The organism is Chitinophaga sp. H8 (assembly GCF_040567655.1).
GTDB classification, from domain to species: domain Bacteria; phylum Bacteroidota; class Bacteroidia; order Chitinophagales; family Chitinophagaceae; genus Chitinophaga; species Chitinophaga defluvii.
The window spans coordinates 173,014-230,578 of the sequence record NZ_JBEXAC010000004.1; the positions used below are offsets into that span (position 1 = coordinate 173,014).

Sequence of the window (57,565 nt, forward strand, 5' to 3'; positions counted from 1 at the left end):
ACCTGACGGAAAACCAGCTGGCACCGGTTACCAGTAATCCTCTCCTCGCCGCGGTATTTGCCGGGTTGCTGGTGGGGATAGGTATAGGGTTGGTATTTCTGTCCGGCGGCACTACCGGAGGTTCTGCCATTGTGGCCAGGATGTGCCAGAAGTATTTTGGCTGGAGTCTGGGTAATGCCATGCTGATCTTTGACGTGGTGGTTATCGCAGGGTCTGCTTTCGTTATCGGGCTGGAAAAAACGATGTACACCTTCATTGCCGTATATATTGGCGCCAGGGTGATAGACTATATCGTAGATGGCCTCAATACCAAAAGAGCCATTACTATTATCTCTGAAAATACGGAAGCCATTTCTACCAAGATCACTCATGAAATGCAGCGGGGCGCCACCATCCTTCATGGCCATGGCGCTTATACCAAATCCAGGAAAGATGTGCTCTATGTGATCATAGGCAAGCAGGAGCTGATGACATTAAAGGCCCTTGTTCAGGAGGCAGATCCGGAAGCATTTGTAGTGATCCATGAAGTACATGAAGTATTGGGAAGGGGGTTTTCCAAGTAGGTGGTTTTCCGCCACTGCTAACGGTTGGCAGCCGGAAATACCTATTTCTAGGTATTGTACCGGTAGCATGATTCAGCTACTTTTACACAGCCTCTCTGATAACCACTTACCGGTAAAATGAAGACCAAAACGATCACGATACTTTACGACACGGATATTGCAGTTTAACTTTTTATAGCCTGTAAACACACATTTCCAGGCGATAACCCCAGGGGCTGTTCTGTACGAACGGCCCCTGTTATTTTAAAAGTGACAGAAAAGATTTGGATTTAGCCAACCGGCACCTTATATTTAAGACCTTATTCAATCGATTTTCATTCCTTACCATCTTATCAATCAAAATTTAACTTCGGGTAAATGAAACAGCCATCACAGCGTTTTTTGCCATTGGATATCTTCCGTGGCATGACTGTATGCTTCATGATCATTGTAAACACACCCGGTGGTCCTGAGTCCTATGGTATCCTTAACCATGCTCACTGGCATGGATGTACTCCTACTGACCTCGTATTTCCTTCCTTTCTGTTTGCCGTGGGTAATGCCATGAGCTTCAGTATGAAGAAATATGAGTTATTGGGTAATGCTGCCGTATTGAGCAAAATATTCAAACGCACCTTTATCATCTTTTTACTGGGCTTTCTGATGTATTGGCTTCCCTTTGTGCGCCCTGCAGCAGACGGAGGACTGGAAATGATCCCTATCAGTGAAACACGTATACTGGGTGTATTACAACGTATTGCTCTCTGTTACTGTATGGCTTCCCTGATCATTCATTATTTTTCCAAAAAATGGGTATGGACCATTTCTGCGATATTCCTTTTCGGCTATTGGGCTATTCTCTGGTATTGTGGCACGCCAGGTGATCAGTATGGCATTCATGGTAATGCCGGTATGGCGCTCGACAAATTTGTGATGGGGGATGCTCATTTATACAAAGGAGAAGGTTTTCCTTTTGATCCTGAAGGTATCCTGAGTACTTTTCCGGCGGTAGTAAATGTCGTAGCAGGTTATTATGCGGGGCTGTTTGTACAGCAGCAGGGAAAAACCACTGCAGGATTAACCCGTTTGATAGTAGCCGGTGCTATATTAATCGTATTGGCACTACTCTGGAATACAGCCTTCCCTATTAATAAAAAGCTGTGGACCAGCTCCTATGTGCTGTACACCGTAGGGATAGACTTGCTGCTGCTCAGTCTGCTGATTTATATTATCGATATTAAAAGTATTACGGGATGGACGGGCTTCTTCCATGTTTTTGGTAAAAATCCGTTGTTCCTTTACCTGCTGTCGGAGGTATTGTTTATTGTCCTCGTCACGATACCTGTGCAGGGTATGAATGCACTGGAATGGATCAATGCCCGTATTTTTCAACCGGCAGCCCCGGGCAAACTGGGTTCGCTGCTCTTTGCGGTTACCTATATGCTGGTATGCTGGAGTGTAGGAAAAATACTGGATAAAAAACGGATTTACATTCGTGTATAACGCCTGAAATAATTTAAAAAACGGCTGTTCCCTGATAGGAGCAGCCGTTTTTTATGCGCGCAGGTAGCAGTGAATGAATTAATTTAGCAGTATGGAACTCTCATTAAAAGGCAAAACAGCACTGGTATGCGGCAGCACCCAAGGCATAGGGCTGGCCACGGCGATAGAGCTGGCACAGGCAGGTGCTACCTGCATCTTACTGGCACGGAATGAAGTGCGGTTAAAGGAAGCGATCTCCCAGCTGGATGTCAATAGCGGGCAGGAGCATGGTTTTATCGTGGCCGACTTTAAGGACCCTTTATCTGTGCAGGCAGCAATAACGCCGCTCACTACGGCGGGGCCTATTCATATCCTGATAAACAATACCGGCGGCCCGGAGGCAGGGCCTATTGAAGCGGCACAGGCAGCTGCCTTTACCGCTGCCTTTGAGCAACACCTGATATGTAATCATTTACTTGCCCAAGCCGTTATTCCGGGCATGAAAGCCGCCGGATATGGCCGGATCATCAATATTATTTCCACCTCTGTAAAGGCACCCATTAAAAACCTGGGCGTCTCCAATACGGCCAGGTGGGCTGTAGCAGCATGGTCAAAAACACTGGCCGGAGAGCTGGCACCATTTGGTATTACGGTAAATAATGTACTGCCAGGTTCTACAATTACCGGCCGGTTAAAAGCTGTTATTACTGCCGGTGCAAAAGCGAGAAACGTTCCGGAAGCAACGGTGGAACAGGAATGGCTGAATGAAATTCCGATGAAGCGGTTTGGAGAAGCCAGCGAAATTGCTGCACTTGCTGCCTTCCTCGCCTCCCCTGCTGCCAGTTATATTACCGGCACCAGCATTCCCGTAGATGGTGGTAAAACACCGGTAGTTTAAGCACCAAATACAGGTTGCAGTCAGGGGAAATATAACCATAGAGAAAACCACCCCGCAGTTATTGCCGGCAGCAGTTATTATTACCAGCTGCTGCTGGCACCACCTCCACCGGAAGAACCACCACCCCAGCTGGAAGAACTGGAAGATGAGCTGGAAGAACTTCCCCCGCTGGAGGACTTACTTTCTTTGGGGATGGTGTATTCATACTTGTCGTTATGTGAACAAAACCCGCAAACATAATATAGGTGGCCATATCCCTCCGAGCTGGTAGTAGCTCTACGCACCACCTGATCTTTAATCATCTGATAAGTTTTATGCGCACATTTCGGGCAGGAAGCTACCTGGGAAAGTATATTCGGATAATCCAGGATCAGTTCACCATCGCAGGCGGCACACTCCCACACATCATAATCTACTGACATCAGGTCTTCTTCCACTACCTGGTATTTCTGTAAAAATTTATTGTCTGTTGCTTCATCCATCAGCACCATAGGCTTATGGCAGGACGGGCAATCAAAAGGTCCGGAACGCAGCCTGACCATCTGGCGTTTAACCGCTTTCATATATGGTAGCAGGAAGGGCAAAGGGAATGCATAGCAGGCTTTGTCCAGGTAACGGTGTGCCAGATTAAGCGTCTGGTACCGGGTATGCTCATCGGCACCTGCCAATAGCGGGCGGATGCGTAAACGTATGATCAGCACGGCCACATGTACAAATAGCGTTAATGCCAGGTAATAACAGATGATCACGGTTACAAAGTTGACCCACCAATAAGTATAACGGTATATCAATGTAAAGATCCCGAAAGCCATGCCATTCACCAGCAACACACCCCAGGCGCCCAATGGTAAAAATTCGTTGGGCAGATCTCTCATGCTCACCGGCGTATCAGGATCTGAAGCGCTATGCCGTTTCCTGGCTTTCCGGCCAAAGGCTACTGTCATAAAAGCACTGGAGAGGATAAACCCAAACACAAAAGCAACAAATGTTCCTATACCAGGCGCACTCCTGGTGCGGGATACATGGCTCCCCCTTTCTTCCTCCTGCGGGTAGTTATCTGCAAAGGATTGCGGTGCAACCGGACCGGGAGGGTCTATACCGATAGGCTCATCTGATAATGCCCCCGGGCGATCACTTATTATACCCGGTTCAACAGGCGCAGGATCACTGGCTGGCAGGGAAGGTGCAGGTATAGGTGACGGCGGGGCGGGTACTGGTTCAACAACTGGTGGCGCTGGCTTTCCCGGTGTCATGAGAGAGGGGTCATTTACCGCTACCGGCCCATCCATAGGGCCAGCACCCAGTACGTAATTGCCGGTATGCAACAATGCGATCACCGACTCCACCCCTTGCATAAAAGCAGCATCCACCTCTCCATTCCGGATATGTGGGATCATGTATTCCTGCTGGATACGGAAACAGAGTATGTCCGGCATATCACCTTCCAGCCCATAGCCAGTTTCAAATACCAGTTTGCGCTGGTCTTCCACCATGAGGATCAGCAAGCCGTTGTTCTTCTCCTTATCTCCAATTTTCCAGTAATTAAATAGTTCATGGGCAAAATCGCGGGGATCATGCTCGGCAATAGTACGCAACAGTACAACGGCCACCTGCGCTCTCCCCTCCTGGTCCAGGCTGGATAAAGAGGCGTTGATGTTCGCTACAGCTGATGCAGATAATAAGTTATCAGGATTGCTGATATAGCCCCCATCCATTTGCTTGGGATCTGGCACATCTTTTACGGAAAAGGCTTTTTTATCTCCCTGGCAGGCAGTGCCGGCAAATATCAGACAAAGGAATAATAGCAACGGTAAGCCATACCGGCTATAACGGTTATCAAACGATGGTAGCAGTAATGGTAGGTGCATATGTAAACATTAACAGGGAATAAAGTTTACCAGTCGTTCCAATTTCCCTTCTCTGAAAAATAATAAAATTGAACTATCACTGTCCTTATTCGCCGTATCCCGCAGTTTTATTTCTTCGGGGGTACCTTCGTACTCAGCCTGTTTTACCGCGTGGGGAAACAGGCGTATAATATCTGCAAGGGTGGTATGTCTGTTTAGGGTAACTCCCTTGTAGGTAATAAAGTTGTTCCCCGTAAAAAATATTTCACCCAGCAGTATGGAGTCTTTAAATATTTCGAATGTGGAGCCGTCTTTAAATAAATACTGGAAATCTTCTTCAAAACCGGCGGCACAGATATCATTATAGTTGGGGGTGATAATACTATCCGGCTTGCCCCATAATGCTTCAAATTGCCGGAGATTGGTGTTCAAATGTAATTTATTATTTAATAAAGCGTGTTCAATCTGAAACACCTCAATACTATCCCAGGGTATATTTTGCCGGTATTCCGGTTGTTTGGCCCAATCATCCTCTACGATATCTATTACTGCAGGTGTATTATCTCCTGCCGATGCCCTGACTACAAAATGTTCCTGGTCCTCATTTCCTCCGTTACGTTGCTGGCAGGCACTCATACCCACCATTAGTATGCAAAATGCAATAGCGCTTAGCTTCATTAACCCCTTTGATTTATAATGCTGATTCCGTTGTTATTCGTACAGCCAGTCCATGTTATAGAAAATGGCAGGTGCTAATTTATATAAAAAGTCGGGGAGTTTAATCAGGGCTTTTTGAAAAAAGTGTATCGCTGCCTGTGGCTAAAAAACAGGCAGCCTTTTTGGCTGTTTATTGAAATATGCTTTCCTTTATCTGTGGTGCGCATTTTGCAGGTCATATTATAAGGAAGCTTACTGCCAGGAATACTGGCTGGCTATGAACAGGTTAAAACGATGAGAACAGTTACTTTCCGGCAATTATTTATCCGTTTATTTAAAGACTCTTTCCAGGAGTTTACCAAAAATGATCCGCTGCGGCAGGCCGGAGCTACGGCTTTCTTTACCACTTTTGCGCTACCCGCCATATTAATCATCATTATCCAGCTACTGGGGTTGATTGTTGATCCCAAACAATTGAGTATACAGCTCTTCCACAATATTTCCGGTATTATAGGCAAGGAAACCACGGTACAGCTGGTAGAAACCCTGAGAGCACTGAGAAAGGTATCGCAGAACTGGGCCATTACCATAGGAGGTTTTGTGTTTTTGCTGTTTGTTGCCACCACCCTTTTCAGGGTGATTAAAAGTTCACTTAATCAGATCTGGAAAGTGCGGGTAGTAAAAAAGCAGCGTTTTGCAGCCATAGCCCGATCGCGGTTCAAGGCTGTCATGATCATATTTTCCGCAGGTGTGCTTTTTATCATTGGTATCCTGGCGGAAGGTGCTCAGGCTTTCCTCGGTAATTATATCCGCAATGTATTACCTTTTCTGGCTGTTTATTTCAACACCTCTTTAAACTATCTTATTTCCGTCATTACTGTAACGGCCTGGTTTGCGCTGGTATTCCGTTTTTTGCCAGATGGCAGGCCCACCTGGAAAATCGGCATTACAGGTGCCTTTGTCACCAGTATCCTTTTCAACATTGGCAAGTTCATTCTGGGATGGCTACTTACCTATAGCAATATCAACACCATTTATGGCGCTTCTGCTTCTACCGTATTATTACTACTGTTTGTATTCTACACCTCTATGATCTTTTACTTTGGAGCAGCCTTTACCAAAGTATGGGCAATATACAAGCAGGAGCCTATTAAGCCTTTACCACATGCCATCCACTACCAGATCATGGAAGTGGATCATGAGTCATAGGTATTATTTTGCCTCCACCAATTTTTTTATTTCAGCTTTACAGGCTTCGATGTTTTCCCAGATAATCTTGTCTTCACAAAGGACACCTTTGTATTTGAGGGAGATCTTTCCTTTGCGGAGTGTGATTAAATAATATTCGTCTGCCGCAGGAGAGTTTTCCCAGGTGATCTTTCCGCCTCCTTCAATACCTTCCGCCATTTTATCTTCAATAACCGCTTTTATTTTTTTATACAGGCTATCCGGAAAGTCAAAAGACACGTCTGTTTTAACCTGGCAGGTATCGGTAAAGGCATATTCACTTCCGGCAGCGGTATTATGCGGGATATTATCGGCATGTGATAAGGGAGCAGTAAACAGGGAAATACTGGTGGCCAGTACAGCCAACAACAGCAAATTAAGGGATGTTTTCATGGTAAAAAGGATTTAAATAATGGTAGCGAACGTGGAACAAGTGAACTTATTATTAAAATACCATATTTACCTGACAAAAACAACTATTTCTTTTGGGTGAATCCCCCTGGCTACTGGTATTTAGCAGCCAGGTTATACAGGATTTTTTTATCCGCTTCGGTGAACAGGGTAGTGCTATCCTGCGGAATAAAATGACGTTTAAAGGCCAGCTTAGCAGCGGTAGTGTCTTTCAGGTCATATCCCACGATACGCAATGCCTGCAAAGTATTGAAGGGTTCCGGCAATACGACCCCGGTAGTATCTCCATACCACATTCCAAAGCCTTTTTCAGCCAATTGCTGCCAGGGAAAATACGCGCTGGGATCTACTTTTCTGCCAGGCGCAATATCACCATGTCCTATAAAATTGGCTGCCGGAATATTGTACCGGTGCTGCAGCGTATCCAGCAGTAGGGTGAGGCTGCTGATTTGCTGTGACGCAAAAGGTTCGGAGCCGTTATTATCCAGTTCGATGCCAATGGAGGAAGAATTGATATCGGTGAGGTTGCCCCATTTAGCAGCCCCACCATGCCAGGCACGGAGATAGTCATTCAGCATATGATGAATGGTACCATCCCTGCAGATGACATAGTGCGCGCTTACCTGTGTACGTACCAGGGTAAACGTTTTAAGGGTTTGCTCACAGGAGTTTTGTGCAGTATGATGGATGATCACAAAATTAGGTTTGCGGAGGTTAAAATTCACCGTACCTACCCAATAAGGATTTAAGGGCACACCATTACCATTCACCGCATCCGGCTGCTGCCGTAAAGATCCGGCGTAGGCCTTTACCTGTTGTTTGTATGATTTATTAGTGGCCGCATAAGGATTTCCGGCGCAACCGTACAATACAACGCCCAGCAGCAATACTACCGCCAGGCGCCCATAAATATATTTTGCCATGTTGATATGCATTTTACTATTAACCAATGAAACAGGTGCAGGGGCAAATAGCAGTAGTGTACTAAAAGTACGCTTATTTCGCCTCTTTCAGGATCATATCAATAGTGATGGCACCTGCCACTATTGCCATCTTATTAATATCCTCCGGGCATTCTTTGGCAATGGTAACCCGGTATTTATCCGCAGTTGTAAATGTTTCCTGCAAAACACCTGCCCATTTTTTATTAATAGCCCCCAACTGCCTTTCATTACCATCCGTAATGTTGAAGTTCCATGCTTTCCAGTCGCCCTGTATTTTGGCCAGCACCACATTGTTGGTATCCACAATATGGAATAAGGGTTTCAACATTTTAAACTTTTGCTGGATGCCTCCCACTTCCTGTCCGCTACTATTACGTATGACAATTTTGGACATCCAGAAAGTCCATCCTCTTTGAATGGTAGCCACTACCTGCTCATCCATATTGACGATGTTGAGTGTAAAAGGGAACATCGCCTTACTGAGAAACAAACGGAATACTTTGTGCCAGAAAGGAACCACCTGGGTAATGTTACCTATCTGGATACCTTGCTGATCAAATACCTTATAATTGTTGGAAAATTTGAGCAGTCCTACTTTTTCGTCTATAAAGTAGTCATCACATTTAAAGAAAGCGGGTAAACTGTTATGTTGCATACGCACGAAGATATAAGTATTTTTTCTGCTAAGATAATGGGGAATAAAAAATCCCTGGCTGTAGCAGCCAGGGATCATCACAGATGCTCCGGAGCCAGGTAGCTGTCTCCCCCTTTATCTTTCCTACTGTTTTTCGTTTGAAAAGGAATAAGGCGCCTCACTATCCTTTGTGCCTCTTTGTTTATTGGGCATATCCTGCATGTCAAAATTAATCACGGCGCCTTTCATGAGGTCCTGGTGATCGATCCAGTTATTAGTATATACCTTACCGTTAAGCTGCATACTTTTGATATATTTATTAGCCTCACTGTTTTGTGGTGCGTTAATGACCACTTGCCTGCCATTTTCCAGTTTAAGGGTGGCTTTCTTAAACAATGGTGCCCCCACTACATACTGTTGGGTACCAGGGCATACCGGGTAAAAGCCCAACGCACTGAATACGTACCAAGCGCTGGTTTGGCCGTTATCTTCATCGCCGCAATACCCGTCAGGATGTGGTGTATACAAGCGGTTCATCACTTCACGGATCCAGTATTGGCTTTTCCAGGGCACCCCAGCGTAGTTGTACAGGTAAAGCATATGCTGAATGGGTTGGTTACCATGTGCATACTGGCCCATATTCATGATCTGCATTTCCCTTATTTCATGGATTACGCTGCCATAATAGCTATCATCGAATACAGGCGGCATATTAAATACAGAGTCCAGCATACTTACAAATGTTTCCTTGCCACCCATCAGGTCCATTAAGCCTTTGATATCATGAAAAACGGACCAGGTATAATGCCAGCTGTTACCTTCGGTAAAAGCGTCCCCCCATTTAAATGGGTTGAAGGGCGTCTGAAACTTACCATCCTTATTACGGCCACGCATCAACTTAGATTCCGGGTCAAATACATTGCGGTAGTTCTGGCTCCTTCTGGCAAATTTTTCTATTTCAGCTTTAGGTCGCTTTAACGATTTAGCTAACTGATAAATAGTAAAATCATCATAGGCATATTCCAGTGTACGGGCTGTATTTTCATTTACATCTACGTCATAGGGAACATAGCCCAGTTCATTATAATACTTTACACCTTTACGGCCCACAGAGCTTACCGGCCCTTCATGTTCCGTATTCTTTAAAATAGCTTCATAGAGTGTATTAATATCATAACCGGTGCCCCCTTTCAGGTAAGCATCTGCGATGATTGAAGCAGAATTGGAACCTATCATACAATCGCGGTGACCAGGACTAGCCCATTCCGGCAACCAGCCACTTTCCTTATAAGCATTTACCAGTCCTTCCTGTATGTGTGCATTCAATGTAGGATACATGATATTCAGGAAAGGGAATGCAGCGCGGAAAGTGTCCCAGAAACCATTGTCGGTAAACATATAACCGGGTAATACCTGACCGTTGTAAGGGCTGTAGTGCACGACTTGCCCTTTAGGGTTCATTTCATAGAACTTGCGGGGGAACAGCATCGCACGATACAGGCAGGAATAAAAAGTGCGCACCTGTTCAATAGTACCACCCTCTACCAATACGCGGCCCAACTCTTCATTCCAGGCGGCTTTTGCTTTTTGTTTTACTACTTCGAAGTTGTCTTTTCCTATTTCCTGCTGCAGGTTTAATTCGGCCTGTTCCGGGCTGATAAAAGAGGAGGCTACTTTTACCTGTACCTGCTCTCCTTTACGGGTAGCAAAGCCTATCACAGCTCCTACGTGATTGCCTGTAACATCCAGCGTACCTTCTTTTAACGCTTTATTATTCCAGGTAGCCTGGTAAGTGAAAGGTTTATCAAAATACAGTACAAAATAGTTCTTAAAGTTTTTCGGTACCCCTCCGCTATTTTTGGTAGTATACCCTACGATCTTACCTTGCTCTGGTATGATCTTTATGGAAGAGCCTTTGTCAAACGCATCTACCAGGATATATGCCTTTTCCGTTTGAGGAAAAGTAAACCGGAAACGGGCGGCCCTTTCTGTAGGCGTGATCTCTGTGGTCACATCATGATCTGCCAGGTATACACTGTAATAATACGGTTTGGCAATTTCAGATTTATGGGAAAACCAGCTGGCACGGCTATCTTCATCAATTTTTACGGTGCCGGTAAGCGGCATGATTGCAAATTGTCCGTAGTCATTGATCCAGGGGCTGGGCTGGTGCGTTTGTTTAAAGCCCCTGATTTTATCCGCATCATAGGTATACGCCCATCCATCTCCCATTTTCCCGGTTTGTGGCATCCAGAAATTCATTCCCCAGGGGCAAGCCACTGCCGGATAGGTATTACCGTTGGACAGGCTGGGTTTGGAGGCAGTACCCATCAGTGGATTGATCCACTCTACCGGGTCGGTGACTTTCTCCACAATTTGTGCCTGGACAATACTGGTTCCCATTACCAGTAAAGCCGTTATCGTTTTTCTCATAGCTTAATAATATCTCATTAAAACAACTAACAATACAAGTCCCTAAAATACAATATTGACAGGATGCAGCAATTAAAATTTGTCCTTTACGGGCCTGGCTTGCTGGCGGCAGGATACAATCATTAAGAAAAATTAACATTTTATGGTTATGAAAAGTGCCTGATAAAGGATAGATTTACAGCTTTTGCTTTTGGACCTACAGCCAACGTAACACTGTTTTGACTTGACATTGATATTGTATTATTTAGTTTTACCGGTTATCTACCTGATATCCCTGCTGCCTTTCCGCGTGCTTTACCTGCTCTCTGATGGCGTTTATGTGCTATTATACCATGTAATAGGGTACCGTAAAAAGGTAGTACTTGATAACTTACGCAACTCATTTCCTGAAAAAAGTGAACAGGAAATCCGGCAAATCTGCCGGGAATTTTATCATTATTTCTGTGATTTGTTCCTGGAAACTTTTAAAACGCTGACAATCAGCAAAGAAAAGATGCTGCGGCATTGCAGCTTCCATCCGGATACAGTTGCCCTTTTTGAGCAAATGGCAGCAGCAAAGAAAAGTGTAATCCTGGTAATGGGCCATAAAGGGAATTGGGAATGGGCAGGAAATACCTTCAGCATAGTTTGCCCGCAACAGCTGTATGTGATTTATCATCCGCTGGCCAACAAACACTTTAACGGGCTGATGTATAAAATGCGTACCCGTTTCGGCACTAAGTTAATTGCCATGCAGGATACCTTCCGCGACATGGTATCCAACCGGAAAGAAGTCAACGCCACTGCATTTATTGCCGACCAGGCCCCCAATCCTAAAAGCGCGCAGTGGCTCACCTTTATGCACCAGGATACGCCTGTATTTACCGGCACAGAACGGATTGCACAGAAAATGAACTACCCGGTAGTATACGTTTCTGTAGTACGTGTCAAAAGGGGATATTATACGGTGTATGCTGAAGTGTTAATTGGCGAACCGGCCTCCACTGCAAATGGGGAAATAACAACCTCCCATACACGAAAACTGGAAAAAGATATTCATGCGCAGCCTGCTACCTGGTTATGGACGCACCGGCGCTGGAAACATAAAAGAGAGCTGTAAGTATACACCATTAAAATAATCTGAAAAGTATTTTATGCTGGAAGGGAAAGACCTGATATTGGCTACAAAGCCTTATGCAAGTGAATTTAGAGGAAAAAGCTGGTTATACACTTTATCAACGCTTTGCTTTTTGCTGTTGGCGTTAACAGCTACTTTGCTGGCGCCCTATCTTCTCCTGAAGATTGCAGCCAGCATTTTATCTGGCCTGCTGATTGTCCGCATGTTTGTGATCTATCATGACCATCAGCACCATGCCATTCTGTACAAATCCAAGCTGGCTGATGTGATCATGGCCATTTTCGGTATTTATGTGCTGGCACCCACCAGCATCTGGAAACGCTCCCATGATTACCACCACAAGCACAATTCCAAATTATTCAGTGCCAGTATAGGCTCCTATCCGATTGTAACCAGGAAAAAATTCCTGTCTATGAGCAAAGCGGAAAAACGGAGCTATCTGTTTACCCGGCATCCGCTCACCATTCTGTGGGGCTATTTATCCATGTTCCTGGTAGGGATGTGTATTAATTCTTTTCTGAGCAGCCCACGTAAGCATATGGACTCTCTGCTGGCCATTATTATCCATCTTACTGCCAGCATAGCTGTTTACTGGTTACTGGGATGGCAAAGCTGGTTACTGTTTATCTTCATTCCCTTTTTTATCGCCTGTAGTATTGGCGCTTACCTGTTTTATGCCCAGCATAATTTTCCGGGGGTAACTTTCAGTGACAATGAAAGCTGGAGCTATGACAAAGCCGCCATGCTTTCATCCAGTTATATGGTCATGCCTCCCCTGATGGCCTGGTTTACCGCCAATATCGGCCACCATCATATCCACCACCTCAATGCCCGTATACCTTTTTACCGCCTGCCGGAAGTCATGCAAGGTATTCCGGCCCTGCAAAACGCTAAAACCACTTCCCTGAAACCCAAAGATATCTGGGCATGTTTTCAGCTGAAAGTATGGGACCCGGAAATGAATCAGATGGTAGGCATTAAATCTAAAAAGCTGCGTGCCTTGAGCTATGAGCTACGAGCTTAAGGCAGGGAGTGGGTTAAAAGAGCTTTCAGCTAAAGGCTAACAGCTATTTTATGCTACCGGTGTAATTCATAAGTATTAGCAGGTAATGATTCCGCCAGGTATCTCCGGTCCATTTCCGAAAGCGGGGGCATTTGAGCGGTAGCCAATGCATCTTCCAGTTGCGGCATGGTACGGATACCTACTACCGCAGAAGTAACGGCCGGATGCTGTAATACAAACTGTAAAGCAGTACGGGCAGGGTGTCCCGCCGGTCCGGCGATTTTCCGTAGTGCCGCCGCCGCATAGCGGACTTCTTTCTCCGAGTAATTCAAATAAGGTACCGCCGGCTTATCCACCAGCAATCCACCAGCCACGCCTCCCCTTACCAGTACCCCAATACCATGTTCCTTCAGCAGGGGCAGGCAGCTTTCTTCGGGACGGCGGTCCAGCAGGCTATACTGCATCATTACACTAACAATATTGGAACGGCTGATATACTCCCGTATTACATTAGGACGGATAGAAGAAATCCCATAGTACCGGATCTTACCTTGCTGTTTCAGCAATTCAAAAGCGGAGATGGTTTCATCAATCGGATCATCCATTGTTCCTCCATGGAGCTGGTACAGATCGATATAATCGGTTTGCAGCCGGCGCAGGCTGCCTTCCACGCAGGATAAAATGTATTCCTTACGGGGGTTCCAGTCCCAGCCACTACCATCTTTCCGCCACTGGTTGCCAGCTTTGGTAGCGATAATTACCTGTGCCCGCTTACCCTGGAAGGCTTTTCCCAGCAGTTCCTCATTTGCCCCTTTCCCATACAGGTCGGCGGTATCAAAGAAATTAATCCCCCTATCCAGTGCTTCGAGCAACAAACGGGTATCTTCCACCGGAGTACCGGTAAGGGACATTCCCCCAAAGCTGATTTCACTAATTTTCAGGGTAGATTTACCTAATACACGATAGTTCATTATACATCATTTTAAGATCTTAAAGAGATGGTTATCAGGGGATGCAGCGCGTTTTGACTGCCACCCGCCAGTTAAAGGTACAAAGCCTCCGGCTATCCGGTTTATTTATCAGGATTGTTCCATTTTACTTAGATTTGGGGAAGTCTGTTGTTTTAAGGCTTCCTCCAAACTATAAATTCGGGATAAGCGTTAATATATCTAGTTCCTAATGTACTTTATATGCCAATAAGAATTTCGTCGAGCGTTGCAAAAGTTATGGTGAGCCTGGTACTGGCAGGCGGATTATTTACAGCCTGCCGCAAAAAAGAAGTCGCCGACACTGGCACCAATCCACCTTCCGGTAACGGTACCCCTAAATCGGATGAAGATTCCCTGAAATACCTGATGTATAACATCATGCAGGTAAGCTATGCTGACGGGGGCCGTAATACGAGCTTTGACCTGCCTACCTATTACTGGTATCAGCAGGTACCTAAAACAGATCCTTTTTCTTCCAGCTTTGCCAAGGCGGAAGACCTGCTGACATCTTTGATCAGCTATCCGGTGGATGCCGCTAAGAACAAGATAGACCGTTACAGCTTCCTGGACCGTACCGGTACCTTGTCGAACAAACTGATCAATGGTATTGTGGGACAAACCCAGGCCGATGTAAAAGGAGATTTCGGACTTCAGGCTACTTATACGAGAAGCGGGCAGCTGATCGTGCTTTATACGGATAAGAATTCTCCTGCCGGGCAGCAGGGTATCCAACGCGGATGGGAAATTACTGCGGTGAATGGGGATAGTAATATCTCCTATGATAACGGAGGGGCCAATACCAAGAAAGTAGAAGCAGCGCTGTTTTCGTCCAACCAGGTAACCCTTGCTTTTAAAGCACCCGGTGGGGCCAATATGGGTACTTATTCGCTCAGTGCCTCCTCTTACAACATTAATCCGGTATTGTTCGACACGGTATATACCGTCAATAGCAAGAAGGTAGGCTATTTTGTTTTTTATACTTACGCCAGTCCTTTCGCCAGTAATGGCGCCCCTACCACTACCAAGCTGGAGCTGGACAGGGTATTTAATAAGTTTTCTGATGCAGGCATACGTGACCTGATTGTAGATCTGCGGTACAATGGCGGAGGCTCTGTGAGCACTGCCCAGTACCTGGATAATGCCATTGCGCCTGCTGCTACGAAAGACAAGAAGATGTACAACTATATCTACAATGATAAGCTGTCGGCCAATTTAAGCGCTTCCGGCCTCCCTGCAGGGATTAATTTTGCCGGCGGGGGTAATCTTCAACTGAATAATGTATTCTTTATAGTGAGCGATAATACCGCCTCTGCCAGTGAGCTGACGCTGAACAATCTGAAGCCCTATATGAACGTAAAACTGGTGGGCGCCAAAACCTATGGCAAACCAGTAGGCTTTATCAGTTTCAATATTGCGGCCCATGATGCTACCGGTACCCGTAAATACCTGGCAGACCTGTACGCTATCAACTTTGAAACACGCAATGCCAATAACGAAGGGGGCTACTTCAGCGGTATTGACGTAGATCATCCTGCGCTGGATTACGTAGACGTTCCCTGGGGAGCGGCAACCGACGATAACCTCAAAGGGATATTTGCCTATATTTCTTCCAATGGTACCTTTCCTGCTCCTACTCCCGGCGCCCGTATGGCAGCCCCTGACAACAACAGGGTAGCCCTTCCCGGCGCATTACGGTTAAATAGTTTTAAAGATATGGTAGACTACCAACTAGGAAAGCAATTGCAAAAATAAAATGACACCCATTTACTGTACTGTCATACCTGTCGCTTTTCTTAGCAAAAAAGCCTGGTACATTTCCTGTCACATTGTTATCTTGCGGCAATGTTGAGCTTGTTATACATGACATTTCACCTGATGGTAACGGATAGTGTTCCAGCGAAGCCAGCCAACATTGTGGAATTCCCTTTAAAAAGCAGGGTAGAATTATTTTCAGTGCGGAACCGGTATGAGTTCAGTAAATCTCCTTTTGGATTTAATACCAGGGACTATTCGGGGCTACGCCCCAAAAATGAGCTGTATGTAGGTGTGTATGGTCAATACAGGTGGATTGGACTGGCATATAGCCGGAATGTGTATGGCCGTAAAAAGGATGCCAATGGCAATGAAATCAAGGCCACTACGATGGGGCTTTCCGCAATAGGTGATAAATGGGGAGGGATTGGTACGTTTCATAGCTACCGGGGATTAGCGATGGTAAACCGGCGTAACGAAAAAGAAGTGATCTACCCCAATCTGAAGTTCCGGGAATTAGCAGTGAGTATTTATCATGTGCTAAACGGCGAGGATTTTTCCATGCGGGCAGCAATATCCTATAGTGCCCAGCAGATGCGTTCTGCAGGGTCTTTTTTTATATGGTTACAATTAAATGGCCAGCAGTGGAATGCGCTGCCCTCTTTACAACAGGATAGTGTAAGCATTCCCATTGTAAAAGATGATGCTCCCTGGAAGAATGTTATCAGTGCAGTACCACAGTTAGGTTATGGCTATAATGTAATTTTTGGCACCAAAGGATGGGGCGCCAGCATTTTAATCCATACCGGTGTAGGCCCGGCTGTATTGTGGTCTGAACATGAGCCCAGGCAGTTTAAAGCCTCCTGGGCCCTGGGTGCTGCCGCACAAGTGGGCTATAATGGCCCCAAGTGGTATACTTACCTGCATGCAGATGAGAATTGTCAAAGCAGGATAGGCTTCACCAATCAATCCTTGTATATGGTGATGCAAAACGTTTTGCTCACCATAGGCCTGCGCTTGTAATGTATGCCTATTCCCTGGCATCATTAAACTCCAGCCAGTAGCCATCAGGATCCTGCAAATAAATCTGCTTTACCCCATCTACCCTCACAGTAGGTGTTTTGCCCGTACCGGCCCAGTTGGTAAAATCTATTTTATGCTTATTCAGCACTTTGATAAATGCATCTACAGACGGGATGCTAAAACAAAGGTGGGTATTTTTGTCGTGAGGGATGGCAGCTTTGGCCCCCTGAATAAGATGCAGGTGGCTCTTTTCTGCAATGCGGAACCAGGTATGCTTGCCATCATGAAAAGGCTCAGGAATGGTATCTATGCCTACAATATCCCTGTAAAAAGCAGTGCTTTTCTGCAGATCCACTACATACAATGCAATGTGATTCAGCACCGGCCTTTGCTGTGCACTGGCTTTTTCCTGTGTTCCCAGCAGGCTGGCACCTGCCAATAAACAAACGATCAGTAATTTTTTCATAAAACAATATACACCGCCCTGTTTATACTGTCAAGTACTTTCTTGCAGACAATAAGGGGACAAGGGATTGTAAACGTGATGGCATATCATCCGCGGGGATGCTCCCATAAAAAGCGGGGATATCAATAATGATATCCCCGCTACTATTATTTCATTCCGGCCAGCCGGTGTTATTATTCTGCAGCTTTCCAGGTATTATTTGCCGGATCTACATCCGGAAAGTCATGGTCCGGATCGATCACTACTTCGGTAAGCGGAGAAGTAGCGGCATATCTGAAAGTCCAGGTACCGCCACGCTGCCATATTTCCACTGGCAGTTTCACGGTGCTGGTTTTACCATTAACTTCTTTAATCGCTATTACTACCGGCATCGCCATTTGTTCCAGGTTAACGATCGTGATCAATGCGCCTTTGGCAGGATCATTATCCACGTATTTTACGTCTTTGACACCCTGATCCAGCTTCCAGCTATTGAGGAACCAGCCCCGCCAGAACCAGCCCAGATCTTCCCCTGCTGCATTTTCCATGGTACGGAAGAAGTCGTTGGGTGTAGGATGTTTATATGCCCAGCGTTTGATGTAAGTACGGAAAGCATAATCAAAACGCTCTTCTCCCAACACCTGACTGCGTAATAAGCGCATGGCCATAGCAGGTTTGTAATAGGCCCCTACCGCCAAAGCACCTGGCTGTATTACTTCGGGGCTGCTCATCACCACTTCCGAAGCAGGGCCGAGAATAGCATTTGCTGCCCGCTGTGCATCCGGCCTTTTATAAAACTCCCCATTGTTGAACGCTTTGGTACCAATTTCATTAATGAACGTATTTAATCCTTCATCCATCCAGGCATATTTGCGTTCGTTAGAACCCACCAGCATCGGGAACCAGTTGTGTCCAAATTCGTGATTGGTGACAAACCACAGTCCATCCTTCCTGCTTTTCCAGCTGCAAAATACAATACCGGGATATTCCATTCCCCCTACGATACCCGCCACATTGGTAGCTACCGGGTAAGTGTATTCATACCAGCTTTTGGAATCATGTTCAATACATCCCTTTACAAATTCAGTAGAGCGGCTCCAGGCATCCTGCCCTGCACTTTCTACCGGGTACAGGGATTGTGCCAGTGCTTTTTTGCCACTGGGTAAATCTATTCTTGCAGCATCCCAGATAAAAGCGCGGGAAGCGCCCCATGCAATATCGCGGGCATCTTTGCAGGTAAAATGCCAGGTAAGATTTCCCCTTGCCGCCGTATTCCCTAATTCTGTACTGTCTCTGATAATGACAGTTTGCGCACTGTTTTTAGCTTTGGTATAACGGCTTAACTGTACCGGAGTTAATACCTGGGCCGCATTCACCAGTTCTCCGGAACCTGCCACTATTACGTTGGCCGGTGCTGTAACGGTGTAATCAAAGTCGCCATATTCCAGGTAAAACTCTCCTGCTCCCAGATAAGGTAAGGTATTCCAACCCAGTACATCATCATATACAGCCATCCTCGGATACCATTGTGCCACTTCATACACCCAGCCATTTTTGGTGAGCACACGGCCCATACGGTCGGTACCATATAATGGTATCTCAAACGCATATACTATTTTTATTTCAATAGTACCTCCGCTGGCTTTCAAAGCCTGTGGCAGGCGTATTTGCATACGGGTATCATTGATAATATAATCTGCCTCCTGTGTTTTTCCGTTCTGGATAAGGTGAACAGATTTTATTTCGTTTCCTTTTGTGAAGGTCTTGTTCGCATAGCGTCCACCACTGACCAGCGCAGTAGCTTCCCCCCTGGAGTCCTGCTGATATACGTTCTGGTCCAGCTGTAGCCAGAGGAAAGGTAATTCTTCCGGGCTGTTGTTTTTATAGTTGATAATCGTGGTACCGGCTACGGTATGTTGTGCCGTATCCAGGGTTACGTTAATTTTATAGTCGGCGCGGTTTTGCCAGTATTTAGGTCCCGGAGCACCGCTGGCACTACGGTATTCGTTACCATCAGACTTATAAAATAAAGGGTCAAATACTTCGTGCTGATTATACCTGGAAGTAGTTTGGGCAGATGCAGCCTGCACGCAGCAAGCCGTTAGCCATAAGGCTGTAAAAATGATTTTGTTGTATCTCATGCGATTCAGAATAAAAAAGCGCCAATAAAAGCTCGTAAATATAGAATGATCCGGCTATTTAACCGGCAAAACATTTATAAACGGTAATAGCGCAATACCGGTACTTTCCGGGCAGCGCAGGCCTGTATCGCCTGATTATGAAATGCTTCCGATGATGATGACCTTAAAAAAGGGGATTGGGGAAACCCGCCTGTTGACCATACGAATACACAAAAAGAATAATCTGTTTACTCCATGGCGCAATAATGCTTTTTGATTCCCGTTATACTGCCAGGGATGGCCCTCTGCCATTCTTTTTTGGATCAGTATTATTGCATAATTTAGTGATTGTTAAAAGCGTACACCCATTGTTTGCGACTCAACTCACGACTATTAAATTCATTATACATGAAACGGATATTAGTATTGGTTACCTGCTTTTTCCCCCTTATACTGTGTGCCCAGACCAAGCTTACCCAACCTCAGATGGATGATTTTTCTGACAGGGCCGCTCATCACTTCCAGATTCCGAATGATTCTATCATGGGATTTATTACGGATCAAATGACCCGCAGTGGTTCCGGCGGACTGGATGTAGATAAAACGATGGGCGAGCTTAAAAAGGACCCCGAAGCATTGGATGCCGCCTTGAAGTATCTGTATCAATTCAGCAATTGTAACCGTCAACGCCTGATCGGAAATCTAAGGACGATGGGGATACAAAATGCGAATGTGTTTCCCATGGCTACGTATATTGTAAATAAATATAAGGGGGAAGCCAAGGAACTCATGGAAGAGAAAGCAGCCTATGTAAAGCTGATGCCCAGCCCCGCACCTCCGGCAGCAGCAGCGCCTGTAGCCAGCAACAATGCGGCACAGCCTGAGGCGGCTAATACTACCAGTACTGCTAACACAGCTGCACCAACGCAAACAGCGGCTGTAGCCCCTCCGCCACCACCCGCTCCGGATCCCTACAACTGGGATGTAAGGAAAATATTCTCCCTGCATCAGCCGGAAAAATTTATTGAAATGTATGGGAAGGAAAACGTGATCACCCGGCAGGCGACTGATATGGAAGGCAATAACATCGGCCAGGCATATGTAGTATTTCCGGATAGTAATAATGAAATGCAGGTCATCTTCGGAGGCGATAGTACTACTACCGTAATCTTCAACAAGGAAAATGCAAAATGGAAATCGCCGTTTGGCATCAAGGTAGGTGATCCGCTGGCAAAAATTGTTAAAATCAACGGGAAAGATTTCAGAATAAACGGCTTTGAATGGGCCAACGGAGGTAGTGTGGATAGCTGGGAAGGTGGTGCGATGGATGGCAAAGGGGTATCCATTACTTTCAAAGCAATGAATACCGGAGATCCTAAATTGTACGACCCCGTAACCGGTGATAAAAAAGTAAAATCAGATCATTCTTCTATGAAGAAACTGGATGTGGTAGTAGAAGAAATCTCCTTCAAGAGTAATTAAGTATACCACCTATCATAAAATGGGGCTAACCATCAAAAGTAATGGTCAGCCCCGTTTTATTTGGATACCTGACAAACACCTGTTGCCGGCGATCAATATTGATCGTTCAGTCCGAAGATGGGCTTCCTGTTCATCCATCTGCCCCTGGTAAAGTCTGGAATATATTGCAGGGAACCACCCTCTGCAACAGATTGTTCACTCAATGGGGTGATAGCATACCAGGTAGCCAGGTCATATACATCCAGTGCATAAGGTGCTTTTCTTTTGACACTCTCAATAAAAGAATTGATCACATACCAGTCCATACCACCATGACCAGCGCCTGCTGCATCTCCGGAATAACGTTTCCACAGCGGATGATCATACCTGGCCATATAACTACCCGGATCATTTTCACTGCCTGTTTTTTCCCATTCGTCATACTTGCTTTTGCCTTCTACATAAATTGATTGCTGGTCGTCCATCCACAGCCCGTTAGTGCCCTGCACCCTGAAGTTGAGCGAATAAGGGCGGGGAGAATTAGTGTCGTGTGATAAAAGAATCGTTTCCCCATTACTTGTTTTGATGAGTGTACTAACGATATCTCCCAGCTTAAATTCCACCTTTGCATTAGGATGATTTTCCCCACCGTGATCAACAATATATTTATGTAATCCCCGCGACTTGGTAGCCATAGATGACAGGGACAGTAAGCGGTTGCCCCGGTTCATATTAATAATGTTGCCTACCGGCCCCAGCCCATGCGTTGGATAAAGATCACCATTACGATGTACGGAATGATTGGTTCGCCAATGCGCTTCCGACAATGCCTTTTCGCCGAATTCTACGCCACCCCCATAGTATTGTTTGCCGTTATTAAATTTCACGTTTCGCAGGTCATGCTGGTAGCCTCCCTGCAAATGGGTAATTTCTCCAAACAATCCCTGGCGTGCCATATTCAATACCGCCATTACATCCCTGCGATAACAAACATTTTCCATCCCAAACAAAGGCACTCCGGTAGCCTCGCTGGTATTCACCAGTTCCCAGCATTCCTGTACATCTGCCGCACCACACACTTCCAGTGCAGGTGTTTTGCCCGCTTTCATGGCAGCCACTGCCTGGATAGTATGCCATTCCCAGGGTGTAGCAATGATCACAGCATCCACATCATCCCGTTTGAGCAGGTTGTAAAAATCTTCCGGGCCATTGGTATACTCTGCCACCTTCTTCTTAGCACCATATGCCTTGCTGATATATTCCCTTGCTTTGGGCACTGTATATTGGGTATCCGGGTCTGCAATAGCCACTACCTCCACATCTGCGCGACGCAGGCATAATTCCAGGTGGCCTAATCCACGGGCGCCGACTCCTATCAGCCCCACTCTTACCTTAGCCTGTTTTGCTGCGGCAAACAACTCTGCTGGTGAATGTAACAGGGTAGCTCCTATTCCCGCTACCGCTGCTCCCTTAATGAAGTTTCTACGATGCAAATGATGTTGATTCATCTACTGATAATTTGATTACTTAAACAAATAGTTTCTTACAGTTTAAAAAAGATCTTCCGCTGGTATAACCAATAACAGATGTACCATTCCAATACCAGCGCAGCCAATGCTGCAACCACCCGTTGTATATCTGCCGACAAATGTAAAAGGCCGGTAATGCCATTCGTAAATATTCCTACACTGCCATTTAACCATTGCATGCCTAATGTTTCAAAAAGCAGGTAAATAAAGATGGAATTCATCCCTACTACTACCGCTATCCAAACATATTTTTTATGGTCTTTTATGTCAATCCACCAATACAATCCCGCCAGGATCAGCGTTACCCATCCCAAAGAAGCCAATACAAATCCGCCGGTACTGATTCTTTTGATAATCGGGGATATGCCAGCCAGGTCCAATCCATATCCCAGCAATAAAGCGATGATTCCTGCCAGGATCAGGATCCGTATTTTCACCGCACCTGGCCGGGAGCTCATTAATAATTTGCCCGCCGTTACCCCTAAAATGGTGTGTGCTGCGGTAGGAATACAATTAAAGGCCACCCATCCATCTGAATTGATTTTGCCCATCAGCAAAGTATCTACATAGGAACCGAAATTGCGCCCCTGTACAAAAGGCTGATCAAAACCAGGAATGAGGATAGTTCTGTAGAGCACATCATTTAATACGATCATTAATAAGGCTGCTCCTATTTGTACTTTGAAGGATTGATTGATTAAGAAATAGGCTACCAGGGTAGTAAATGATAATTGTGTGAGCACATTCCAGAGTTCCCATACCATTTCACCAGCATAGACACAATGTAATCCTACACCCAGTAAAAACAGTTTCCCGCTGCGGATAGCAATATGTTTGAAATTATCCCAATCAGCAACGCCTTTACTTTTCTTGCGGGTTACAGCGATATACATGGCCGCCCCTGCCATAAACATAAACGCGGGCTGTACCAGGTCCCAAAACCGCAGACCATGCCAGGGATGATGAAAGAACTGATTTACGATACTGCCAAACACACCACCCCATTGCAGGTGCTTTAATGACTCGTACAGCAGACAGCTTTCGCCTGCCAGCAAAAGCATGATAATACCCCGCATCACATCCAGTGATAATAACCTCCCATCTGACTTTTGTATATCCATTCCCTGATTAGTTTTGAATATTGATAGTATGGTTCAGTTGATTGTATCCTGTAGCCGGCTCCCATACCTGTTCATTGGCCAGTTGTACACTGAATGCCGGCATCTCTTTCAGAGAAGCATATTTATCCGGTAAATTCAGCAGCATTTCATAACTGCCAGCCTTTATGCCGGCAGGCAGGCGAAACGCCTGTTTTAGCTGTATGGACCCGGTAAGCCAGGTACGTATCTCCGTATTAAATTCAAAAACATGTTTTTCGCCCGTACTTTTTTCCCGTAGTATTAATTGCACGGGTCTGGGGTTGTAAGGCGCTGCATATCCTACATTCTGCAAGTTGATCATCACCGCTACAGAGTCATTGGGGGTAACCTTATCAGGAAAGGTGCCATCTTTCAGCACTAACCGGTATCCCAGTTTACGTTTGATATTGTCCATACAGCCGCCCGTTTGCCAATCGTTATTTACTTCCGCATTATAGTGTGCATTCAGGAAGCTGTAATGCATCTCTCCAAACTCCTGTTCTGCTTTTCCGGCAGGTTCACAATCATTTTGCGGGCTGTAATCATCACTGCAGGTTTCTCCCCCCACTACCACATACCTGCTATCCATGGAGAAATAGTTACGGAAAGCGGTCGTCGCTTCCTTTCTGGGAGAAGAAGAATTGCCATAATCTTCATAGGTGCCATAGTCGTTGGCACTGGCCAGGAAACAATCATTGTGATAGCCAATTCTTGCTTTATCATTTTCCTGAGCGGCTTCTTCTGTTGTTAATGCTGCAGAAGAGGCCGGTGCATTTACCCCGTAAATGTACCGTTGCTTCACCTGTGGGTAGCGCACCTGTACCATACGGTCCGGGGGCAATGCTTCCAGCAGTGCCTTTAGTACTTCTCCCCTGTCTGCCCAGTTATTGTTCAGCAATTTTGATTGTCCATTAGAAGAAGCATCACCAAAGTAGTCCGTGTAATAGTTCTCGCCCCAGGTGCCAATGAATCCCATCTGCAGGCAGGCTATCACATCCGCATTTTCCTGCAGCAGCGGTTTAAGCTGGCTGATATGCTGCAACACCATATTTTTGGGAGCATCCCCATAAGGCGGACAGATGAATCCCTCCGGGCAGGAACCCGCATTTGAGGTAACGGTATAGGTGAACCGGGGAATCAATTTAACCCCTGCCTTACGGGCGGTAGCAGCATCCTTCTTAAAATTTTCGAGGAAAGTGGCAGGCAAGGGCTTGTTGTTATATCCTTCCAGGATAAAATACCGGAACACCAAAGTGCTCAACACACTGTATCCGGCTCCTGTAATATTTTGTACATCACGATACCCCTTTAGTTCTTCCTCTTCCAGCAGATTGTAATCATCCACCCGCGTTTCCGAGTACCGGTAAAATCCCCGTTCAGGATTGGGGAAATCAGCTTTACTCTCGATATAGGTTACTTGTTTTACTTCCGGATGGTTTCCTTCATCAGCATGGTTTGTTTTAGTACATCCTACTGTGAGGAGCAGCCCCAGGATCCATTGTGTATGTTTCATAAGATTTTCAATTTTGCAGACATCCCCATCAGCAGCAGACACAGGTATTCACATATCACTCCCTTCCCACTGTAAATACAGGATGCAGCTAAGTGAATCTAAAAATGGGTAAATACTTAAGTGAAGCAAAACAACCGGAGCCGCTATTACGCTACTTGCTCCGGTTGTTTTATTATTTATTCAAAATTGATCAGTAAGGATGGTTTTCCTGCATCCGGGATACGCCCCAAGGTAGCAGACCAATCGCCTTTAGTAGCAATAATTCCAACACGGAATGCTTTGGTAGCAGACAGCCCTTTTATTTTGGAACGGTTAAGGCGCATTTCAAACTTGAGGATTCCACCGGTTTCTACCTTGGTACCTACCGTATAAAATTCAGTTACCCCTGTTGGGTCAAAACTAAACTCATTCTGGGCACCTTTATGATTGAATACATCGAACCACCCATCCAGTATAGCACCTTCCAATAACACGTCATATCCCCCCTCCGGAATATCGGTCACTAACCCTGTGCCTGCATTATTATCTGTATCCAGGTAAAAATCGAAGATATCAGCATTTGCTGCCTTTGAAGCCATTTCCAGGTACACATAAATGTACTGTGCATCATAGTCAAACTTTGCTCTTTTGAAGAATGTTTCTCCTGCACCAGATACGATTTCATAATCTTTCACCTCGTCCCAGTCGGCCAGAGAGTTGTCATCCAATTTTACAGGAGATGTTTTAGCAATATAGATCACGGTAGAACCTTCTGCCACACTACCATCCTGGGTGGTAGCATATAAAGTAGGTACATATTTTCCCTTCTCCGGGTAAGTATGTACCGGGCTGGTTTCCGTGGAAGAAGTACCATCACCAAAGTCCCATTTATAAGATACGGCACCTTTGGTTTCGTTGGTAAACGTGACTGTTTTATCTACGATGTTTACTTTATAAAAAATATCGGCAACCGGTTTGGCTTCATCCTTTTTACAGGCGCCTGCTATGCTTGCCAGCACTAAGAGTTGTAATATATATTTAATGATCTTCATGATAATACGGCATTAATAGTTGAATGTAATATCAATATCCTTTTACCCACAACAGTTTCTCATTAAGGATTCTGTGTACACAGCGTATTGGTCTGCACTTCATCTATTGGTATATAATAGATGATTCTGGGCGCGTTCCACTTAACGATCATGTTGGGATAATTGCCTGGGTTGACAGACAGATCAATATCTGATTCTTTCAGTCCTGGCAGGTGGTATCCCCAGTAGGTACGATTCAGATCACGTTTATTGCGGTATACATCAAAATTACGATGGCCTTCAAAAGCCAGTTCAATACGTCTTTCTTTCAGTACAATATCCAGCGCTGTTTTTCCTACAGGCAATTTTTTGTTGTACAAGGCATTTTGCAATCCCCGGTTTTTGCGGATCATATCTACGTTATCCAGTGCATCAGCCGTGTTACCAGCTTTAGCCAAAGCCTCTGCTTTGTTCAGGTACATTTCTGCCAGACGGAACATAATCGGTGAGCTTAACGTAGGGCTTCCTCCCTGGAAGGAAAACTTACTGATATAATATATTTCAATCCCATTCTTCTTTTGCATATTACCATCTCCATCCTTCAGTGGTACTATATAAGACCAACGTACATCTTCCTTATTAGCCGACATGGTATCCCGAAGGGATTGGGAAGCATATTCTTCTCCCCAGCCGGAGTTACCATCAGAGTAAAGCATGGAAGCAATAGAACCTGCCTTTCCATAATCATCCGCTGCAGAAAAAGCTACACAAAAGATGGTTTCTTTCCCTGCCAATGCATTTGCAAACAGGGTTGGAAAAGAACTGGCTGTTTCCAAGGTAAACCGGCCTGAGTTGATCACCTTATCAGCATAATAACCAGTACTGTCATTCACTTCTTTATACAGATAGGCTCTTGACAACAAGGCCCAGGAAGCCTCTTTAGATGCAAACTGCACCCCACGCGCCTGATTCATCAATTCGGCACCTTTCAACGCATCTGATATCACGGAAGCATACACTTCTTTTACGCTGGACCTTGCTTTCTGAGCAGGGTCGCTGCTGGAAGTACGCAGGATAATACCGTTGGCATTAGGATCCTGTGTGTATGGTCTGGCAAATAACCTCACCAGGTTGAAGTGACAGAAAGCCCGTAAGAAATAACACTCTCCGATCAGTTGTTTAATGCTCTCATCGGGATTAGGCATCTTTTCTGCCGATTCTATCACCGTGTTTACGTCATTAATGATCTTATAGGAAATGTACCAGAAATAGCGACTGTTCGTTTGTGTAGCAGTATGATCCAGCGAAAAGCTGTAATACAGCGGATCCGTAGTGGTTTGTGCACAAACAATATCATCTCCGGCAAAATCGCTCAGCTGAAAATACTGGCGCAGGTACATGTTGTTGCCATCCACTGTGCCATTAAAGGCCACATGATCCTTGAATAATGCATAAGCACCATTCAATGCCTTTTGCAATCCATCCTTTGAATTAGTGAGGGTACCGGTAGTAATCGCATCACTGGGATTTACATCCTTCAGACAACCGGTTATCAGCAGTGGTAAAATAAGTATGATAAAAAAGAATTTCGTTCTCATGATCTTATAGTTTTTTTCCTAGAACCGGATGTTAACGTTTAACAGATACTGGCGATTATTGGGGTACTTAAAGTCAGACACACCCGGCATGATATAACTGCCGGTAGCAATGGTAGTACCCGGATCCTGGCCCAGGAATTTTGTAAATGTGTAAACGTTATCCGCCGTTAAAGAAACAGTTACCCCATCCAGTTTGATACTGCTGATCCAATGTTTCGGCAGTTCGTAAGAAAGGGAAATATTACGGATAGACAGGTAGCTGCCATCTTTTAAATAACGGGTAGAAGTTTCTGTACCGTTAGCTGCATTTTGCGGACTTGGCTCTGTAGCATCATCACCAGGCTTAGCCCAGGTGCTATACCCCTTGGGCAGTACAATCTGGTTGTAATAAGGTTCAATACCATCATTCATCACAAACCGGAGTGCATTACTAAATACCTTATTACCGGAAAGGAAGTAAGCATTTACACTTAAGGCCAGATTTTTGTACTTCCACTGAGAAGTAAATCCACCCTGGAATTTAGGCAGTGCAGATCCTACTTCCTGATAGGTAGCGCTTGCATAATCGGACGTAGCTTCTCTGGAAAGTACTTTTCCATCTGCATCCTTTTTCACCACTTCCCATTGCGGAGCACCGGTTTCTTTGTTTACACCCAGCCATTTAGGCATATAGAACTCATAGAGATTACCTCCATTCCTGTAGATCTGGGAAATACTCCAGGTAGGCTGGGTACGGGTAATATCGCTGGGCAGGTGCTGTAATTTATTTGAGTTGAAATTGATATTAAAATCTGTATTCCATTCAAAGTTTTTCGTCTTTATATTGATGGTATTCAAACCAATCTCCACTCCATTATTGATGATCTGGCCGGCATTTTCCCAACGTTGTTCAAAACCTACAGACAATGGCTGTGACACCTGTAACAACAGATTTTTAGTGACGTTGTTATACACATCCACCGTCAGGTTGATCCGCTTTAACAAACTCACATCAATACCTGCGTTCAGCTGGTGTTTACTTTCCCAGGTAAGATCCGGGCTTGGTAACTGCAAAGGAGTAGCGGCAGGAGAAGTATTGTACTGGCTGCTCAGGGAATAAAGCCCCAGATAACGGGAGGATCCGATATCCTGTGTACCGGTAACCCCATAACTACCTCTTATTTTAAGCATATCCACAATGCCATTATTCTGCAGGAAAGGTTCATTGCTCATCAACCAGGCAGCAGAAACCGCCGGGAAGGAACCATAGCGTTTACTGGCAGGAAATGCAGTAGAACCATCCACACGGTAAGACCCTGTCAGGAAGTACTTTTCCCGGAAGCCATAACTTACCTGTGAGATAAAGGACTGAATAATTGCGGCATCATTATAACCATTTACCAGCTGCGTATTAGACACTACATTCAATACAGACAATCCGATGGGCAGTCCTTTACCGGAAGCACCCACAATCTCAGTTTTACTGTTTTCAATAGCAATACCAGCCAGACCACTGATCGTATGGTCGCCCTTCTGGAAATTGAATTTTAACAGGTCATTGGAGATAATTCCGTAGCTCAGCGTTCCCAGTTCATTCAGGAAACCAGCACCATTATATTGTCCTGCCACCACTGGAGAATAATAATCTGTGCTCTTACTGTAGTTAGCAGCCGTTCTGTTGGTACTGGAAAAAGACAGCCAGTCTGTGATCTGTACATTCAGGTTCAGATCATAGTTTACATTGAAGCTTTTATATGGATGGTTGGAATTATTAATGGTATGAATAGGATTTGTTTTATCCCTTGACCACCATTTTGCGGTACTGTTACCATCTACATATACCGGTTGCCCATTGGCATCATAAGGATTATCCCAGGGAATATTCAGATAGGCATAGAACACATCATCATAATTATAGCTCTTTCCCGTAGCAGCACTGATATTGATATTATTTGTTACACTCACCTTTTTAGAAAAATGGTGGGTTGCATTACCACGGAGGTTGATACGCTGATAATTTGTATTTAGAAAGGTTCCTTTTTCATTGTAGTAGGAAATACTGGTATAGTATTCATTTTTCTCTGTGCTTCCGCTGGCTGCCAGATAAATATTTTGCACAGGTGCTGTCTGGAACATGTTGGTGAGCCAGTTGTAGTTCTGGTCGCGCAATGTTCTCGGACGTTCTGCGTAGAATTTGAGGAGATCTATTTTATAGGAATTGTTGGTAGTACCGGGAATATAATCACGATACAGTTCTTTATGTCTTTCATACAGCTGGCTGCCGTTCATCATCTGTATTTTACCAAAGTCCGGCTTACGGAATCCGGTAGTTACCTTAGCTTCAAACTTTGTTTTGCCAAGACGTCCTTTTTTAGTGGTGATGATAATTACACCGGCATTTGCCTGGGAACCATACATAGCAGTAGCACCGGCATCTTTCAATACCGTTACGTTTTCCACATCATTCGGATCATAATTACCACCGATAATCCCATCTACTACATATAAAGGGTTCTGAGAGGCATTCACAGAAGATACACCCCTTAGTCTTACTTCAGCGCTGCTACCCGGCACCCCGGAGCTGTTGATCACCTGCAAGCCTGCCACCTTTCCCTGTAACATGGAACCGATATCATTGGTGGTAACATCTTTCAGTTTTTCGGCCGACACGGTAGTAACCGAACTGGTAAGTTCGCTTTTCTTTTTACCGCTGTACCCTACTACCACTACTTCATTAAAGCTTTTGGTATCTTCCTGGAGTGTAACATTGATGGTTTTACGGGCAGGAGAAATGCTGATTTCCTGGGTAACAAAACCGATGTTACTGATCACCAGGGTACCGGAAGACGGCAGGTCCCTGAGTATGAACTCTCCTTGTCCATTGGTTTGGGTCCCCTTCTGGGTACCTTTTACCATTACCGTAGCCCCTGGAAGTGGTGTATTATCCGCAGTGGTTACCTTTCCGGAGAGGGTGATAAGCGTATCTGCTACCGCCGGGGCAGATGACGATTCCACTGTTTTTGCAGGTAGTTTTTGGATCACAAAGCTGCTTCCTTCCAATTTGTAAGCCACCTGTTGGTTTTTAAGACACAGGTCCAGCACCTGCTGTACCGATAAATCCTTCACATCAATAGAAACGGGGGTGGTACTCGAAAGCACTTTTTCCGAGTATACAATTGATACCCCTGTTTGGGTAATTACCTCGGCAAAGATCTTTTGCAGGGGCATATTCTTGACAGATAATGTTACCCGCTGGGAATAACCGGCAGCACTCACGTGCAGGCAGGTAATTAACAGGAGAAATGTGGTCAGCTTCATAACCAGGAGCGTTTGGGTTGGCAGCCCGCGCCAGGAGCGGGCTATTACATTACAGTTGAAATGCATACTTTTGTAGTGTTTGGTAATACTTTAAATGATCTTACAGAGATTTCTTAAGAATGCCAGATGACTGACCGGGGGTGTTGCAAGCGCCTCCGGTTTTTAAATGGTATTCTTCATTGATGCTATCAATCAAGATTAAACGCATAACCTTTTGTAGTACAGGTTGACGTGCTTAAAATTTTGGTTGTCTGAACAGTTTTTCTATTAATATATCTATAGCCTGTTATTTATGCAGGCCCATTCGTGAAATTATTCAAGCCTTCAGGGCAATACAATTACCTTCCTTCCCTCTATCCTGAAATGATTGTAACCGCTGGCTTCCAGCAACTTCAACACACTAGACAAGTGAAGGTTTCTGGCAATTCCGCCACCGTATAGTTCAATGCTGGGAGTTACATCATACACAATATCCACATCATACCAGCGTGCTACCTCTCTTAATATAGCGGGCAATGCCATATTATTAAATACGAACATGCCATTTTTCCAGGCGATGATCTTTTTTACATCCGCATCCTGTACACGAATAGTCCGGCTTTCATTATTTAACACCGCCTGCTGGCCCGGCTTTAATAATTGCAGCCCGGTACCCTCCTTCACCTGCACGACTCCTTCCAGCAGCGTAGTATTTACGGTACCTTCATCCTTATAAGCCATTATATCGAAATGAGTACCCAATACCTGTACTTCCATTTCGTTTACCATTACTTTAAAGGGTTGTGCTGCATTGGGGGCTACTTCAAAATAACCTTGTCCCTCCAGTTCTACCCTTCTTTCTTTTCCTGTAAAAGCTGTAGGATACTTTAAAGAGGAAGAGGAATTCAGCCAGACTTTCGTTCTATCCGGTAATGTAATCCTGAATTGCCCTCCTCTGGGTGTAGATAATTTATTGTATTGAATACCAGCAGCCGATTGCTGTGCGGCATACAATAGCTGTCCGTTTTGCTGCTTGATATTGGTATTACCACGTGTGATCACCTGGTTGCCAGCACTATCCAATGTAACCGTAGAACCATCAGCCAGGGTTAATATTGCTTTATTACTTCCGGGGGCTACGTCTGTTTTTAGTTGCCCTGCAATCGTTATCTCCCCGCGGGTCTTATTACGCTGTTCCAACCACCAAAAAGCAGTTCCAACCATTAAGAGCAACACCGCCGCTGCTGCTACCCTCCGGAAAGTAAACAGCGTTCTCCTCCTGGCGGGCTGCTGCTGGATAATACTTTCATATACACTGTCGCGATCTATTTCCGGCAGCTCCTCTCCAGGCATCATATGCTGATAGGTATTTTCCATGAAACTATGCAACGTTTCATCATTGGCGGCTTCCGCGATATAGGCGAATAACTCCTCCAGCTCCTCCCTGGAACAGGTTTTGCCCGTATAGCGCTGCAACAGATATGTTATTCTGGACGGATCCTGCGACATAAATCAGATTTTGAACAGGCATATAAGCCCCCTATAATATAAAGACGGATGGGCAGGAAGAAAGGACCGTGAAAAAGTAATTTATTTTTAACGCCCTTGATAAGAAAGGGTTACAGGGTGCTAACGTAATAACAACGGCGCACAGGCCAACTGAAAAAATATTGCCAGCAGGGAGGAATGCCTGGCCAGGAAACACCGGATATGTTTTAAGGTTTCTACCAGCAGATTTTTCACCCTGCTTTTAGACAGCTGAAGTTGCTGCCCGATCTCGTCATGGCTTAAGCCCTGCTGACGACTAAGCCTGAAAACAATTTGCTTCTGTGGCGATAATTGCAGCAATGCCTTATTGATAAGTGCTTTACTTTCCCGGGCATCCAATTGCTGTTCCACCTCATCAGATATTTCCGAAATATTAGCCCATACCTGGTCTATCAACCTTTGCTGTAAAGCGATCTTACGGAGATGATCTACTGTTTTATTCCGGGCGATCATAAAGATGTAGTTTCCCACATGGTCTATATCAGGTAGTTGTTCCCGGCTGGTCCATAACCGTAGAAAGGTTTCCTGCATAATATCCTCGGCATCAATGGCCGAATGCGTTAAATGATAAGCAAATGCCAGTATTTTTCCACTATGCCGGACATATAACTCCCTGAAGGCTTGCTCCTCTCCTCCTCTTAATGCTACTAGCAAATCATTATCAGTAATTACAGGCATGCTTGGGAACCGGACATTTTGTTCATCGTCAATTTTAGGCAATTTATCGCGCTAAAAAAAGCAGAAACAGGAAAAGTGGCAAAATACATCAGAAATAAGGATATCAGGCCTTTCACTATTTTAAAATACCTTTTTACTAAATTTATATCGATTTAAATACACATGGTCCAATATACTACCACCATTTTGCAGTTTGGCGAAAAAGGAGAAAAGACGGGATGGAGCTACATAGAAGTTCCCGCCGACCTTGCAGCTGAATTAAAACCAGGCTACAAACAATCCTTCCGGGTAAAAGGCAAGCTGGACAATTATGCTTTTGAAGGGGTTGCATTGCTGCCAATGGGTAACGGCAGCTTCATCATGCCGCTTAAAGCCACTATCCGGAAGAAAATAGGTAAAAATAAAGGCGCCATGCTGCAAGTCCGGTTAGCGGTAGATAATAATCCGGAGCCCGTATCCTCCCCTGAATTTATGGAGTGCCTGCATGATGATCCCCAGGCATTGTCATTTTTTAATACCCTGCCTAAATCACATAGGAATTATTTTATGACGTGGATCGAAAGTGCTAAAACCGAGCCTACTAAAACCAAACGTATAGCACAGGCAATTAATGGCTTATCATTAAAACAAGGCTACGGGGAAATGATCCGTGCATTAAAAGCTAAAAAAGGGGAGGAATAGCTATTATCCATGAACATTGGTCACCAAATATTATTTTTTATCAGCACTTTAGGGGCATTTAATGGTATTATACTCAGCTTATACCTGTTCCTGATTAAAAAAAGAAGGTCAACAGCTGTCATTTTCCTATATATCCTGCTACTCTCCCTCAGCATCAGGATAGGCAAATCTGTGTTTCTTTATTTTAATCCTTCCCTACCTAAAATATATCTGCAAATAGGCCTATCTGCCTGCTTTCTTATTGGTCCTTCTGTATACTATTTTTTCAGGTCGGCAATGACTAAGGCTACACATATACCCAATTCATGGAAATGGAGCTGGGGAATTCAGGCAGGTATTTTAATATTGGGCGGGATACTTGTCCCCTATCAAACGTACCCGGAAATCTGGAATAATATTATTGTATACATCATTTACGCACAGTGGCTGATATATCTGATTGCTACAGGGTTTTTACTTAAAAGCGTGCTGAAAACATTTTTCACAATGCCATCTACGCTAAATGATACGGAAAAGTTCTGGGTAATGTTATTTCTGGGTAACAGTATTATTTACCTGGCATACCTTTTATCTTTTGCCAGTATAATTAATGGCATGTATATCAGCGGCCCTGTTTTATTTACACTGATGCTCTATCTGGCCATCTTTTTTAATCTATCCGGTACTAAATTCGAGGTTACGGAAACAGCTGTCAAAACAGAAAAAAGGAAGATAGCTGCGACAGATGCCGTAGTTTGGATAGAAAGGTTGGAAAATGCTATTCTGGGTAAAGCACTTTATAAGGATCCCAATCTTAAATTAAGTGATCTGGCAAAAGCTATAAATATCTCCGTACATCAGTTATCCCAACTACTAAATGACAACATTGGCAAGAGCTTTTCTACATATATTAATGAATACAGGATCCATGAAGCCTGTAGGCTGATCAACACTAACGGACACCTTACCTTTGAAGCTATCGGGTATGAGGTAGGCTACAATTCCAAATCAACCTTCTACGCCGCTTTTCGAAAAATCAAAGCAACCACGCCCGCACTTTATAAAGAAAGTGCTGAAAACGCCCCTTAAACACCGAATTGAAAATCAATCTGTTACATTTCATTCAGTACGGATTTATAAATCCGTACTCCTGATTTCCGGAAGTAAAACCCCTGTTGGCTATTCCCTTTTTAGGTTTGCGGAAAACGTCTGATGATGACAGCACTTTTCCGGATACTTATCCTGTTGACGATAACCCATTTCTCCGTGCACGCCCAAGTCACCCTCAAAGGAAAGGCGGTTGATGATAAAACCGGCGAGCGCATAGGGTTCGCTACCGTAAGCCTGTTTTCGATGAAAGATTCCGGTCTCGTCAAAGGACAGATTGCTGATTCAACCGGTACTTTTATCTTGCAAGGTATTCTTCCCGGAAAATTTATACTACAGCTATCATCCTATGGCTATGGAAAATTATACCGGGAGCTATTGCTGGACAGTATGGCTAATCGCCTCATAGACCTGGGAGATTTACGGATGCCGGCAGTTTTTAGTCAACTGAACGAAGTGGTTGTTACCGGAGCAAGGCCTGCTATTGAACGTCTTTCTGATAAGCTCATTCTGAACGTTTCCGGGAATCCATTCTTTACCACAGCCACAAATACAATTGACATCCTGAAAAAGGCTCCTGGTCTGGAAGTAAGTGGAGATGGCACTATTTTAATGTCGGGCAGAATTACCCCAGGCGTATTTATTGATGGAAAACCAGTGTCGATGAGTGCAGAAGAGCTGCAAAACTACCTGAACAGCCTTTCTCCTGATATGATAGCCTCCATTGAAGTGATTAACAATCCTTCTTCCAGATATGATGGCGAATACAAGGGTATCATCGACATCAAACTGAAACGGGATATGACATTAGGTTGGAAAGGAAATGCCAGCATCAACCTTCAGCAGAATGCCTATACTCTTGCTGACAATAATCTCCTATTGACCTACAAAACAAAGCAACTAACTTATACCGCCCGCCTGAGTTACCGAACCGGTAAGGGCATCTATGATTACGAAGCATTGCAACATCTGGCAAACACGAATATCATGGCCACTAATACCAGGAGAGTTACAGGTAATAACAATTTTAACTATCAATTAGGGGCAGATTATAATTTTAAGAAAGGGCAACATCTTGGGGTGGTATTGAGGGCCTTCCGGTCAAACCGTGAAATTAATGCCTTCAATACATTACATACTACAGATTCTGCTGCCCAAAAGCTGATTTTTCATACCAATAGTTTAAATAGTTCTGCACCTACCCAATATAATTACGCTGCCGACCTTAATTACGCAACCGTCATCGGTAAAACCCAAATGGAGATACTGGGTACAATTGTTAAAATAAAAAACAGGCAAAATGAGGATATACAAAACCGCGATAATAATCAGTTGCTCGACTATTGGAAAACCATCTTAAAGAACGACATTTTTATCCGCTCCGGACAAATAGATCTTTCCCATAGCATAAATAAAACCAGACTGCTTGCAGGTGCCAAATTTTCTTTTACTACTACTAAGAATGATATCCATTATGATACACTGGATAAGAAAGATGCTTTTATAACCGACAGCAGCCGTACCAATAACTTTCACTATAATGAATACATTAGCGCTGCTTATATTTCTTATGAAAGAACCGGCACTAAATGGGGGTATTCGTTAAGCTTGCGGGCAGAACATACACATAGTAAGGCTAATGCTATCACACAAAGCGAAGTGATAATAAGGGATTATTTAACATGGCTCCCCAGCTTTAATCTTAATTATCGCATCAATTCTAACAGACAGGTCAATCTATCCTTTAGCCGTCGTATGACACGACCTAATTTTGTCCAGCTAAATCCTTTCCGGTCTTACAATAGCCCGCTCAATTATTACGCAGGCAACCCCTATCTCCAGCCCTCCAAAACCAGTATGCTAAGTATTGCTTACACACAGCAGGCATTCAACATCTCTTTACAACTGGGCAGGGAATCGGACCCTATGACACGATACCCGGAGTATGACAGTGTTACCAATATCCTGGAATACCTGGGAAGAAATCTACCTTACAACGACTTTGCCAGTATTGAAATCAGTTTTCCGGTTACTGTAAATAAATGGTGGAAGATGAGTCATAATATCAGGGGAAATTATAAAAAAGAGCCTACGCCTTATCATAATATCACATATACCATTCCTATATATAATTATACCATTTCCGGCAGTCAGGTTTTTACATTACCTCAGGGAATGACTTTCGATATATCCTATTATTATCGTTCCATCAATGGTAACGGTCTTTATATAATAAAGCCTGAAAAAAATGTTGACCTGGGCTGGCAAAAAAGCTGGATGAAAGGAAGGATAAACACCAAAGTAAATTACTACGATATATTTAACACCTACCGAATAGCATTAATTTTCCGGGAGAAACAACTTATCAACAATCAATTATCCCATTGGTTTGGTAACAGAAAACTTGGTTTGACGCTCAGCTACAACTTTGGCCAATCAACATATAAAGCGAAACAGGCTGGTAAAAATGAAGAAGAAAGCAGAGCGGGGATGTAAGGCCTGTTATAATACAATATTTGGTTGTCCTCCTTCCGCCTCCTTTCCTTGTTCAATAGCAACAAGCTTTTCATCCTGAAACAGTAATCTATTTTCTATCAGCCGATGCCTTGCACCTGTCCATATTTCTTCCTTATAGTATAATGTTTCTTTTAGCTTTCCTGTTTCATTTTTTGAAACAGCATTTTTATAAGGTGAGCCTAATAATGCAACCACTTCCTTTTTAGTCATACCCAGCTGGATGTTTTTCCTGACTACTTTACTCACTCTTTGAACAGAGCAGGAAATAACAACGGAAAGTACAATAATCAGATAGCCTATTCTCTTTAGTAGTGCCATAGCTTTAGCATTTAAACGGTTTGGTTTTATATTGATGCAGTGGTCAAGATTAGTTTGTCATTATCAAGTAATGATTGCCGATTATAACAATACTTCTCCAGCTGTTGTAATTTACAAAGTTTAAAATAATGAATGATAATGCTGCAAAAAAATAAACTGTTGCTTTCAACAGGTCTCTGCATTTATAGAAAACTGAAAGGCACCAGAACTGTTAGTTTGCTGATGCCTTTCGGTTGAATTGATGATATTGAATATAGGTTAATAAAGTTCAAACGCTCCTATTTCGATGATCCCGTTATAGCGGGGTTGTAAATCAATATCTGTAGTACCAGCAGCGGTACCATGAACATTTGTCCCAGCGTTCTTAGCCGGTGAAGTGCTTTGCAAGCGAAGATTCAGTGTAGATGGTACTGTACTTACAAACAGGGGATTGGCATACAAACCGTTGGTATCCCCTCCGCTTCCACCTTTCCAGGCAGCAAAAGAATTGAGCTGTACTCCATTCCAGAACCATCTTGTTGCAGCTCCCGTTGTATAATACAGATTGTAGTCAATTCCGTTAAAAGAACCGGTAGCATCATGTTTCCGGATGAAGGTATTTCTGTCGGGGCGGGGATGAATAATATTGTTGTGGATTTCGTTATAGGTGCAGTTGGCATTCAGCCGGATCTCTCCTACTTCCTCATTATCATAACCTAGTTCCGTCGCATTGTGATAGAGTGTATTATTCAATACCAGGCAACCGGTAGTACCTCCACCGGTGTAACCAGCATAACTACCCATGTAGATACCTTCTGCCCGGTTGTTACGGATTACATTATTCCTCACGATACAATCAGCAGTAGGGAAACTGTTGTTCTCACTCACCAGTCCTATCCCCCGGTCACTTTCGCTGATGTAGTTTCTTTCTACAATAATATTTCTCGCCCCATCCACATAGATACCAATAGTACCCGGATGATTTTGCAATGTAGGTACCGGTCCGGTACGACCATCAATATTCCAGATATAGTTTCCTGCTATCAGGCCATTCCTGGCATAATTGAATGCGGGGTTCGGATTACCGGCATAACCGCCTGCTGCGCATATCGCAATGTTCTCCCCGTTATAGATCCGGTTATTAGTGATGGTGAAACCTGACACGTATCCATTGATGGTCAGGTTTTCGCTGGTACCGGTGTTGTTATCATAGATGTCATTGTTATGCACCAGCACATCTGTAATTGGACTGGTACCATTACCGATGATGTGGATACCATGCGCCTCACGGCCACTTGCCGGGCTATTGTTATTTTCGATGTTATGCACTTTATTATTGCGAATGATTACATTATTGGAAGTGCCATTCACAAGTATACCATCGGGCATATTCCAGGATGTGGCCGTTTTCAGATCTGCAACCTCAAATCCATCCACTACTACCCATCCAATATTACTGATACGTACCAACGCCTCGTTACCACCTACCGGAAGTGAAGCTCCGCTGATAATCGGCTGCTCTCCCGTATATGCCTTTAAGGTAATGTAGGCACCTGAAGATCCGGAGTTGGGGAAGACTACCTTTTCCACATAAGTGCCTTGTCGTACGATCACGCTATCTCCTGGCGCCGTCAGTGACAAGGCGTAATTGATCGTTCGTAGCGGACTTCCGATAGTACCAGTGTTACTGTCACTACCAGTTGTAGATACATAAAGCGATTGTGGAATACCCGCAAGCCCAGCAACTTTTTGCTGATTTTTTTCTTGGTTAGGGCTTACATCAGGTTGCATTGTTTTCATACAGGCAACGTGGAGACATACTGCGGCCAGGCAGCCAAGCACCCGTGATCCGGGTACTAAGAACAAGTTTTTCATAACGATTAACTTTTAGTTGAATAAATGGATTACAGAAAATGCCGATAATGATGAGCTGAATCTATCAGGGTTATTATGTCAGCGAATTTCTTCTGACCAGGCTACACTTAAAAACGGATCTGAAATGATTCAGGTTATAAAAAGGTGGGATGAGCAAAGTGAAAGTACATAAAAAAAACTATTTTTCCATTACCCCCTTTTTTATATCTGCTGTCTCTTTATATTGGGATGAGCACCTTTTATTCTTAACTAAAAATTGGGTTATGAAATAGAAAATTGAATTTTTCTTAAGGAGTATTTAATGTTGGATTATTCCTGGCTGTTAATAGCCGGGCGGTGTTATCGTATTCTAATCATGATAAGAAATGCCTAAACTAGGTCGGCCATTCTTTGTAACAGTAAATGAATATGATTTATACGTTGGCCCCTTACCAATCATATTTAACAACTCAAAAAGGGTTACTATTTTATGCTCATTGTTTATCATCACGAATGTTGGTACATTGATAATAAACAATCCCTCTACAACATCAATTTTCAATTTAAATTCATAGTCTTTTTTTAAGATCTGAAAGTGTTCTTCTATTTCTTTAAGGTGATCTGCAATGAATTTTATTTTTTGGGATAGTTTTAGATTATATTTTTCATTGAAATAACTATAATCATTCCTGAAATTATTCATATCGTATCTTAACATTTGATATTTGCTATCAACAACATAAATTCTCCCTTCGTGAATAAACAGGAAATCTATTTCACCGGGCATATTGTTAATGTTAATATTTCTATTATTGTACTTCCTTATAAATTTTAAGTTCCTGTCGTATAGAATATTATTTTCCATAAAAATTTTTTCAATGGCGTTTTCCAACCTGGTGCCATTTTCATGTTTCTGCTTATTAACGAATTCATCAAAACATTTGCATACCCATTCCTTAGGATATTTCCCCCAACCGAACCCGTTTATACATAAAGAAATAATAGCATGATCAAATGCTGCCTCTCCTAATATTGCCATTGGCTTACCATTTACATTCCATATTAAAATAGGGCGATATAAGCATCTATTTAAGTTATCGGGTTTATATATAGCATCTCGCAACGACAGCTTATTATTTTTATTAATCGTTAATCCGCTAAAAAAAATATCTCCATATTTATATTCAGTTCCAAATGCTTCTTCAAGAACGGCAGGAAACAATGACCAATTACAAAGCACCAACTCTCCACCCTTATTTGCGTTATAGTCATGGATCAACCAAATTGTAGCCGCAATATCTTTATATTCAATACTAAAACATTTTTTCAGCGTTGCCTGAAATTCAGTAAAACATTGATTATTGAAAACTGCCAATGAGGAATGTTGTGAATTACCCATCATTTCTAATTGAAGAAATTCCTGGTAAAAGCTTCTTCTGAATGTAAAACAATTATCCTCATAAAGAATATCAATTCCTGTTGCGGACATCTTCTCTTCCGCTAAATAGGATGAAAAATAGTAAGCCTCTGCGCCTATATATAGTATCTGCTCTAAAACAGATGCTATCTCATCTAAATATACTAAACTAAAGGAGTGCTCGAATTTAATCTCAACGTCACATGCATGTTCTAAACAAAGTTTTAAAACCCTTCTGTAAATTGCATAATCCTGCAAATCCATCACAGATACAGGCTATTTATTGGGAAATTTTGTTGTAAAATGACAGGTTATTTCATGTAAAAAAAATATCGCCTGGTAAAACCTTAGCTCCGTTTTTGTATTGAGAATACCAATCAGTCTTTCTGTATAATAATTAAAAGCGTATTGAAGGATTTCTGTCGTCTGCTCCTTTTTAAACGGCCCGGTGCCGAAATTAGATGCTAAAGCGTCGGATAATATTTTACTTTCTTTGTCAGTTGTTTCCTTCTCATAAAATAGAAATACAAAACCATTATCGAGACGGTATATACTCATTTTATAAGATTTATCTTATTATAATAATGTAAGGTATTAAAAATACTAATTCCAAGTATCAATGCTAAGCAAACATCATCTTCGAAATAATTATTATTAGAAATACTGACAAGCCTTAATCAACCAAATGTTATTGGGCATGATAGCTTCAGTTTTTGATTACTGCTTAGCTGAATGTATCATAGCGTATTATTGTTGCGCATATTAAAGGAGAAACAAAAATGAGGTTGTGGATGATTCATAAAAAGGTTAAAATTTCTCTGATAAATATTATCTCAAAAACTGTATAAATATACACAGTACTATGGATGCAGAAGATTTTTTATCAGATGATTTTTAAATAGTCTAAGATCACCAAGCACTAAATAGGGCAGTCATCCAGGCTAGCGATGTTGTCTGGAAAGACAAAAAGGAATTTTGCTGCCGATCTCAAAGATGTTTACGCTGCTCCCCTCAAACAAGCCGTACTAGTCAGCGCTCTTAGACAATTAATTTTTAATATAAAAATCAGGAAGAAAAGCAGCAGCAACAACTAAAGCCTTTTTTTTAAAAAATAATATTGCGAACTTTCCGAAATTAAAATATTCAGGTAGTATTATGCAAGTTACCCTTTTCATCATGACAGAGAAAGGTCATGCCGTGTTTTCATATTTGATTTAATTAGGTTTTGCTAAAAATATCAATCTCGTTATAGGTTTTCGGGATCCTAACATTGAGAAAGATTATTATGAGGAAATACAATCCTTAGCAAGAGCCAATAATATTCCATTTTCGGATCGCAAAGAGAACCTCTCTATTACAACCTCTTATGCTATTGCGATATCCTGGAGATGGATAATTCCGGATATTTCACAGCTTATTGTATTCCATGATTCAATATTACCAAAATATAGAGGATTTGCTCCATTGGTGAACATGTTAATCAATGGCGAGTCCAAGATAGGAGTAACAGCGCTATTTGCCACAAAAGAGTATGATATGGGGGACATTATTTCAATTAGCGAGCAATCCATCACCTATCCGATTATAATTCAAACAGCTATTCAACTTATCACACGAAATTACAATGAATTAGCAGTTTATGTAATGAGAAAAATTGAAGCTGGAGAACAAATCTCTGCAACTTCTCAATACAAAAAAGATGGTAGTTATTCGGTTTGGTTGGATGAGGAAGACTATCATATCGATTGGAATTGGAATGCCGAAAAAATTGAGCGATTTGTAAATGCGAAGGGGTATCCATATGCTGGAGCATTTACTTATGTTGAGGATAAATTAGTCCGTATTCATCATTTTGAAGTATTATCACCAATAGAGATAGAGAATAAGACTCCTGGTAAAGTAATATTTTTAGAAGATGGCATTCCTACAATTGTTTGTGGTCATGGGCTTATCAAAGTTTTAACAGCAACATATGAAGATGGGACAGCCTTTTTACCTTTATCGAAATTTCGTTTAAGATTTAAATAAAAAGGGGCAAATGCCCCTTTTTTATAGACAATGTGCTTCGCTTTTCCAAGATTGGAATTATCCTAATTATTTGACAGTGGGTATTTATATCCAAATCGGCCTTTGCATTACGTTTCTTACGCTTATTCCCTTTCTGATTTCATCGATGCAAACAATACCAGGTATGTATTGTCTTCTCAATAAACTCCTGCTTACAATACTCACATACTTTGCTTACTCGAATACTACTTGCCATAAACTTTACGGAATTGGTTACAAATCGAAAGAGTATAAAGGTATCATTGGGTATAATACCGTCCTATAATCGCTCTTTTAGTAGCACGAAATCCGGGCTTTTTAAATAATAACCCATAAACAACAAGAAAATAGTAATAAAAGGCAAAGAAAGCATAGCTATCAGCAAGTAAGACCCATTACTATAGTACTAAAGGAAAGAAAAATGACATTAAATAAAACAGCAATACCTCCAATGTAAAAAATAAAACGTATTGAATATCAACAATTTATATAACATGAGAGAGACAATAGGGACAAAAATTTAAGGAAATTAGTAGTAGGTAAGTATCGGAAAATATCATCCTGTTATTGTCTGTTGCAAAAATGCCATTTACATAAACGGTCCAACTTCAAATCCGCACAAACGATAGTGGGTCAATCCGGAGCCTGATAAGGCCAGTTCAGAGCGGGAAGATTCATCTTAAGCGCTAATTTCAAGTTTATATCCTTTGCCACGTATAACAACGATGTTGATGTTGGGATCAGGTTCCAGTTTTTTTCTGAGTTTTGATATGAACATATCAAGACTGCGGCCTACGATAACACCTTCATCCTCCCATATCTCTTTTTGTAGCCTGCTTCGCTCTATGGTCTCATTAGGAGAAGATGCAAAAATATGCAATACCCGGGTTTCGGTTCCGGTCAGGCTTATCTCGTTTCCATTTATTATGAGCTTACGGTTCTTTGCATCAAACAACATTGAGCCCAAAGTGATTGTAACTGTATTTTGACCAGTGGTTGTAACTATATTTTGACTAGTGACTGTAGTAGTATTTTGGCCATCACCTATGGCTCCCTGCGGCTTAACAGATCTCAAAAACATGAAACCAACAAATGCTAAAAATGACAGGCTACCCAAAATATATCCACTTTTTGCTGAATTTATTGCTGCCGGTTTAAATTTAATGTTGATCATGTAACATCCTTGGGGTTGCACTCTTCCCCTACAAGCTATAATATCATTTCTTTTATTGTTGGATATAGCGTATCCATAAGCTATACTGGAGTTGCTACAGTTCAGAACATTAACAACATAATCACTTGCGAGAGGGTCTTTGGCCAACAAACGCCTGGTAATGTTCACCAATGAGTCCGGTTGAAAAGTAAGTTCATTCTCAAAGCTGATCTGGTATTCATTTTCGGTGATCTTTTTTACCGGAAGCACCCTTGATTTACTGTCGCCCGACTGTGTGAGTAGTTCATCTCCTATCCTCCGAAGCAAAACCTCCCTCCTGGCAATATCAAAGCCGTCACTGCCGGTCATACTGAAAGTCACGCATGTTACAGAGATCAACAGGAGGAGTATCAATCCCCACAGGTATTTGCGTTTCCCGGAAGGTAGATTTCGACTGTAAAACATACCATTTTACGATTTATTTACAAAGGTTACATTTTTATTTACAATCCAAATTCCTCTGGCTGAAATATATCAAAGTATTTTTGTTGCATCAACTTTAAAAGGATATGAAAAATAAAAAAAGTGCCTTTTACGAATCTATATCATTTAAATCAACAAAAATTATGAAAAAAATCATTTATGCGCTGATCTTACCGCTGGTTGTGGTAAGCGGACTAGTATTTGCCAATCGTGAAATCAACAATGAAACTTCTAAGAAGCCCGCCCCCAAGCCACTTACTACTGCCGAAAGGGAAGCCGGACGGAAAAAATGGGAGGCTACCCCTGAAGGTATAAAATACATAAACTGGGTAGCTTCTCCCGCAGGCCAAAAAGTGTTTACCTGTATTGCTAAAGTAAGGGGGAACATTAATGATTATACCAATATGGAGGCTGTTGTAACCTCCCTTTCTCTTCCGCCAGGATCAAGATTAGGTTTCGGTGTGATGGCCAGGATTAATGGTGATGATTATATTGTGAAATTTGAGCCTGAAAAGTCTCAACTTGAGCAATTACATAGCCTGAAAGTTAATGACAAGATAATTATAAGAAGCCATAACGTATCGCATGCGCCCAAGTATTCATACCCGATAATATCAGGCGAATATGTAGAACGAGATAGTAAAGTAATTTTTCAGCGTGTCCCCCGCAAAGATGGTTGCTGAGCTAACAAGTGATGAAATACATATTGTACTTATGACTGGTACCTATATCGTACACTTTTTGTAGAGGGCAAAACAAGGCACATCTGCCAAATATGAGTGGCGTGTATCGTTATGATGGAAAGACCATCACGGACTCTGAGAGTAAAGAGAGGTAGAAATAATATGTGTTACTGATTTTAAAATCATTTGTCAATTATTATAATATCTCATTATGACTAAATGCACAAAAGCCTTTGCATCATTTTTTTTATCTCTGTTCTTTTGTATAGAAACAAATATACTGCTTGGACAAAATAATACAACATATTCTAACGAAGTACAAGCAAAAATTAAACAGTTCGAAAACAATTTAGGTTTATGGGTGCAAATAGGGAATCAGCAATTTACACTTGCCGACAGAATGAAAAGTAATCATGTAAACGGAGTAAGTATCGCATTGATAAAAGATTATAAAATAGAGTGGGCAAAAGGATATGGTTGGGCAGATAGTGCGGAACAACGGCCAGTTACAACAAATACATTATTCCAGGCAGGTTCAATTAGTAAATCATTAAACGGGGTTGGTATTTTAAAATTAGCACAGGAAGGTAAATTAAACCTTGATTCAGATATTAATATTTATTTGAGATCATGGAAATTTCCTTATGACTCTTTATCAAAAGGGAAAAAAATAACGATAGCAAATCTGTTAAGTTATACAGCAGGATTAACAGTACACGGATTTGAAGGTTATGAAAAAGGAGATGCCATACCTGCACTGATACAAATTTTAAATGGCGAAAAGCCGGCTAACAGCAAAGCAATCCGGTCAATGTATGAGCCTTCACTTAAATCTGAATATTCAGGTGGAGGAACAACCATATCGCAGTTAATATTACAAGATATAACAGGGCAACCTTACGATACATACATGTGGAATAATGTATTAAACCCAATGGGAATGAGCAATAGCTTTTATACCCAACCACCGCCTGCGGATAAAGAAAATTTATTAGCAACAGGTTATTATAATGATGGGAAAGCAGTGAAGGGGAAGTATCATATTTATCCCGAACAAGCTGCTGCGGGCCTATGGACAAATCCTACAGATCTAGCTAAATATATTATAGAAACACAACTATCATTACAAGGAAAAAGCAATAAAGTACTTTCCCCGGAAACAACCAGGCTTAGATTGACCCCTTATATTGATAACTCCGCAGCGTTAGGAGTGTTTATTATTAAAAAGGGAAATGAAAACTATTTTAACCATGATGGTTCCGATGAAGGCTTTGTTGCTACATACTACGGCAGTATGGAAAATGGGAACGGAGCAGTAGTAATGGCCAATACCGATAATGGAAGCCTGTTAAGCGAAATAGTCAATTCCCTGGCTGCTGTTTATAACTGGAAAGATTTTTATACTCCGAAATTCAAAAAGGTAGTTACCGTAAATAACGAAATTTTGGAATCATACGTAGGAAACTACAAACTACATAGGGATACACTTACTGTTACCCTGGAAAAAGAAGATTTGGTAATAAGGTTAAACAGTAAAACGAAATACAAAATTTATTTTACTTCTGATACTGATTTTTTTATGTTGGAAATGGCTGGATCGGAGCAAAGATTTACAAAAGACAAAAATAAAAAGATAAATGGCTTTGAGATTAATGATAATGGTTATAAAATGCAAGCCGTGAAAATAGAATAGCTAAACCAGCTCCAATATCGGTTCGTCATACGTCATTATAAAAAACGAACTTTCAGCGAAAGCTTTAGTTTTTGCCCGGCTGTCTTTAACCAAAACAACAGTTTTTGGGTATTGGCAACCGGGCTTATTTTCTGAATAACTATTCCTACTTCCCGATACAAAACTTACTGAAAATATAATCCAGCCTGTCTTCATTGGTTACTTCCCCTGTTATCTCACCAAGGTAATGTAAGCACCTGCGAATATCCAGCGACAATAAATCGCCGGAAAGGCCATTATCCATACCTTGTTTTACCTCTTGCAAAGATTCCAGTACTTCCTGCAGCGCAGCATGATGACGGGCATTGGTAATGATGGTATGCTCCGTATTTACATCACCGGAAAGTACTTTATGTACCAGTTGATCTTTCAGGTCTTCGATATGAGCATGATTCTTCGCAGATATAAAAAGTATTTCGGGGAAGTCGGAAAACTTAGCGCTGGCTGCGGCTTCTCCCAATACATCAGATTTATTACCCACCAACAGATAATTTACCTGGGCATTTTCAAAATCGGCCATCTGATTACGTATATCTGTAGCCGTGAGTTCATTTACATCAAACAAATACACCACTACCCCTGCCTCTTTGATTTTCTCCATTGTTTTTTGCACACCGATGCTTTCAATGCTGTCGGCACTTTCGCGGATACCGGCAGTATCAATGAGGCGGAATAATATACCCTGTATATTCAGTATTTCTTCGATGGTATCACGGGTAGTACCCGCAATGTCACTTACAATAGCGCGGTTCTCATTCAGCAGGGTATTAAGTAAAGTGGATTTACCAGCATTAGGTTTTCCCACAATAGCAGTATTTACACCATTCTTAATTACATTTCCCATACGGAAAGAGTCTATCAGGTGGCGAAGTACCAACATAGCCTCTGTAACAAGGTTATACAAACGGGTACGATCAGCAAATTCCACGTCTTCCTGGCTAAAATCCAGCTCCAGCTCTATTAATGCAGAGAAGGTGATCAGTTGTTCCCTTAATGCCTTTAATTCCCTGGAAAAGCCCCCTCTCATTTGTTGCATAGCCGTTTGATGGGAGGCCGCCGAGTTACTGGCAATCAGGTCTGCAACAGACTCCGCCTGGGTAAGGTCCAGCTTACCATTCAGGAAAGCACGTTGTGTAAACTCTCCTGGTTTAGCCAGTCTTGCGCCAGCATTTACACAGGCATCTATAATTTGTTGCTGAATATAGGGAGATCCATGGCAGGATATTTCAATCACATCCTCCCCAGTATAGGAACGCGGGCCTTTATACAAGCTTACTACCACTTCATCTATCACCTTACCGGCAGATACAATGCTGCCAAAGTGAAGCGTATGGCTGGGTTGCTGCAACAAGTCCTTCGCCGGAAACAAACTGTTACAGATAGCAAAAGCAGCTTTTCCACTCAGCCTTATCACAGCAATAGCTCCTACACCTGGCGCAGTAGCCAGCGCTACTATGGTATCATCAAATCCGGTCAGTTTACCTAACATATGAGTTCAGCAGTTTATTGATTGAGCCGGTGCTACCGGAAACTGCAAATTTAAGCTAACAAATAAACTTAAAGCGGTCTTCTCCTAAACAAAAATTCCCCACCGGTATACGGTGGGGAATTTTTGTTAAATATGTTTCGCTAAGACTACTCTTGCAGTGTAAAGCGGATAGGTAAGTTAAACTGTACGGATACCTGACGTCCATTTTGTTTACCAGGTTTCCATTTAGGCATGGTTTTCACCACACGCACAGCTTCTTCTTCCAATCCACCGCCCTTTGCAGCACCTACTGTTTTCACATCCTTGATGTTACCTTCAGAGTCTACCACAAATTGTACGAACACAGTACCGGAAATACCATTTTCCTGCGCTACACGCGGATAGCGGATATTTTTGCTCAGGTACTTAGCCAGGGCTTCTTCACCACCTGGGAAGGTAGGAGGTTGTTCCACAAAAGTGAAGATTTCTTCCTTAGCAGGCGGCGGAGCATCTACCACACCGGTACCTTTACTATCAGACAATAATCCCGGATCGATACCGTTCGGATCACCTTCCACAGTTTTAGTACTTACTGCCTTGTCTTTTAAATCTTCATGCTTTGGAGGTTCTTCCTCTGGTGGCACCTCGTTATCCTTTTTGATCACGGGTGGCGTAAATTGAACTGACGGTTTCACCGGTGGTGGTGGTGCCGGCGGAGGAGGTGGAGGCGGAGGAGTCTTTGGATCATCCGGAATCTTCACATCTTCTATTTTAATTTCCTGAATAACCGGCTTCTTAGGCTTTTTAGCCTCTTCAGCCTGAACATAGTTGTTAATCAGGTAACCACCCAAGATCAATACGAACAGGGAGGCGGTTCCCAGAATGGAGTTCCGTACCCGTTTATCGTACTGTTTTCTTAGATCATAAGCCCCATACTCTTTATTCCTGCCGTCAAACAGGATATCAAGAAAATTGGACTTTAAGATTTTAGCTGAATCCATTGTTAGTTTTTTATGATGGATGCAAAAAATAATATTCCCTGTCTTACTGAACCTTATTAGCAGATTCTGTCTGCTTGATCCAGGTCTTATCCTGATCGCTGATATCTACCGTAGCATAACGCTGAATACGGTTGATCGCCATTTCGTCCAGGATATCCACAAAGTTCTTATAAGTTGAAGCATCATCTGCTTTTATAATCACTACTACATCTTCGGGTTCACCTTTTGCATTTCTCAATTGGGCAACCTGATCCCGCTTCTTGATAATCACATCCCTGATCCCGCCTTTATTCGCAAAATTAGTGGCTTTAAAGAAGTCAGGATTAGCAGATGCATTAGGATCCTGGGCTAAACCCTCATAGTAATATACCTCATCTTTCTTTCCCAAAAGAATGGTCAGCGCAGTACTTTCTTTTACCTTGTTCTGCTCCTTCTCATCTTTGGTATCCTTTGGCATGGTCAAGTCCATTGTTTTGGGCTTGGACATGGTAGTGGTAAGCATGAAAAAGGTAATCAGCAGGAAACCTAAGTCCACCATGGGAGTCATATCCACACGGGTAGACTGCTTCTTCGATTTCGTCCCTTTATGTTTTCCTTTCCCACCACTACTACTGGTATCCATTTCTGCCATAGTGGTAAATTTTAATTTTTTATAATTAGCGGTACCTCCTTCCGGAAATACCAGCCTTTTACTTCTTAGTTGACTCTACCTCAGCTGCAGCAGTTCCCTCAGGAATAGCTTCCAGGTTGGTTACCAGGTTCAGCTTTTGAATGTGCTTGGACTTAAATGTTTCCAGGATTTCCTTGATCTTAGGATAAGGCGTTTCGTTATCCGCCTTGATACAGTATTTCAGTTTCCTGATATCTGCAGCCTGTGCAGCATTACCGTACTCTATCCATACTGCCAGTTCATTATTGGCAGAATCCGTAGGAATACCTTTTTCAAGTCCTGCTGCCTTTCTTTCTTCTGCTCCCATGGAAAGGTAGCTTTTCAGATCCTTCAGATCAGTACCCACACTGGCGCCAGTAATGAAATTATTAATTTCTTTCTGGTCCAGGCCAAGTTTGTACTGTTGATCCAGATCCTGAATCAGCTTTTTCCTTTTTGTCTGGCCATCCATGCTGAAAAACACTCTACCGTCCTTATCCACTGTGAATAACATCACATCAGAATCAGGCAATAAAGTTGCAGCAATAGACGAAGGAGTAACTACCGTTACCGGCTCGTCCGGTTTAAACTTAGTTGCCAGCATGAAGAAAGTTAATAGCAGAAAAGCTACATCACACATCGCTGTCATGTCGACAAGCGTGCTTTTTCTGGGCATTTTAACTTTTGGCATCTTTACTCTTTTTTATGGTTTACTTTAAATAGATTCAAAACCGCATCTTTTCCATAAAATAATCCGGAGATTATTTGTGGTTTGCAGCAAAGCTCTGTGTTAAAGTAAAGCCAGATTCGTCGATAGCATAAGTGATACCATCGATATTGGTAGTAAAGTAGTTGTATGCAATGATCGCGATAGCAGAAGTACCGATACCTAACGCTGTGTTAATCAACGCTTCAGAGATACCTAACGCCAGCTGAGCAGAATCCGGAGCACCGCCACTGGACATCGCGGCAAACGCCTTGATCATACCCAGTACCGTTCCAAACAGCCCCAACAGGGTAGCTACGGAAGCAATAGTAGACAGGAACACCAGGTTCTTTTCCATCATTGGCAGTTCCAGAGAAGTTGTTTCTTCGATTTCATTCTTGATGTTCAGGATCTTCTGATCAGTATCCAATTCAGTGTTGGAGATCATTTCCTTGTACTTTTTCAAGCCGGATTTCAGTACGTTTCCTACAGAACCCTTTTGCTTGTCGCACTCAGCTAATGCTGCATCTACATTTCTGTTTGCCAGGTGATACTGCACTTTTCTTACCAGCTCAGCACCACTAAATTTACCTTTAGCTTTAGATAAGTACAAGAACCTTTCGATTACGAAAGTCAAGCAGATAAGCAATACAGAAACCAGAATAGGTACAATTACCCCGCCTTTGTAAACCGTGCCAAACCATTTACCAATGCCTTCCTCAACTGGATGCGCATCTGGATTTCCGCCCTGGAAGTTACTAGGATTACCTAATACCAGATAGAAAAACAAATAGGCCAGTGCGATACAGATGGGTACTGCCAACACTGCAAATATGTTGGAAGACTTTTTCGGTTGATGAGAAGTCGCGTTAGCAGTAGCTGCAGTCACAGTTGTTTTAGTCTCAGCCATGTTGATTGAATTTTAGTGTTAAAAATTAAACTATTGTTTGTTAGTTAATAATACTTAAATACTGAATCCAGAATGCGTCTCCCCACCTTAATTTACTTATTAATCAGGGATTCGCAAAGTTAGACGCTTGCCTCAAAAAAACAAGTGCAGCTCAAAAAATCACACAAAATTTAACCTACCCGCGTAAAAGCCCTTTAATCAAGCTTTTAACCATTTCCCTTTTGATTGAGCAAACACTTAAATAAGCAAAAAACCTATATGATAAAACTCCTGAACTGACTGTTACTGTCCCAAATCTCGAAATCGATTGATTTTTTTCAAAGTTGGACGCACAATTTAAGAAAATTATTAAAAGTTCCAACAGAAATTTTGCAGTTTCCTTTTTCCGTCCATTCCGCACCTGTCAACGTTTTGCGCATATTTCCCCTCATTTCCTCCTTTTACACCATTGCTCTTTCTTTGTCAAACCAAAGCAGAATAACGCTTTTCACCGCTTTATATTTTGTTGCCCGCTCAGGCAATATAAACATAAATCCACCCATATCAATAAATAAGTACACAAAAAAAGTTGTACTTACAACTATTGTTTTCACGTTTACATCCGCTGTTTACCCGGATATATTTCCATTCCTAAGGCAATTCTAGCGCTTATGGATTTTCCTAATAAGTTACTACAATATATGTTTATTTGCAACGCGCTTCACAAAAAGTGTAAAATTTCGAAAAATCAAAAACCAATTTTAAACCTGAGCAATGAGTAAGTATTTAGAGTGCAAATTCATGCTGGCCATGGCTGGTGTAATTTGCTTTAGTAGCTTGACTACTATGCCTGTCAGCGCACAAAAGAAGAAGAAAGGAGAGCCTGCTCCTGTGGCTGCTGCCAAAGATTCCGTTGCCGGCAAACCTCCCATGGTACCCGGCGGTCCCAAACCTGGTGTAAAGAAATTCAGTGAGGTGATTACTCCAAAAGCTAAGGCTGATTCCGGACTGTTCAATATCTACAAACAGGATGACAGATTCCTCTTTGAAATTTCCGACACCCTCCTTGGGCGTGATATACTGGTGGTAAACCGTATCTCCAAATCTGCTGCCGGCCTCAGAGCAATGATGCTCGGATATGGTGGCGACCAGATCGGCGAAAATGTGATCCGCTTCGAAAAAGGACCTAATAACCGCATCTTCCTGAAAAACATCTCTTACTCGGAAATATCCAAAGACTCTACCCAGCCCATGTTTAATTCTGTTATGAATTCAAACCTGCAGCCTATCGTAGCGGCTTTCGATATCAAAGCTTTTTCAAAAGACAGTACGGGCAGTGTGATCGATTTTACAGATTATATCAGTGGTGATAACGACGTCCTTTACTTTGACCAGCGAATGAAATCAGCACTCAAACTGGGTGCTGCTCAGCCAGATAAGTCTTACATCGTGGATGCCAAAGCTTATCCCGTGAATATTGAAATCAAAGCGGTAAAAACCTATACTAAAAGCGGTGGCCCGGCACTGCCTGGTATGCCCCCTGCTGCGGGAGGTAACGCTACCGTAGAACTGAACAGCTCATTGGTATTGCTTCCTAAAAAGCCCATGCAGCCCCGCTACTTTGATCCCCGTGTTGGTTATTTCACTACCTCTCTGACGGATTTTGATGTGGATCCGCAAGGTGTTAAAAAACTCCAGATGATCACCCGCTGGCGCCTGGAACCCAAGGATGGTGATATGGAGAAATACAAGCGTGGCGAATTGGTTGAACCTAAGAAACCAATCGTTTTCTATATCGATCCGGCTACACCACAAAAATGGCGCTCTTACTTGATTCAGGGAGTGAACGACTGGCAAGCTGCATTTGAACAGGCTGGCTTCAAAAATGCCATAGTAGCTAAAATGGCGCCTACCAAGGAAGAAGATCCTACCTGGTCATTGGAAGATGCCCGGTTCTCTGCGATCGTTTATAAACCTTCCGACATTCCTAATGCCAGCGGTCCTCACGTACATGATCCCCGCTCCGGTGAAATCCTGGAAAGCCATATCAACTGGTACCATAACGTAATGCGCTTATTACGTAACTGGTATTTTGTACAGGCTGCCCCCAACGATCCCCGCGCCAGAAACATGGAGTTCAGCGATGAACTGATGGGCGAACTGATCCGCTTTGTATCTTCTCATGAGGTAGGCCATACACTGGGATTACGCCATAATTTTGGCTCCAGCTCCACCTACCCCGTAGAAAAGTTACGTGATAAAGAATGGGTTAAAAAGAATGGTCATGCGGCCTCTATCATGGATTATGCCCGCTTTAACTATGTGGCACAGCCTGGTGACGGTATTACCGGTGCTGATCTCTATCCCCGCATTAATTACTATGATAAATGGGCTATTGAATGGGGTTATAAATTGCTTCCAAATGCGCCTGATCCGGAAGCTGAAAGGGCTATCCTGAATAAATGGACAGTGGAAAAACTGAAGGATAAAAAGTATTGGTTTGGAACGGAAAGCAATCCGGATGATCCACGTTCTCAAAATGAAGATCTTGGTGATAATGCTATGAAAGCCAGTGCTTATGGCATTAAAAACCTGCAAATGATCATGCCTAACCTCATGTCGTGGACAAAGGTTAATAATGAAGGCTACAGTACCTTAGGAGAATTGTACAAAGAAGTAAGCAATCAATTTGGCCGCTATATGGGGCATGTTGCTAAAAACGTAGGCGGTATTTATGAAACTCCAAAAACGGTAGAACAGGAAGGGGCTGTTTATGAATATGTACCTAAAGCTATTCAAAAGGAGGCGGTACAATTCCTTAATCAGCAGTTATTTACCACCCCTAAGTGGTTACTGAATAAAGACATTTTAAGCAGAGTTGGAGCAGATGCACCTGGCGTTATCTTATCCCGTCAGGAAGGGGTACTGAACAAATTGATGAGTGCCGGTACGCTCAACAAACTGGTAAACGGCGAAGCCCTTAATGGTGCACAGGCTTATCAGGCAACAGAGCTCTTAAATGACCTGAAAAAAGGTGTTTGCAGTGAGCTCTATTCTCACCAGCCAATAGATGTTTTCCGCAGAAATCTGCAAAAGGTATACGTAAGTAACCTGATTGAACTGATCAAACCACCTGCTTCTAATGCCTCCGGAGCACTGGCTGCTATGATGGGAATGGCAGTGGGTCCGAACCCTGCTAAAACAGATGTAGGAAGTATTGCCCGGGCTCAGCTCAATATATTGAAAAATGAAGTCCGTAACGCTGCAGCTGCTGCACCGGATAATATGAGCCGCTATCATTTGCAGGATCTGTCTGAACGAATTAACAAGGCCTTAGATCCTAAATAACGTTTATTATTATACGAATTATTACAAGAGGCTGATCTGCATTGGATCAGCCTCTTGTAATTGATACATCCACCAACACCTTCAGTCTTACCATAGCATATATTCTATACATACCTAACAGCGTATATTCATTATAGTTACTTATATTGTATCTCTTAAAATGAGCACCTTTCATCCATATGCTTAAACGGTTTCTTTCCACTCCACCAGCGCAGCTTTCATTTATAATAGAAATTGCTTAATATAGCCTATTATTCAACCATCAGAAGCCGCATAAACGTGAAAGAACGCACTAATAAAGTTACCATTTATGATATTGCACAGGCGCTCAATCTGTCTGCATCTACCGTATCCCGGGCGCTGCAGAATAATCCGCTGATCAATGAGGAAACACGGGAAAAAGTGCAGCAGATGTCGACCGAAATGGGGTATGTTCCCAACTGGATAGCCTCCAGCCTGCGAAAGAAACGTTCCAATATTCTGGGCCTGATTGTACCACGTACCTCCATGTACTTTCAAAGTACCGCTATCAGTGGTATCCAGCATGAAGCTCATAAATATGGTTTTAGCATCGTCATTGGTCAGTCTGATGATACGGTTGCCATGGAAAAAGAATTAGTGCAGACTTTTTTCTCCCTGCGGGTAGACGGGCTCCTGGCAGTGTCCTCTATGTTTACCACCAATTATGATCACTTTGCGCCTATCATAAAAAATAATATCCCCCTGGTGTTCTATGATCGCGTTCCAATGGACTTCCAGGGTTATACCATTACCGGAGACGATTTCAGAGGAGGGTTTCTCGCCACAGAACATCTTATCCAACAAGGATGCCGCCGCATAGCCCACTTTTCGGGTGTGCTCACCTGCAATCTTTACCAACACCGGCTTGCCGGCTACAAAGCTGCCCTGGCTCAATATGGTATCCCTTTTGACGAACAGCTGTTATATATTCATAATCTGACCACAGATGCTGCTACAGCGGCTGCTCAGCAGGTATTCTCACAGGATACACTACCGGATGGACTCTTTTCAGCAAATGATACATCTGCAGTGGCATTTATCCAGGAGGCCAGAAGGAGAGGCATTGCAATTCCAAAGCAAATCAAAGTAGTAGGATACGCAAATGACTTATCTTCCCGCATTATTACTCCCTCACTCACCACTATAGAACAATCAGGCTATAATATGGGACAAAAAGCGGTAGAAACACTGGTACAACTCATCAATCCAGGAGATAATGTCAAAGTAACTCAAAACTATGTGTTCCCTGTAGAGCTGATCCTGAGAGAATCTACCCAGGCATAATACTCGTTTATATTTTATCAATAACCGCCTACATCTTATATGAAAAATCAGATTATTACCAGCCTTTCCATACTGACGATCGCTGCTTTAAGTAGTTGCAACCGGCATATTTATGTTCCCAATGCGGTAAATGCGCCGTTGCTGAAAGAAAAATATGAATTCAAAGGAAATATCACACCTACCAACCTGCAGACCGCTTTTGCAATCACAGATAATATTGCCCTGATGGCCAATGGTCAGTATGTCTATAATTATAACTTTGATGCCGGCAATAATAACAATAACGACCTTTTTATTGATAATAACACTCGTGGTGGGGTAATTGAAGGGGCTGTTGGCTTTTTTAAGCCACTTGATCTCAAGCAGCGAATGGTGTTTGATGTATATGGCGGGTATGGTAATGGCCGCTTTAAAACACTGGATAAAGGCTACGATAATAGCAACACCCCGTCTAACCCAAATGATTATTTATTAAAAACTCATTTTAATAAGTTTTTCCTGCAGCCTAGTATTGGCTTTGTACATCCGGTGATTGAAGCTGCCTTCAGTTCCCGCTTTTCTGTAGTAAAATTCTATGATCTTTATACAGGTGCGAAAGCATTTGAAAATGATGCTAACCGCAAACTCAACTTTCTGCAGATCCAGGAAAAAGCGCTGCCATTCTTTGAGCCTGCTTTTACGTTTCGGGTAGGATATAAATATGTAAAGTTTCAGATGCAGCTGCTCTTTTCCGTACCACTGAATGATGATACCTATAATGGCTATGATATCAATCAGTATTTCCAGCCGGTGGCATTTGGCATGGGGGCCTCTGTTAATATTGCCCGGTGGTATGATGAATTCCGTAAGAAAAAATAAGTGCATAAAAAAAGCCTCACCGATTACTCGATGAGGCTTTTAAATAACTATGGCAGCTACCTACTCTCCCGCATGATAGTGCAGTACCATCGGCCATGAGGGGCTTAACTTCTCTG

45 protein-coding genes (1 of these 45 cut by a window edge) are annotated in these 57,565 nt (G+C 42.9%); 18 read left to right on the plus strand and 27 right to left on the minus strand.

Annotated elements, in window-relative coordinates:
* The 3 genes from ABR189_RS29710 to ABR189_RS29720 all read left to right on the plus strand — a co-directional run.
* On the plus strand, positions 1 to 563 hold the 3' portion of the coding sequence (locus ABR189_RS29710; RefSeq protein WP_354664170.1) for a YitT family protein. Its footprint begins 268 nt before the window's first position; only the last 563 of its 831 coding nucleotides appear in the window; the start codon falls outside the window, past its left edge; the stop codon is at positions 561 to 563.
* A 357-nt stretch (positions 564 to 920) separates the two neighbouring features.
* Complete coding sequence (locus tag ABR189_RS29715) at positions 921 to 2,045, plus strand: acyltransferase family protein (RefSeq protein WP_354664171.1); 1,125 nt, start codon at positions 921 to 923, stop codon at positions 2,043 to 2,045.
* A gap of 91 nt (positions 2,046 to 2,136) precedes the next feature.
* Complete coding sequence (locus tag ABR189_RS29720) at positions 2,137 to 2,922, plus strand: SDR family oxidoreductase (protein ID WP_354664172.1); 786 nt, start codon at positions 2,137 to 2,139, stop codon at positions 2,920 to 2,922.
* An 80-nt stretch (positions 2,923 to 3,002) separates the two neighbouring features.
* Here the strand turns inward: ABR189_RS29720 and ABR189_RS29725 are convergent, their stop codons facing one another.
* A complete protein-coding gene (locus ABR189_RS29725) occupies positions 3,003 to 4,790 on the minus strand; it encodes a TPM domain-containing protein (protein WP_354664173.1) in 1,788 nt (595 codons plus the stop codon).
* 9 nt (positions 4,791 to 4,799) lie between these two features.
* On the minus strand, positions 4,800 to 5,447 hold the full coding sequence (locus ABR189_RS29730) for a hypothetical protein (protein ID WP_354664174.1): 648 nt from the start codon (positions 5,445 to 5,447) through the stop codon (positions 4,800 to 4,802).
* A gap of 273 nt (positions 5,448 to 5,720) precedes the next feature.
* On the opposite strand from ABR189_RS29730, the gene ABR189_RS29735 reads away from it, so the two are divergent.
* Complete coding sequence (locus ABR189_RS29735) at positions 5,721 to 6,635, plus strand: YihY/virulence factor BrkB family protein (RefSeq protein WP_354664175.1); 915 nt, start codon at positions 5,721 to 5,723, stop codon at positions 6,633 to 6,635.
* 3 nt (positions 6,636 to 6,638) lie between these two features.
* On the opposite strand, the gene ABR189_RS29740 is transcribed toward ABR189_RS29735, so the two are convergent.
* The 4 genes from ABR189_RS29740 to ABR189_RS29755 all read right to left on the minus strand — a co-directional run bounded on the left by ABR189_RS29740 (position 6,639) and on the right by ABR189_RS29755 (position 11,075).
* A complete protein-coding gene (locus ABR189_RS29740; RefSeq protein ID WP_354664176.1) occupies positions 6,639 to 7,046 on the minus strand; it encodes a hypothetical protein in 408 nt (135 codons plus the stop codon).
* Positions 7,047 to 7,156: 110 nt separating this feature from the next.
* Entirely contained in the window at positions 7,157 to 7,987 is an 831-nt protein-coding gene (locus ABR189_RS29745) for an N-acetylmuramoyl-L-alanine amidase (protein WP_354664177.1), read from the minus strand.
* A gap of 73 nt (positions 7,988 to 8,060) precedes the next feature.
* Complete coding sequence (locus ABR189_RS29750; RefSeq protein WP_354664179.1) at positions 8,061 to 8,663, minus strand: LURP-one-related/scramblase family protein; 603 nt, start codon at positions 8,661 to 8,663, stop codon at positions 8,061 to 8,063.
* A gap of 123 nt (positions 8,664 to 8,786) precedes the next feature.
* Positions 8,787 to 11,075 (minus strand): GH92 family glycosyl hydrolase, encoded by a 2,289-nt coding sequence (locus tag ABR189_RS29755; RefSeq protein WP_354664180.1) that lies wholly within the window; start codon positions 11,073 to 11,075, stop codon positions 8,787 to 8,789.
* 223 nt (positions 11,076 to 11,298) lie between these two features.
* Between ABR189_RS29755 and ABR189_RS29760 the strand changes: the two genes are divergently transcribed.
* Both ABR189_RS29760 and ABR189_RS29765 read left to right on the plus strand, forming a co-directional pair.
* Positions 11,299 to 12,174 carry a lysophospholipid acyltransferase family protein gene (locus ABR189_RS29760; RefSeq protein WP_354664181.1) on the plus strand — a complete coding sequence of 292 codons (876 nt, stop codon included), beginning with the start codon at positions 11,299 to 11,301 and terminating at the stop codon, positions 12,172 to 12,174.
* A gap of 34 nt (positions 12,175 to 12,208) precedes the next feature.
* On the plus strand, positions 12,209 to 13,216 hold the full coding sequence (locus tag ABR189_RS29765; RefSeq protein WP_354664182.1) for a fatty acid desaturase family protein: 1,008 nt from the start codon (positions 12,209 to 12,211) through the stop codon (positions 13,214 to 13,216).
* A 53-nt stretch (positions 13,217 to 13,269) separates the two neighbouring features.
* Here ABR189_RS29765 and ABR189_RS29770 read toward each other — a convergent pair whose 3' ends face one another.
* A complete protein-coding gene (locus ABR189_RS29770) occupies positions 13,270 to 14,166 on the minus strand; it encodes an aldo/keto reductase (RefSeq protein ID WP_354664183.1) in 897 nt (298 codons plus the stop codon).
* Between the two features lie 219 nt (positions 14,167 to 14,385).
* Between ABR189_RS29770 and ABR189_RS29775 the strand changes: the two genes are divergently transcribed.
* Both ABR189_RS29775 and ABR189_RS29780 read left to right on the plus strand, forming a co-directional pair.
* Positions 14,386 to 15,936 (plus strand): S41 family peptidase, encoded by a 1,551-nt coding sequence (locus tag ABR189_RS29775; protein WP_354664184.1) that lies wholly within the window; start codon positions 14,386 to 14,388, stop codon positions 15,934 to 15,936.
* Positions 15,937 to 16,026: 90 nt separating this feature from the next.
* The gene (locus ABR189_RS29780; RefSeq protein WP_354664185.1) at positions 16,027 to 16,959 is read left to right on the plus strand and encodes a DUF4421 family protein; all 933 of its coding nucleotides are present in this window, start codon (positions 16,027 to 16,029) and stop codon (positions 16,957 to 16,959) included.
* A 7-nt stretch (positions 16,960 to 16,966) separates the two neighbouring features.
* Here ABR189_RS29780 and ABR189_RS29785 read toward each other — a convergent pair whose 3' ends face one another.
* Both ABR189_RS29785 and ABR189_RS29790 read right to left on the minus strand, forming a co-directional pair.
* The gene (locus ABR189_RS29785) at positions 16,967 to 17,425 is read right to left on the minus strand and encodes a VOC family protein (RefSeq protein ID WP_354664186.1); all 459 of its coding nucleotides are present in this window, start codon (positions 17,423 to 17,425) and stop codon (positions 16,967 to 16,969) included.
* Between the two features lie 173 nt (positions 17,426 to 17,598).
* On the minus strand, positions 17,599 to 19,545 hold the full coding sequence (locus ABR189_RS29790) for a M1 family metallopeptidase (protein ID WP_354664187.1): 1,947 nt from the start codon (positions 19,543 to 19,545) through the stop codon (positions 17,599 to 17,601).
* Positions 19,546 to 19,932: 387 nt separating this feature from the next.
* On the opposite strand from ABR189_RS29790, the gene ABR189_RS29795 reads away from it, so the two are divergent.
* On the plus strand, positions 19,933 to 21,006 hold the full coding sequence (locus tag ABR189_RS29795) for a hypothetical protein (protein WP_354664188.1): 1,074 nt from the start codon (positions 19,933 to 19,935) through the stop codon (positions 21,004 to 21,006).
* A gap of 92 nt (positions 21,007 to 21,098) precedes the next feature.
* On the opposite strand, the gene ABR189_RS29800 is transcribed toward ABR189_RS29795, so the two are convergent.
* The 8 genes from ABR189_RS29800 to ABR189_RS29835 all read right to left on the minus strand — a co-directional run bounded on the left by ABR189_RS29800 (position 21,099) and on the right by ABR189_RS29835 (position 33,276).
* Positions 21,099 to 22,493 carry a Gfo/Idh/MocA family oxidoreductase gene (locus tag ABR189_RS29800; RefSeq protein WP_354664189.1) on the minus strand — a complete coding sequence of 465 codons (1,395 nt, stop codon included), beginning with the start codon at positions 22,491 to 22,493 and terminating at the stop codon, positions 21,099 to 21,101.
* 35 nt (positions 22,494 to 22,528) lie between these two features.
* Positions 22,529 to 23,635 (minus strand): acyltransferase family protein, encoded by a 1,107-nt coding sequence (locus ABR189_RS29805; RefSeq protein ID WP_354664190.1) that lies wholly within the window; start codon positions 23,633 to 23,635, stop codon positions 22,529 to 22,531.
* Positions 23,636 to 23,642: 7 nt separating this feature from the next.
* The gene (locus ABR189_RS29810; RefSeq protein WP_354664191.1) at positions 23,643 to 25,166 is read right to left on the minus strand and encodes a DUF4832 domain-containing protein; all 1,524 of its coding nucleotides are present in this window, start codon (positions 25,164 to 25,166) and stop codon (positions 23,643 to 23,645) included.
* 176 nt (positions 25,167 to 25,342) lie between these two features.
* Positions 25,343 to 26,197, minus strand: coding sequence for a PKD domain-containing protein (locus ABR189_RS29815; RefSeq protein WP_354664192.1), 855 nt, complete (start codon positions 26,195 to 26,197; stop codon positions 25,343 to 25,345).
* Between the two features lie 62 nt (positions 26,198 to 26,259).
* Positions 26,260 to 27,774: a RagB/SusD family nutrient uptake outer membrane protein gene (locus ABR189_RS29820; RefSeq protein WP_354664193.1), complete on the minus strand. Its 1,515-nt coding sequence runs from the start codon at positions 27,772 to 27,774 to the stop codon at positions 26,260 to 26,262.
* Positions 27,775 to 27,792: 18 nt separating this feature from the next.
* Positions 27,793 to 31,137 (minus strand): SusC/RagA family TonB-linked outer membrane protein, encoded by a 3,345-nt coding sequence (locus tag ABR189_RS29825; RefSeq protein WP_354664194.1) that lies wholly within the window; start codon positions 31,135 to 31,137, stop codon positions 27,793 to 27,795.
* A 258-nt stretch (positions 31,138 to 31,395) separates the two neighbouring features.
* Complete coding sequence (locus tag ABR189_RS29830; protein WP_354664195.1) at positions 31,396 to 32,559, minus strand: FecR family protein; 1,164 nt, start codon at positions 32,557 to 32,559, stop codon at positions 31,396 to 31,398.
* Positions 32,560 to 32,679: 120 nt separating this feature from the next.
* On the minus strand, positions 32,680 to 33,276 hold the full coding sequence (locus ABR189_RS29835; protein ID WP_354664196.1) for an RNA polymerase sigma factor: 597 nt from the start codon (positions 33,274 to 33,276) through the stop codon (positions 32,680 to 32,682).
* 162 nt (positions 33,277 to 33,438) lie between these two features.
* Here ABR189_RS29835 and ABR189_RS29840 point away from each other — a divergent pair, with 162 nt between their 5' ends.
* From ABR189_RS29840 to ABR189_RS29850, 3 genes are all read left to right on the plus strand, one after another.
* Complete coding sequence (locus ABR189_RS29840; RefSeq protein WP_354664197.1) at positions 33,439 to 33,957, plus strand: YdeI/OmpD-associated family protein; 519 nt, start codon at positions 33,439 to 33,441, stop codon at positions 33,955 to 33,957.
* 9 nt (positions 33,958 to 33,966) lie between these two features.
* The gene (locus ABR189_RS29845) at positions 33,967 to 35,025 is read left to right on the plus strand and encodes a helix-turn-helix domain-containing protein (protein WP_354664198.1); all 1,059 of its coding nucleotides are present in this window, start codon (positions 33,967 to 33,969) and stop codon (positions 35,023 to 35,025) included.
* 123 nt (positions 35,026 to 35,148) lie between these two features.
* The gene (locus ABR189_RS29850; RefSeq protein WP_354664199.1) at positions 35,149 to 37,539 is read left to right on the plus strand and encodes a TonB-dependent receptor; all 2,391 of its coding nucleotides are present in this window, start codon (positions 35,149 to 35,151) and stop codon (positions 37,537 to 37,539) included.
* A gap of 6 nt (positions 37,540 to 37,545) precedes the next feature.
* Here ABR189_RS29850 and ABR189_RS29855 read toward each other — a convergent pair whose 3' ends face one another.
* The 3 genes from ABR189_RS29855 to ABR189_RS29865 all read right to left on the minus strand — a co-directional run bounded on the left by ABR189_RS29855 (position 37,546) and on the right by ABR189_RS29865 (position 41,392).
* The gene (locus tag ABR189_RS29855) at positions 37,546 to 37,770 is read right to left on the minus strand and encodes a hypothetical protein (protein WP_354664200.1); all 225 of its coding nucleotides are present in this window, start codon (positions 37,768 to 37,770) and stop codon (positions 37,546 to 37,548) included.
* Positions 37,771 to 38,136: 366 nt separating this feature from the next.
* Positions 38,137 to 39,732 carry a right-handed parallel beta-helix repeat-containing protein gene (locus ABR189_RS29860; RefSeq protein WP_354664201.1) on the minus strand — a complete coding sequence of 532 codons (1,596 nt, stop codon included), beginning with the start codon at positions 39,730 to 39,732 and terminating at the stop codon, positions 38,137 to 38,139.
* A 349-nt stretch (positions 39,733 to 40,081) separates the two neighbouring features.
* Positions 40,082 to 41,392, minus strand: coding sequence for an NERD domain-containing protein (locus tag ABR189_RS29865; protein WP_435575344.1), 1,311 nt, complete (start codon positions 41,390 to 41,392; stop codon positions 40,082 to 40,084).
* Between the two features lie 1,152 nt (positions 41,393 to 42,544).
* On the opposite strand from ABR189_RS29865, the gene ABR189_RS29870 reads away from it, so the two are divergent.
* Positions 42,545 to 43,156 (plus strand): methionyl-tRNA formyltransferase, encoded by a 612-nt coding sequence (locus ABR189_RS29870; protein WP_354664216.1) that lies wholly within the window; start codon positions 42,545 to 42,547, stop codon positions 43,154 to 43,156.
* Positions 43,157 to 43,853: 697 nt separating this feature from the next.
* Here the strand turns inward: ABR189_RS29870 and ABR189_RS29875 are convergent.
* On the minus strand, positions 43,854 to 44,696 hold the full coding sequence (locus ABR189_RS29875) for a winged helix-turn-helix domain-containing protein (protein WP_354664203.1): 843 nt from the start codon (positions 44,694 to 44,696) through the stop codon (positions 43,854 to 43,856).
* 200 nt (positions 44,697 to 44,896) lie between these two features.
* On the opposite strand from ABR189_RS29875, the gene ABR189_RS29880 reads away from it, so the two are divergent.
* Positions 44,897 to 45,493 carry a hypothetical protein gene (locus ABR189_RS29880; protein ID WP_354664204.1) on the plus strand — a complete coding sequence of 199 codons (597 nt, stop codon included), beginning with the start codon at positions 44,897 to 44,899 and terminating at the stop codon, positions 45,491 to 45,493.
* A 211-nt stretch (positions 45,494 to 45,704) separates the two neighbouring features.
* On the plus strand, positions 45,705 to 47,186 hold the full coding sequence (locus tag ABR189_RS29885; RefSeq protein ID WP_354664205.1) for a serine hydrolase: 1,482 nt from the start codon (positions 45,705 to 45,707) through the stop codon (positions 47,184 to 47,186).
* Positions 47,187 to 47,331: 145 nt separating this feature from the next.
* Here the strand turns inward: ABR189_RS29885 and mnmE are convergent, their stop codons facing one another.
* The 6 genes from mnmE to ABR189_RS29915 form a co-directional block, all read right to left on the minus strand.
* Positions 47,332 to 48,714 carry a tRNA uridine-5-carboxymethylaminomethyl(34) synthesis GTPase MnmE gene (gene mnmE, locus ABR189_RS29890; protein ID WP_354664206.1) on the minus strand — a complete coding sequence of 461 codons (1,383 nt, stop codon included), beginning with the start codon at positions 48,712 to 48,714 and terminating at the stop codon, positions 47,332 to 47,334.
* A 146-nt stretch (positions 48,715 to 48,860) separates the two neighbouring features.
* Positions 48,861 to 49,694, minus strand: a complete 834-nt coding sequence (locus ABR189_RS29895) for a TonB family protein (RefSeq protein WP_354664207.1) — start codon at positions 49,692 to 49,694, stop codon at positions 48,861 to 48,863.
* Positions 49,695 to 49,737: 43 nt separating this feature from the next.
* Complete coding sequence (locus tag ABR189_RS29900) at positions 49,738 to 50,325, minus strand: ExbD/TolR family protein (RefSeq protein ID WP_354664208.1); 588 nt, start codon at positions 50,323 to 50,325, stop codon at positions 49,738 to 49,740.
* Between the two features lie 58 nt (positions 50,326 to 50,383).
* A complete protein-coding gene (locus ABR189_RS29905; protein WP_354664209.1) occupies positions 50,384 to 51,034 on the minus strand; it encodes an ExbD/TolR family protein in 651 nt (216 codons plus the stop codon).
* 70 nt (positions 51,035 to 51,104) lie between these two features.
* On the minus strand, positions 51,105 to 51,959 hold the full coding sequence (locus ABR189_RS29910; protein WP_354664210.1) for a MotA/TolQ/ExbB proton channel family protein: 855 nt from the start codon (positions 51,957 to 51,959) through the stop codon (positions 51,105 to 51,107).
* Positions 51,960 to 52,399: 440 nt separating this feature from the next.
* Positions 52,400 to 52,552, minus strand: coding sequence for a hypothetical protein (locus tag ABR189_RS29915; protein ID WP_354664211.1), 153 nt, complete (start codon positions 52,550 to 52,552; stop codon positions 52,400 to 52,402).
* 160 nt (positions 52,553 to 52,712) lie between these two features.
* On the opposite strand from ABR189_RS29915, the gene ABR189_RS29920 reads away from it, so the two are divergent.
* The 3 genes from ABR189_RS29920 (at position 52,713) to ABR189_RS29930 (ending at position 57,449) form a co-directional block, all read left to right on the plus strand.
* Positions 52,713 to 55,286 carry a zinc-dependent metalloprotease gene (locus tag ABR189_RS29920; protein WP_354664212.1) on the plus strand — a complete coding sequence of 858 codons (2,574 nt, stop codon included), beginning with the start codon at positions 52,713 to 52,715 and terminating at the stop codon, positions 55,284 to 55,286.
* A gap of 279 nt (positions 55,287 to 55,565) precedes the next feature.
* On the plus strand, positions 55,566 to 56,591 hold the full coding sequence (locus ABR189_RS29925) for a LacI family DNA-binding transcriptional regulator (protein WP_354664213.1): 1,026 nt from the start codon (positions 55,566 to 55,568) through the stop codon (positions 56,589 to 56,591).
* A 39-nt stretch (positions 56,592 to 56,630) separates the two neighbouring features.
* Positions 56,631 to 57,449 carry a hypothetical protein gene (locus tag ABR189_RS29930; RefSeq protein ID WP_354664214.1) on the plus strand — a complete coding sequence of 273 codons (819 nt, stop codon included), beginning with the start codon at positions 56,631 to 56,633 and terminating at the stop codon, positions 57,447 to 57,449.
* Positions 57,450 to 57,565 lie beyond the last annotated feature (116 nt).

What these genes read in the sequence shown, in the direction of transcription:
- ABR189_RS29745 (WP_354664177.1), bottom strand. Translation starts at nt 7,987, where the DNA reads ATGGCAAAATATATTTATGGGCGCCTGGCGGTAGTATTGCTGCTGGGC.
- ABR189_RS29865 (WP_435575344.1), bottom strand. Translation starts at nt 41,392, where the DNA reads ATGGATTTGCAGGATTATGCAATTTACAGAAGGGTTTTAAAACTTTGT.
- ABR189_RS29835 (WP_354664196.1), bottom strand. Translation starts at nt 33,276, where the DNA reads ATGCCTGTAATTACTGATAATGATTTGCTAGTAGCATTAAGAGGAGGA.
- ABR189_RS29815 (WP_354664192.1), bottom strand. Translation starts at nt 26,197, where the DNA reads ATGAAGATCATTAAATATATATTACAACTCTTAGTGCTGGCAAGCATA.
- ABR189_RS29875 (WP_354664203.1), bottom strand. Translation starts at nt 44,696, where the DNA reads ATGACCGGCAGTGACGGCTTTGATATTGCCAGGAGGGAGGTTTTGCTT.
- ABR189_RS29715 (WP_354664171.1), top strand. Translation starts at nt 921, where the DNA reads ATGAAACAGCCATCACAGCGTTTTTTGCCATTGGATATCTTCCGTGGC.
- ABR189_RS29830 (WP_354664195.1), bottom strand. Translation starts at nt 32,559, where the DNA reads ATGTCGCAGGATCCGTCCAGAATAACATATCTGTTGCAGCGCTATACG.
- ABR189_RS29840 (WP_354664197.1), top strand. Translation starts at nt 33,439, where the DNA reads ATGGTCCAATATACTACCACCATTTTGCAGTTTGGCGAAAAAGGAGAA.
- ABR189_RS29885 (WP_354664205.1), top strand. Translation starts at nt 45,705, where the DNA reads ATGACTAAATGCACAAAAGCCTTTGCATCATTTTTTTTATCTCTGTTC.
- ABR189_RS29805 (WP_354664190.1), bottom strand. Translation starts at nt 23,635, where the DNA reads ATGGATATACAAAAGTCAGATGGGAGGTTATTATCACTGGATGTGATG.
- ABR189_RS29790 (WP_354664187.1), bottom strand. Translation starts at nt 19,545, where the DNA reads ATGAGATACAACAAAATCATTTTTACAGCCTTATGGCTAACGGCTTGC.
- ABR189_RS29850 (WP_354664199.1), top strand. Translation starts at nt 35,149, where the DNA reads ATGATGACAGCACTTTTCCGGATACTTATCCTGTTGACGATAACCCAT.
- ABR189_RS29785 (WP_354664186.1), bottom strand. Translation starts at nt 17,425, where the DNA reads ATGAAAAAATTACTGATCGTTTGTTTATTGGCAGGTGCCAGCCTGCTG.
- ABR189_RS29820 (WP_354664193.1), bottom strand. Translation starts at nt 27,774, where the DNA reads ATGAGAACGAAATTCTTTTTTATCATACTTATTTTACCACTGCTGATA.
- ABR189_RS29910 (WP_354664210.1), bottom strand. Translation starts at nt 51,959, where the DNA reads ATGGCTGAGACTAAAACAACTGTGACTGCAGCTACTGCTAACGCGACT.
- ABR189_RS29920 (WP_354664212.1), top strand. Translation starts at nt 52,713, where the DNA reads ATGAGTAAGTATTTAGAGTGCAAATTCATGCTGGCCATGGCTGGTGTA.
- ABR189_RS29765 (WP_354664182.1), top strand. Translation starts at nt 12,209, where the DNA reads ATGCTGGAAGGGAAAGACCTGATATTGGCTACAAAGCCTTATGCAAGT.
- ABR189_RS29845 (WP_354664198.1), top strand. Translation starts at nt 33,967, where the DNA reads ATGAACATTGGTCACCAAATATTATTTTTTATCAGCACTTTAGGGGCA.
- ABR189_RS29895 (WP_354664207.1), bottom strand. Translation starts at nt 49,694, where the DNA reads ATGGATTCAGCTAAAATCTTAAAGTCCAATTTTCTTGATATCCTGTTT.
- ABR189_RS29720 (WP_354664172.1), top strand. Translation starts at nt 2,137, where the DNA reads ATGGAACTCTCATTAAAAGGCAAAACAGCACTGGTATGCGGCAGCACC.
- ABR189_RS29855 (WP_354664200.1), bottom strand. Translation starts at nt 37,770, where the DNA reads ATGACTAAAAAGGAAGTGGTTGCATTATTAGGCTCACCTTATAAAAAT.
- mnmE (WP_354664206.1), bottom strand. Translation starts at nt 48,714, where the DNA reads ATGTTAGGTAAACTGACCGGATTTGATGATACCATAGTAGCGCTGGCT.
- ABR189_RS29775 (WP_354664184.1), top strand. Translation starts at nt 14,386, where the DNA reads ATGCCAATAAGAATTTCGTCGAGCGTTGCAAAAGTTATGGTGAGCCTG.
- ABR189_RS29780 (WP_354664185.1), top strand. Translation starts at nt 16,027, where the DNA reads ATGTTGAGCTTGTTATACATGACATTTCACCTGATGGTAACGGATAGT.
- ABR189_RS29905 (WP_354664209.1), bottom strand. Translation starts at nt 51,034, where the DNA reads ATGCCAAAAGTTAAAATGCCCAGAAAAAGCACGCTTGTCGACATGACA.
- ABR189_RS29755 (WP_354664180.1), bottom strand. Translation starts at nt 11,075, where the DNA reads ATGAGAAAAACGATAACGGCTTTACTGGTAATGGGAACCAGTATTGTC.
- ABR189_RS29770 (WP_354664183.1), bottom strand. Translation starts at nt 14,166, where the DNA reads ATGAACTATCGTGTATTAGGTAAATCTACCCTGAAAATTAGTGAAATC.
- ABR189_RS29725 (WP_354664173.1), bottom strand. Translation starts at nt 4,790, where the DNA reads ATGCACCTACCATTACTGCTACCATCGTTTGATAACCGTTATAGCCGG.
- ABR189_RS29880 (WP_354664204.1), top strand. Translation starts at nt 44,897, where the DNA reads ATGAAAAATAAAAAAAGTGCCTTTTACGAATCTATATCATTTAAATCA.
- ABR189_RS29860 (WP_354664201.1), bottom strand. Translation starts at nt 39,732, where the DNA reads ATGAAAAACTTGTTCTTAGTACCCGGATCACGGGTGCTTGGCTGCCTG.
- ABR189_RS29730 (WP_354664174.1), bottom strand. Translation starts at nt 5,447, where the DNA reads ATGAAGCTAAGCGCTATTGCATTTTGCATACTAATGGTGGGTATGAGT.
- ABR189_RS29735 (WP_354664175.1), top strand. Translation starts at nt 5,721, where the DNA reads ATGAGAACAGTTACTTTCCGGCAATTATTTATCCGTTTATTTAAAGAC.
- ABR189_RS29795 (WP_354664188.1), top strand. Translation starts at nt 19,933, where the DNA reads ATGAAACGGATATTAGTATTGGTTACCTGCTTTTTCCCCCTTATACTG.
- ABR189_RS29740 (WP_354664176.1), bottom strand. Translation starts at nt 7,046, where the DNA reads ATGAAAACATCCCTTAATTTGCTGTTGTTGGCTGTACTGGCCACCAGT.
- ABR189_RS29825 (WP_354664194.1), bottom strand. Translation starts at nt 31,137, where the DNA reads ATGCATTTCAACTGTAATGTAATAGCCCGCTCCTGGCGCGGGCTGCCA.
- ABR189_RS29800 (WP_354664189.1), bottom strand. Translation starts at nt 22,493, where the DNA reads ATGAATCAACATCATTTGCATCGTAGAAACTTCATTAAGGGAGCAGCG.
- ABR189_RS29750 (WP_354664179.1), bottom strand. Translation starts at nt 8,663, where the DNA reads ATGCAACATAACAGTTTACCCGCTTTCTTTAAATGTGATGACTACTTT.
- ABR189_RS29900 (WP_354664208.1), bottom strand. Translation starts at nt 50,325, where the DNA reads ATGGCAGAAATGGATACCAGTAGTAGTGGTGGGAAAGGAAAACATAAA.
- ABR189_RS29930 (WP_354664214.1), top strand. Translation starts at nt 56,631, where the DNA reads ATGAAAAATCAGATTATTACCAGCCTTTCCATACTGACGATCGCTGCT.
- ABR189_RS29810 (WP_354664191.1), bottom strand. Translation starts at nt 25,166, where the DNA reads ATGAAACATACACAATGGATCCTGGGGCTGCTCCTCACAGTAGGATGT.